This is a genomic window from Variovorax sp. 10N432, from assembly GCF_056394465.1.
Window position 1 is genome coordinate 1 of the sequence record NZ_JBFTHX010000010.1, and the last position, 57,671, is coordinate 57,671.

Annotated in this window: 32 protein-coding genes and 2 pseudogenes (1 of these 34 running past the window's edge); 20 read left to right on the forward strand and 14 right to left on the reverse strand. The window is 63.5% G+C overall.

Going from position 1 to position 57,671, the window contains the following annotated elements; all coding sequences use genetic code 11:
* The 6 genes and pseudogenes from AC1DF3_RS13850 to AC1DF3_RS13875 all read left to right on the forward strand — a co-directional run.
* Nucleotides 1-231: pseudogene (locus tag AC1DF3_RS13850) on the forward strand (hypothetical protein); the annotation flags it as partial.
* A gap of 151 nt (nt 232-382) precedes the next feature.
* Nucleotides 383-1,441, forward strand: a complete 1,059-nt coding sequence (locus AC1DF3_RS13855; RefSeq protein ID WP_478139914.1) for a YqaJ viral recombinase family nuclease — start codon at nt 383-385, stop codon at nt 1,439-1,441.
* 314 nt (nt 1,442-1,755) lie between these two features.
* Entirely contained in the window at nt 1,756-2,715 is a 960-nt protein-coding gene (locus tag AC1DF3_RS13860; protein ID WP_478139915.1) for a recombination directionality factor, read from the forward strand.
* Nucleotides 2,716-2,806: 91 nt separating this feature from the next.
* The gene (locus AC1DF3_RS13865) at nt 2,807-3,187 is read left to right on the forward strand and encodes a hypothetical protein (protein ID WP_478139916.1); all 381 of its coding nucleotides are present in this window, start codon (nt 2,807-2,809) and stop codon (nt 3,185-3,187) included.
* A gap of 232 nt (nt 3,188-3,419) precedes the next feature.
* The gene (locus AC1DF3_RS13870) at nt 3,420-4,802 is read left to right on the forward strand and encodes a helix-turn-helix domain-containing protein (RefSeq protein WP_478139917.1); all 1,383 of its coding nucleotides are present in this window, start codon (nt 3,420-3,422) and stop codon (nt 4,800-4,802) included.
* 461 nt (nt 4,803-5,263) lie between these two features.
* Complete coding sequence (locus tag AC1DF3_RS13875; protein ID WP_478139918.1) at nt 5,264-6,691, forward strand: YfjI family protein; 1,428 nt, start codon at nt 5,264-5,266, stop codon at nt 6,689-6,691.
* A gap of 37 nt (nt 6,692-6,728) precedes the next feature.
* Here the strand turns inward: AC1DF3_RS13875 and AC1DF3_RS13880 are convergent, their stop codons facing one another.
* Complete coding sequence (locus AC1DF3_RS13880) at nt 6,729-7,916, reverse strand: helix-turn-helix transcriptional regulator (protein WP_478139919.1); 1,188 nt, start codon at nt 7,914-7,916, stop codon at nt 6,729-6,731.
* A gap of 337 nt (nt 7,917-8,253) precedes the next feature.
* Here AC1DF3_RS13880 and AC1DF3_RS13885 point away from each other — a divergent pair, with 337 nt between their 5' ends.
* Nucleotides 8,254-9,324 (forward strand): hypothetical protein, encoded by a 1,071-nt coding sequence (locus tag AC1DF3_RS13885; protein WP_478139920.1) that lies wholly within the window; start codon nt 8,254-8,256, stop codon nt 9,322-9,324.
* Here the strand turns inward: AC1DF3_RS13885 and AC1DF3_RS13890 are convergent.
* Nucleotides 9,321-11,957 (reverse strand): UvrD-helicase domain-containing protein, encoded by a 2,637-nt coding sequence (locus AC1DF3_RS13890; RefSeq protein ID WP_478139921.1) that lies wholly within the window; start codon nt 11,955-11,957, stop codon nt 9,321-9,323. The two genes, AC1DF3_RS13885 and AC1DF3_RS13890, sit on opposite strands and share 4 nt — an antisense overlap.
* Before the next feature lie 284 nt (nt 11,958-12,241).
* On the opposite strand from AC1DF3_RS13890, the gene AC1DF3_RS13895 reads away from it, so the two are divergent.
* From AC1DF3_RS13895 to AC1DF3_RS13915, 5 genes and pseudogenes are all read left to right on the forward strand, one after another.
* The gene (locus AC1DF3_RS13895) at nt 12,242-13,687 is read left to right on the forward strand and encodes a DEAD/DEAH box helicase (protein ID WP_478139922.1); all 1,446 of its coding nucleotides are present in this window, start codon (nt 12,242-12,244) and stop codon (nt 13,685-13,687) included.
* A 64-nt stretch (nt 13,688-13,751) separates the two neighbouring features.
* Nucleotides 13,752-17,402: an ATP-dependent helicase gene (locus AC1DF3_RS13900; RefSeq protein WP_478139923.1), complete on the forward strand. Its 3,651-nt coding sequence runs from the start codon at nt 13,752-13,754 to the stop codon at nt 17,400-17,402.
* Between the two features lie 109 nt (nt 17,403-17,511).
* Entirely contained in the window at nt 17,512-17,946 is a 435-nt protein-coding gene (locus AC1DF3_RS13905; RefSeq protein ID WP_478139924.1) for a hypothetical protein, read from the forward strand.
* Nucleotides 17,947-18,145: 199 nt separating this feature from the next.
* Nucleotides 18,146-19,432, forward strand: a complete 1,287-nt coding sequence (locus AC1DF3_RS13910) for an IS256 family transposase (RefSeq protein WP_478139925.1) — start codon at nt 18,146-18,148, stop codon at nt 19,430-19,432.
* A gap of 181 nt (nt 19,433-19,613) precedes the next feature.
* Nucleotides 19,614-19,793: pseudogene (locus tag AC1DF3_RS13915) on the forward strand (recombinase family protein); the annotation flags it as partial.
* A gap of 8 nt (nt 19,794-19,801) precedes the next feature.
* On the opposite strand, the gene AC1DF3_RS13920 reads toward AC1DF3_RS13915, so the two are convergent.
* The gene (locus AC1DF3_RS13920; protein WP_478139926.1) at nt 19,802-20,572 is read right to left on the reverse strand and encodes a hypothetical protein; all 771 of its coding nucleotides are present in this window, start codon (nt 20,570-20,572) and stop codon (nt 19,802-19,804) included.
* A 302-nt stretch (nt 20,573-20,874) separates the two neighbouring features.
* Here AC1DF3_RS13920 and AC1DF3_RS13925 point away from each other — a divergent pair, with 302 nt between their 5' ends.
* Nucleotides 20,875-22,704 carry a sensor histidine kinase gene (locus AC1DF3_RS13925; RefSeq protein ID WP_478139927.1) on the forward strand — a complete coding sequence of 610 codons (1,830 nt, stop codon included), beginning with the start codon at nt 20,875-20,877 and terminating at the stop codon, nt 22,702-22,704.
* The gene (locus AC1DF3_RS13930) at nt 22,655-28,594 is read left to right on the forward strand and encodes an alkaline phosphatase D family protein (protein ID WP_478139928.1); all 5,940 of its coding nucleotides are present in this window, start codon (nt 22,655-22,657) and stop codon (nt 28,592-28,594) included. The genes AC1DF3_RS13925 and AC1DF3_RS13930 overlap by 50 nt, the downstream gene beginning before the upstream one ends.
* 19 nt (nt 28,595-28,613) lie before the next feature.
* On the opposite strand, the gene AC1DF3_RS13935 is transcribed toward AC1DF3_RS13930, so the two are convergent.
* A complete protein-coding gene (locus tag AC1DF3_RS13935) occupies nt 28,614-29,297 on the reverse strand; it encodes a response regulator transcription factor (protein ID WP_478139929.1) in 684 nt (227 codons plus the stop codon).
* A 172-nt stretch (nt 29,298-29,469) separates the two neighbouring features.
* Between AC1DF3_RS13935 and AC1DF3_RS13940 the strand changes: the two genes are divergently transcribed.
* The 6 genes from AC1DF3_RS13940 (at nt 29,470) to AC1DF3_RS13965 (ending at nt 36,993) form a co-directional block, all read left to right on the forward strand.
* The gene (locus AC1DF3_RS13940; protein ID WP_478139930.1) at nt 29,470-30,150 is read left to right on the forward strand and encodes a penicillin-binding protein activator LpoB; all 681 of its coding nucleotides are present in this window, start codon (nt 29,470-29,472) and stop codon (nt 30,148-30,150) included.
* 79 nt (nt 30,151-30,229) lie between these two features.
* The gene (locus AC1DF3_RS13945) at nt 30,230-31,564 is read left to right on the forward strand and encodes a COG3014 family protein (RefSeq protein ID WP_478139931.1); all 1,335 of its coding nucleotides are present in this window, start codon (nt 30,230-30,232) and stop codon (nt 31,562-31,564) included.
* 86 nt (nt 31,565-31,650) lie between these two features.
* A complete protein-coding gene (locus AC1DF3_RS13950) occupies nt 31,651-32,055 on the forward strand; it encodes a hypothetical protein (protein WP_478139932.1) in 405 nt (134 codons plus the stop codon).
* A gap of 34 nt (nt 32,056-32,089) precedes the next feature.
* On the forward strand, nt 32,090-33,025 hold the full coding sequence (locus AC1DF3_RS13955; RefSeq protein WP_478139933.1) for a hypothetical protein: 936 nt from the start codon (nt 32,090-32,092) through the stop codon (nt 33,023-33,025).
* A gap of 85 nt (nt 33,026-33,110) precedes the next feature.
* Nucleotides 33,111-34,118 carry a hypothetical protein gene (locus AC1DF3_RS13960; RefSeq protein ID WP_478139934.1) on the forward strand — a complete coding sequence of 336 codons (1,008 nt, stop codon included), beginning with the start codon at nt 33,111-33,113 and terminating at the stop codon, nt 34,116-34,118.
* 184 nt (nt 34,119-34,302) lie between these two features.
* Nucleotides 34,303-36,993 carry a hypothetical protein gene (locus AC1DF3_RS13965; RefSeq protein WP_478139935.1) on the forward strand — a complete coding sequence of 897 codons (2,691 nt, stop codon included), beginning with the start codon at nt 34,303-34,305 and terminating at the stop codon, nt 36,991-36,993.
* 272 nt (nt 36,994-37,265) lie between these two features.
* Here AC1DF3_RS13965 and AC1DF3_RS13970 read toward each other — a convergent pair whose 3' ends face one another.
* From AC1DF3_RS13970 to AC1DF3_RS14015, 10 genes are all read right to left on the reverse strand, one after another.
* Nucleotides 37,266-40,469 (reverse strand): hypothetical protein, encoded by a 3,204-nt coding sequence (locus AC1DF3_RS13970; RefSeq protein WP_478139936.1) that lies wholly within the window; start codon nt 40,467-40,469, stop codon nt 37,266-37,268.
* Nucleotides 40,466-42,334 (reverse strand): phospholipase D-like domain-containing protein, encoded by a 1,869-nt coding sequence (locus tag AC1DF3_RS13975; RefSeq protein WP_478139937.1) that lies wholly within the window; start codon nt 42,332-42,334, stop codon nt 40,466-40,468. Before AC1DF3_RS13975 ends, AC1DF3_RS13970 begins: the two co-directional genes overlap by 4 nt.
* Nucleotides 42,327-43,655 (reverse strand): DUF6361 family protein, encoded by a 1,329-nt coding sequence (locus AC1DF3_RS13980; protein ID WP_478139938.1) that lies wholly within the window; start codon nt 43,653-43,655, stop codon nt 42,327-42,329. Before AC1DF3_RS13980 ends, AC1DF3_RS13975 begins: the two co-directional genes overlap by 8 nt.
* A gap of 130 nt (nt 43,656-43,785) precedes the next feature.
* Nucleotides 43,786-44,568 carry an SIR2 family NAD-dependent protein deacylase gene (locus AC1DF3_RS13985; protein WP_478139939.1) on the reverse strand — a complete coding sequence of 261 codons (783 nt, stop codon included), beginning with the start codon at nt 44,566-44,568 and terminating at the stop codon, nt 43,786-43,788.
* Nucleotides 44,569-44,662: 94 nt separating this feature from the next.
* A complete protein-coding gene (gene recD, locus AC1DF3_RS13990; RefSeq protein WP_478139940.1) occupies nt 44,663-46,483 on the reverse strand; it encodes an exodeoxyribonuclease V subunit alpha in 1,821 nt (606 codons plus the stop codon).
* Entirely contained in the window at nt 46,480-50,115 is a 3,636-nt protein-coding gene (gene recB, locus AC1DF3_RS13995; protein ID WP_478139941.1) for an exodeoxyribonuclease V subunit beta, read from the reverse strand. The genes recD and recB overlap by 4 nt, the downstream gene beginning before the upstream one ends.
* Complete coding sequence (gene recC / locus AC1DF3_RS14000) at nt 50,112-53,492, reverse strand: exodeoxyribonuclease V subunit gamma (protein ID WP_478139942.1); 3,381 nt, start codon at nt 53,490-53,492, stop codon at nt 50,112-50,114. The genes recB and recC overlap by 4 nt, the downstream gene beginning before the upstream one ends.
* On the reverse strand, nt 53,476-54,501 hold the full coding sequence (locus AC1DF3_RS14005) for a hypothetical protein (protein ID WP_478139943.1): 1,026 nt from the start codon (nt 54,499-54,501) through the stop codon (nt 53,476-53,478). Before AC1DF3_RS14005 ends, recC begins: the two co-directional genes overlap by 17 nt.
* A 10-nt stretch (nt 54,502-54,511) precedes the next feature.
* On the reverse strand, nt 54,512-55,555 hold the full coding sequence (locus AC1DF3_RS14010; RefSeq protein WP_478139944.1) for a helix-turn-helix transcriptional regulator: 1,044 nt from the start codon (nt 55,553-55,555) through the stop codon (nt 54,512-54,514).
* Nucleotides 55,556-55,684: 129 nt separating this feature from the next.
* A protein-coding gene (locus tag AC1DF3_RS14015) for an AAA family ATPase (RefSeq protein WP_478139945.1) crosses the window boundary here: on the reverse strand, nt 55,685-57,671 show its 3' portion. The gene runs 293 nt beyond the window's last position; only the last 1,987 of its 2,280 coding nucleotides appear in the window; its start codon lies beyond the right edge, outside the window — the gene reads right to left on this strand; it ends in the stop codon at nt 55,685-55,687.

Below are 57,671 nucleotides of genomic sequence, written 5' to 3' on the forward strand. Positions count from 1 at the left end.
CCTCCGCGCCCTCAAAGACCGAACATCAAGCAAAGCAAGAAAGGAGGAAACAGCTACAGTTATCCACAGTCGGCAACCACGATGCCGGCTCCCATCCCCGGGTCAAAGTTCAACCGGCAGGGTGGGTCAAAGTTCAACCGGCGCCGACACCGCCTCGACAGCGCGTGGTTTGGACAGGGCGCGGCCGTCAAGCAGCGCGCGCTCGACGCGGCCCTTCAATTGGTTTCCTAGGTCTGGCGCCCGTCACCCCGTGGTTTCTCTTCCCCCGCGCAACGGCATAAGCCCCGGCCTTCCCCTCGAGGAGGCCGGGGCTTTGTGCTTCTGGGGTGACTGAAGGCCCTGACCGACTCTTTTCAACTCTCTCCACAGAAAGGACACCGCCATGGCGGAACCTCGTCCCGCGGGCTCTGCACCCGCTAGATTCCGGCCAGCCCTGAAGCTGGTCAAGACAACCGACCTCGATCGCGATCAATGGCTGCAGGTGCGCAAGGGTGGCATCGGCGGTTCGGATGCCGCAGCTGCAGTCGGCCTGAGCCCTTACAAAAGCCGGCTGGAACTCTGGCTCGAGAAAACCGGCCGCGACGCCGACCTGGTCCGGCCCGATCCCGAGGACATGCGCGCCCCCGTTTACTGGGGCACGCTGCTGGAACCCATCGTCGCGGCGGCGTACTCGCGCCACACCGGCCACCGCGTGCGCAAGGTCAACGCCGTACTGCGTCACCCAAGCGTGCCCTACATGCTCGCGAACCTCGACCGCGAAGTGCTCGGCGCTCCAGACGTCCAGATCCTGGAGTGCAAGACCGCCGGAGAGTTCGGCGCTCGTCTCTGGCGCGACGGCGTTCCCGAGTACGTCCAACTGCAGGTCCAGCACCAGTTGGCCGTGACCGGCAAGCAGGCAGCGCACGTCGCCGTGCTGCTTTGCGGCCAGGAGCTGCAGGTACATCGCATCGAGCGCGACGACACCCTGATCGCCCAACTGATTGAATTGGAACAGCGCTTTTGGCACCTGGTCGAAACGGACACGCCCCCACCGGCTGACGGCTCGGATTCCTCCGCCGCAGCCCTCAAGGCGCTCTGGCCGCAAGACAGTGGTGCGGTGCTGGACCTCCGGGGCGACCTGGAGATGTCAGCGACGTTTTCGGATCTCGTCGCGCTCAGGGGCTTGCTCGCCGGCACGGAGAAGCGCGAAGCCGAACTACGGCAACGGATCCAGCAGCGCCTGGGCGAAGCCTCGGTGGCTCGCTTCGACACAGGCGAAGTCCGCTGGAAGCGCAGCAAGGATGCCTCCATGCTGGACATCGATCGATTGTCGGCCGAGCACCCGGGCATCGTCGCGGGCTACCGCACCACGCGGCCGGGGTCGAGGCGCTTCACCGTCAAGGTGGACGAATCCCTGCATGGCGATCCGTCGCCGGCAGTGGATGGAGGGATGCGTTTATGAACATGCAACCCGGCCCCATGGAATTCCTGGCGGCGTTTGCCATCGTGCTCGGCACTGGCCTGCTGGCGGGGTTTGCGCTCGGCTGGTGGCGAAAGCCATGCCCCACCGCGCATTGATCGCCACATCTCACTGCGGCCGACGCTCGTCCCGTTGGCCACTCCCGCCGGAGGTCTCCCCCGACCTGGCTCGCCCGGCGCCCAGCCCCGTTCCGCTGGGGCTTTTTTCATGCTCGCCTGCCCCATGCGGATCGAAGGGGCAGGCACGGGCGTGGACCGATTTCACCTTCTTCAACCCATTCTTCACAAGGAGTCTTCATGCTCAAAGGACTGGCCCTCACGCCCCCTGTCGTGGGGCGAATCGCGATCGGCCGCATCGTCGAGCGCGACGGCAAACGCCTGCCCGCGAAAGACGACGAATTCGCACTCACCACGCAAGTCCAAGGACACGATGGTTGGGTGCCGCACCCGCTGGACGCCCAGCTTCGCAAGACCGCCAATGCCAAGCTGCGCGCCATTCCCGTGCGGCTGCTCTTCGACGACCCGGACCTCAATTTCAGAGCGCACTACAGCCTCTTCGACCGGGCGACCGGCCGGCCGCTGTGCGTGGGCAATGGCGAAACCGCCAGGCGCGCAACGCCAGGAGTCGGGCAGGGCATGCAATCGCTGCCGTGCCCGTCGCCGGAGGGCTGCGGATTTGGCGTGGCCGGCGGGTGCAAGCCCTATGCGCGCCTCAATGTGCGTGTCGGCGAGGAGGACGAACTTGGCTCCTTCATCTTTCGTACGACCGGGTTCAACAGCATCCGCACCCTGGCTGCACGCCTGCGCTACTTCTATGCGCTCTCGGGTGGCCACCTTTCGGCGCTACCGCTGGAGCTTCGGCTTCGCGGGAAATCCACCACCCAGTCGCACCGAGCGCCGATCTTCTACGTGGACCTGACGGTGCGCACCGGGTCGACGCTCGGCCAGGCACTGGAAGCAGCAAAGGCAGAAGTCGAGGCTCGGCAGGCGGCAGGCTTTGACCAGGCAGCATTGGATGAGGCGGCCCGCACGGGCTTTGCGGCCGGTGCCTTCGAGGAATCGGTCGAGGAGGGCGCCGCAGTCGTTGAGGAGTTCTTCCCCGACGAGCAGAACGGATCCGAAACCCAGCCTCGCCAATTCGGCGCCGCCTCAACCGGCAAGCCTTCCCTTGGAGCCAAGTTGCAGCAGCTCGTCAACGACAGGAGGCCCTCGACCGACAGCGGCGGCGAGGATACAGGCGAAGCGCCCACCGGCTGATGCGCTGAGCCTGATGCGCACATTCACGTTGGGCTGCCTACTCGTCAGGCGCGCGTTTGACCCAATCCGACTCATTCAACCCTATTGATCCATGAACTCCACCTCCAACATTCACTTCCACAAAAACGGCCAGACTCGCTTCGTCAAGCATGGCTTCAGCTGGCAGCTGTGCTTCTTCGGCCCTATCGCCTTCCTGATGCGTGCTCAATGGCCCCTGGCCTTGTTCTGCTCGGTTTTCCTGATCGCCGGCGTCTGCTCGGTCAGTGGCTTCCTGATCCTGGTGTTCGACGCGCCGGATCCGATCGTCGATCTGCTGAGCATCGCCATCCCCTGCGCGCTGGTCGGCCACTTCGGTAACCGCATCTCCGCGCGCAGCTATTTGAAGAACGGCTGGCTACCGGTGGGTGACTTCCCCCACGACTGGAATGTGCCGCCACTGCTGCCGACGACACGAACTGTCGAGACGAAGTAGTCGTCGGCATTGGCAGTTCGCACGCCATCTCCTGCCCCCTCAACGAAGAAGCACCTGCCGATCCGCCTTTGGGCGGATTGGATCGGGGGCTTTTCTTTTTTTGCGAACCCCTGGGTCGTTGACCAAAGGCTCGCCATCGGAGCCGCAGCAGCTGGGGACGCGGCATCACCTTATTTTTTGTCGTCTTTTTGACAACTAGACGGCAAAAATAGATCGGCGCACGATCACCCTCATGAAAAACGACAAAGCGAAATCTGTTGGGCGACCCGGGTTTGCCGTTGATCCTGCACGGTTGAAGGAGATGCGAAAAGCTGTGGGCTTGACGCAGCGCGCCTTGGCGGAGCGGGTCTATGAAAAGCTCGGTAAGCCGAAGGCCAGCTCGGGCGTGATGAAGCGAAGCTACCAGCGCTGGGAGCGTTCCGGCGCGATGCCGCTGGAAACCGCCAAGCACCTGGCCGACGAACTGGGCGCGACAGTGGCTGTGCTTCAGGGTGGCGTACCGAATGCGCCTGCGAATGCCGTCGATCAGATTGAAGCTCGGCTCAGGGAGTTCTCGGCGGGCGACGCGCCTTTGCTCGAAGCAGCGTTGCGAAGACTGGCGGACGCGGAAAACCCGATGCGAGAGCTGGCAATGGATGTCACCAGTCGGCTGGAGGTCGCCCAACTGAGTCAGGACAAGGCCGAACTCTCGAAGCTGGCCGCGCTGACCGGGTGGACATTGGAAGAGCTTCAGCGTCCCGCTGGCGCGCATGGCTACTGGCTGCTCATGCGAACAGGATGGCCTGGAGCTCACAAAACTGAACTCCTGCATGGCATTTCGCAGTTACTGTGGGAGGTCAGGCAAGACCTCGAGCAATCGCTTGGGATCGATGAAAGCGATGCACGCGTTTCCTTCCATGATGAGGCGCCCTGGTTTCGTATCGAAGTCCAGCATCCGCGGATCAAGGAGCGGGCGAGAACGCTTCGATTCGTCCGTGCCCAGCCGTCTGAATCCGGCCTACGGTGGACAAAGCCGGCCGGACTCGATCGCTTCTGGATTGACCAACTGCCTCAAGACGCTTTCGAGCTTGCCAACTTCGTGAAGGACTTTGCGGGCGATCACGCGACGCCCACCGACGTCACACATCTACGATTTGCGATCGTCAGGAACCCTAGCCCGAAGGATGTCGAAAAACATGGTCCTGAACTACGCCCCGAGATGGTTGCCCTTGCGAAGCTGAATCCGGAAGACCCACCGGCGTTGGTGCGGGCATCGTTCGATCGAGATGGCTGCGCTCACGACCTGATGACCAACTGGCTGGGCGGAGAGCTGTGGGAGCATTTGGTGCCGCTCCTGCAAGACTGGCCGCTTGAGTACTGGCGGCTGTCTCCCGCATCCGGTCGGATCAACTTCAGCCTCGAAGCCCCGCTGCGCGTGATGCTGGCGCGCGAACCTGCGCCTCGTCGGGACCCGATCTACAGCATTGTCCTCGTCGAGCAGCCTTCTGAAGATGCCCTGAGATCTGCGCCATGGCGTCGATCCAGCGTCGTGACTGTTCATCAACGCCTCCAGGTACTTTTGAACGAAGCCCGCGAAAAGGCCGGAGTCGAACCACCACGCGCCTTGACGCCGTAGCGCGTCCATCCACAAACCCATTGAGCGGCACGGGTGATTTGGTCCCGGGCTCGGCGTCGCTCGTCCCTACCAAACCGGAATCAGGAGAAAGCCATGACGAACTACCTCGAAAACGCACCCAGCAAGACCGGTAATCCTTCGGGCGGGGGCCGCGGCAACAACCCACCGCGTAGGTGACAAGCGGCGGTCAGTGCATTCGGGCACTGACCTGAGGCCGCATGAAACTAAGGAGGAGCGTGCCGAATTCTCCGGGTCGGCTCTCGCTGAATCCGATGCGAATCATGCGATCGGTGCCGACCAAAGGATCTCAACCTTGTTCAAGTAGGGAGGGCATTGCCAAGCAAGGATACGGATAGAAATAATTGATACATCTGCTAATATTGCTAAGTTTAGCAATATTAGCAGTATGCATCATGATTCAAACGTACCAATTTCGACCAGTCACTCGGATCGACTTTGGGATGTTGCCGCTGGTGTTCAGGCAGGCAGTATCGGCGTGCCATCAGCGTACGCAGGCGCCGCTGGAACTGGCCCTTGCATCCGCGCTCGGCGCCGCTTCGCTGGCATGCCAGGAGGGTTTCGACGTGTTGCGCCCGACAGGCAACGCCTCGCCGTTGAGCTTGTTTCTCCTGACCATCGCCGAGTCCGGCGAGCGCAAGACAACCGTCGACAACTACTTTCAGGCATCGATCCAGAAGATTGAGCGCAGCCGTTTGCAGAAGCAAAATCTGGAGGGAATTGACTCGAATGGAGTGCGCTACGAGGCTGCACTCAAAGCCTGGGAGATCGGGCAGACGGAATTGGAGCGCAGATATCGCAAGGCGCTCAGGGATGGCGTGTCCAGTGACAAGCTCACGGAGTTTGTGAAGGGGTTGGCGCGGGACCGTCCCTCTTCCCCTCAGGATGCCCGAATGGTCTTCATGAATTCCACACTGGAAGCGATCCTGGAGGCCTTGGCGACGCCAACACGCGCGATCGGCCTGATATCAGACGAAGGTGGCGTTGTCCTGGACAGTCGCATCTCCCAGCATCTGTCGTCCCTGAACGTCCTGTGGGAGGGGGGGGCGATCCATGTCGACCGGGTGTCGAAGCCAAGCTTTCACATCTCGAATGCCCGGTTGACCATCTCGATCATGAGTCAGCCTGGAGTGTTCAGAAGATTCATCTGGAAAAGAAATTCCGAAGCCAGGGACTTGGGTTTCCTCGCCAGAGCACTGACGTGCTATCCCCAATCGACACAAGGCTTCAGGAGAGTCTTGTCGTCGCCCGCTGAAGCTGTTCCATCTGAGGCTATCGGATTCCATGAAAGGATCGAGCAGGCGTTGAAAATCAGGCCCGCTGGCGCGCAGCGAAAAGAATTGATCTTTGAAGCGGATGCCGCCGACCAGTGGGTTCGCTTTGCTCAGTACGTAGAAGCCAACCTGGCGCCAAATGGCTACTTCAGTGGCGTCAGGGACTTTGGGTCCAAGCTGGCCGACAACGTGGCTCGCTTGGCGGGGATTTTTGCGATCTTTTCGGCCCGCGATGCGGATCCGAAGGAGATCAGCATCTACTCCGTGAGCAGCGCCATTCACGTCGGCATGTGGTACGCGCAAGAGTTTGTGCGCCTATTTGGCAGTGCGCAGCAGATCTCCGAGGACTACGAGCTAGGCAAGATGCTGGTGGAGTTTCTGTCGGCGAAGGAGCTGGAGCAGCAGCTGGTGGACGGCTGGTGTAAGGCATCCGAGGTGCTTCAGTATGGGCCGCCGAAGTTGAGGAAGGCTCGCGCGCTCGAGCAGGCGATTGCCTACAGCGGAGTGCATCAGATGATCGAGCTTCAGCATGACGGCCGGACGCGACTTGTACGGTGCAAGCGTGCCCGTGTCCCCATGGTGGTTGGGCGGGTCTAGCAAGCGCGATGTTGCTTTGAATCCACTGACGAACGCATCAGCGCTGCGCCCGGGATTCAATCCAAGCGTCTACCTCATCCTGGATGAATCGAACGGCACCGCCATTACTCTTGCTGCCCTCGGCTCCTTTGGGCTTGCCCCACAACGACACCGGTTGCGGAAAAGTGGGATCGTAGTATTTGCTGTGCGGATCCAGGCGTGCATAGATACTGGAGCGCTTGAGTCCCACGCGGCGCTCCAGCTCGGGCATGCGCAACATCACTTTGCCGAGTGCAGGCTGCAAAGTCGGCGTCGGCATTGACCGAACGCCTGATGCCGGGGCAGGCTCCTGCTTGGCTTGTTCGACTTTTGTGGGGGTCTTCGGGGATGGCTCGGTTGAAATCGCGGCCTCGGTTGTGCGCGTGGTGTCCCGTTTAGCAGCGTCCTCCTTCTCGAAGCGCGAGGCCAACTGCTTGGCGTATTGCGCCGAGATGCCGAAGCGCTGCGCCACCAACGCCAGGTGACCTGAGCGCACGGATTCCAGGATCTGATGTCGATCCTGCGCTGACCATTGCCGGCGTGGCTGCTGCTGCGGCTGTCCCTGTGGTACCAATCCCGGACTCGTTGCGCCCGGCGAGACGGAGGCGGTGTTGGGATGCGCTGTGCCGATGCCCGGGGAAGCCACGGACACCGGACCCGGGCCCTGGAGCATGGCCTGCAGATCCAGTGCCATCGGTCTCAGGTAGCTTCGCACATCCTCGTGGGGCACATAGGTGATCAGCTGGAAGTGCGGCATCACTGCCATCCGGTCGACGTCGAAGTGCCGCATGCGCCCCTGCGCGATGGCGACCTTCAGCGCGGTGTCATGGACCCGCCGGGCGCTTTGGCGCAGGCTTCTGAGTGCGGCTACATCGTGCTCGGTGTACAAGGCCGGTTCCCAGGGCGGGCGATCAGGAAGGTCCCGATAGGCTCGCAGAAAAGCCGCTAGCTCCTCCCCGTTCATCACCGGCCTCAAGGGCGGCAGGTGGCTCTTCTGCGCTTGCAGCAGTGCCCGCAACACATCCTGCTCTTCAGCGCTGATCGATTCGCGGGCCGTGTAGACCCCCGCCTCGGGATGAAAGCGGCGCTTGCCGAGTACCCCTGGCAGACCGGCGAGGGCCGGCGGGTCCGGGTGTAGCGCCTCGGCGATCAGATGCAGGAGGTCCTGGTAGGGGATGAGGCCGGCTGTTTGACCCAGTGCGTGCATGGAGGCAGATGCGAGTCGCTGTCTGAAGAGAGATGGGCATTCTGCCAAGTTCCGGCATCTGTATCAGACGCCGCGCAAAAAATAATTGCTAGCGCAAAGATGTATATGAGAAAAGCTCGCCGCTACCACGGGCGGAACGGTATTTCCTCGTCAACAGAACCCGGATTTCCTGGGTTTTTAGTGTTTCCTATTTACGCTTCTTATGAAATGCCAATCTTCCCTTCTACTTCTTTTATCTGCACATCCCTTTGAACATTCTCCTCCTAGTTTGACTGACCCTTTCGAAAAGGGTCGATTCGATGAGATCAACTAATTCAGACCATTCGGAAGGAGTGTCATGGACTGCACAGCAGACTACCCAACCGTCTACAGGCAGATCGATGTCAACAGTAACATCGATTGGTTCCTTGGGAGCGAGCACCGCCTGATCAAGAAATGCGAAAACTATGGCAGGATGACTGCCCGCAGTCAGATCGAAGCGCTAGTCAGAACGATTGAGAAAACCGCGGAAGACGCTTTTCTCATCGAAAAAGGGGGGATCACGTACAAGGTTAAATCTCCCAAGCTGGTGTTTTTCTATCCCTGTGTCAATCGATTTCTGAGCGAATACACGGATCAATATCATTACAGCTCCAGAATCAAGCTATTCCTCAAGGGATTGCAAGCACTCGGAATCACACCCGGGTTCTTTGAGTTTCAAAAGCCACTGCAGGTAGACCCAGGTTCAGGTGAGCGTTATGGGGAGCTCTTCAACCAGTTGATCCAGTCTGTGCGTCAGTTGGGGCGCCAGAGGAAATTCAAGAATGCTTTGAAGGCATATGAGCAGACGGTTCGCCGACGGGAAGCCAAAGGGATGATGTGGGAGCACAACCTCTTCGAGTGGCGCTCCCGGCAGGTCTTCGTGCTCCTTCACCTCGGCTACAAGGAAGCCTACCGGCCCCAGATCACGCCAGAAATGATCCAGGGCCACCGCGATGCCCTGTTGGAAAACCGGCGGATGAACAAGCTGCTGCGAGGCATCAACGGATACATCTGGAAGTTGGAGGACGGCGACCAGACAGGCCTGCACTTGCATGTCCTCATCGCGTACAGGGAGGACGCGAATTCAGCGATTCATATTGCCGATCTGATTGGACGGTACTGGGAGAGCGGGATCACTGGGGGCATGGGATCGTTCTGGAACGGCAACAAGACTTGGCCCAAGGACGGCAAGGAAACCGGCTTGGGCAAGGTCGATCGCCATCAGGTGGGCAAGCGCGAGGCGCTGCGCGAGCGCATCCGGTACCTGACCAAGAGCGATCAGTATTTGAGGTGCAAGCATCTGGTGGGCTTGCGCGCAATTGGAATGAGTAGGCCCAAGCAGAAGGTCAAGCGGGGCAGGCCGCGTACGGAAGGGGCGCCAGCCTAGCCAAAGTGCTGATAGAGCGACTTCCAAGACTCTTCACTTATGATCAAGTGACGTCTTCTGGGATCCTGCATGGTCGAATAGAAGCTCCCGAAATCCTTCCATTCGGTCTGCTTGCTCTTTGAGCCTTGCAGTTTGTCTACACCGCTGACCTTTGCCACGATGATGTCCTGGACTACTCTTGGGAGACCGGTCGCGTCGAGAGTTTTGAGGAATTGCTGACCATTCAGATTCCACATCTCGGGATCGTGACGCTTGGGAATGGCAGGCGTAGGCATCTGGAGCTGATCGATCTCCAGAGGCTCCGCGTGCTCTTGAAAGGTCGTATCCGTAAAGGTATCTCGCGCCGCCTCAAGAAATCTCGATAAACTTCCGCTGTACGAGACAATCAACTGTGTCTTTGCACGGGTCATCGCAACATAGAGGCGGCTTAGATCGCGGAAAGACTCTTCTTCGGGGAGCTGTGGGTGCGGCATTACAGCGGATGTGCAATTCACCACGACGACAGCGTCGAACTCGAAGCCCTTTGTTTGCTCAAGATCTGAGATAAATACTTGAGCCGCCCGGAGATCCGTTCGAGCGCACAACGCCTGTATTCCCAGCTGCGATCCCAGCTTCTCAACGGCACTCTGCGTATAGCCGCAAACTGCCAGACAGTAGCGTTGGGTGGTTCCTGTGGATTCAGCCAGCGACTTAAGATAGCCGAGGCCATACGCAATCTCTTGTTCGATGGAGCTTGCCTGGATCAAGAGCGGATTCGGAGAAGCAAAGCTCGCATATTCCGGGGGGAGGACCTCGACATTGGCTGCGCCGTGGGGGATCCCTTCCAATGAGCGCGTGAGGACAGCGTGAGCAGCCGTCAAGATTTGACGACTGTTGCGATAGTTCTGCTTGAGCGAGGCAGATCGACCGCTCGTATCGATGCCTGCGTGTGTCAGATCGGTATGCTTGGTATAGATTCGCTGCGCAGCGTCTCCGCACAGAAAAAGATCATTTGGACCTTCCTTAGTCAGTTTCCTCAGGATCTGGAGTTCGAGGGTGCCCAAGTCCTGGACTTCGTCCACAAGAACACATCGATACGTGGGCTCAAGCCGGTTCACGAATTTTGAGAGAGCGGCGACGATGCCAATGCCGTCGACAACCCCGACGGCACCCATCTTTTTCTCCCAGCCATCCAGCCCATCCAAGACGGCGAGACGATATCGCTCCTCCAAGCCGACAACGCGACCTTGGCGTTCCATGTCTAGATACTCGTGCCGGTACCCTGGTCGAAATCTGCTCCGCACATAGTCGAGCTCCTGGCGAAGGTAGTCGCTCGCATAGATGCCGCGAACGCTGAGCGTCTGAACGACCTCGAGCATGCTGTCCGCATCATGGTTGTTGTTCTCGCACAGGAAATACTCGCGCCATATCTCGTCAACCTCTTCAGAGATTGCATGCGGATTCTTCGCGATGGTGCGGGTGGTGTAGTAATCGCGCTTCGTCGGCTCGAACTCCATGAGCTGTTGAAAGCAGAGTTCGAAAATCGAAGAAACTTGGATGTTCTTGGGGCGACTTTCGCCTCGAGCGGCGTTGATCAAACCGTTAATCAAGGAGGCGAGGGCATCACTGAGGGTGACGATAAGGACCGGCTCGTTCTCGTAAAGGTCCGCGAGCCGAAGCGCCCGATGCACGATGACGCAGGTTTTCCCAGATCCACTCACGCCGGCCAGCCGCGCCGGTCCATCGAAATCCTTCTGAACATGTTGACGCTGTGCAGGATGCAAGTACAGCATCCATTGTTCGAAGGAGGCTGTCTGCACGAAGTGCTGGAACAATACAGGATCAACGTCCTCGATAAGAACTGTTGATTCGCCCGATTGAATCTGCGAAACCTGCTGCTCCTGTAGCGCCATCACTGGCGTGGCTTTCCCTGCCCAAGTGTCAATGCGCACTTTCGCGTTGATAACGTCGCCAGATCTCAACGAGAGCAGCACATCGAGCACGGTATTTCGGCGCGCCTCGTCGTCGAAGATGAGCGCGACATTCTGAATCTCGTCGTCACTCGAAATTGATTCGATTTGGCGTACGTGTGTCAGGACGTCACTCGGCAAATCGTCGAAAATGCGTTCGATATAGCGAGTCGGTAGCAGGTCTATGAGTGCGCCCGTGCTGAGGTCTGGGTTCGCGGCGATCCAGCCGTCGACCCCTTGCGTTGGATTCGACGCCCGCGTCTTTTGCAGGACGAGGACTTCACCGGACTGCCGAGCCACGAAGTCCAGTCCCTTATTGCGGTCGAGCCATTTGTCGACGGCGTCGTGGTCGCCGCAGAAAAGGAATAGGCAAATGCGGTTGTTGACGACGGTCACCAAGCGAGAAAACCTTGTAAGGTCGTACTTAATGCAATGCGGGATGCGGCTTTCCCCATGATTCGTGGTGGGCATCCCCTTGAAAACCGCTTCGAATGATTCCCTTGCATGAGCGCGTCCCCAGGCGGCCTGGACCGTTTGGGCTGCCTTCTGATACAGACCTCCCTTTTGATACAGATTTCGAAGAGAAGTCGTGAACTCATTTCCCTCCAAAAAACGCATATCCGTCGCCATCACCATCGCCATGGGTTCCTTCTCCGTATCGGCGCTTCTATGAGCCTTGTTCATTCTTCGCCCCGTTCTGGCGCCCTTGTCCGGCGTCGAGGGAGCTTGTTCCGCCTGTCGCTTGCGCTCTGATTCCAAGCTGAGGCTGTCTGCACCCGACTGTAGCTTCTTTTGCTTACCTTTCGATGCATGTTTGCCCGCTCGGCCGTGTCGCTACGTGCTGCAAGCCGAAAGCGTGACCTTCTGCAGAGGAACGTAAGACCTGTAGCGCGAAAGGTTGCGGGGCAGCGGCACTTTCTGTTACAAGCAATAGATCCCTTCCTGTCAAGGCTTCCTGTTAGCTCCCGTTGGAAACGCCGGTCATCGAGTCTTTGCGTGCACGTGCTCGGCGCATTGCCGCCGAGGGCCGATTTGTCTCTGTTGATATCGAAGCGCATCCGGAAAAAGACAACCTGATCTTCGCCGTCGGTGCCGTCCGTTCGGACGGTGATGGCGCTTTCAGCAGCGCTTGCTCACCCGCGAAAGCGTCCTCGGTCGCTGCTGCCTTGAACAGCTTTGCTCATGGGGGCGGTGTACTGCTGGGGCACAACCTCCGGCGCCACGATGTTCCACTGCTGCGTGACCAGCTCCCGCAACTTGAATGCCTCCAATGGCCCGTGCTGGACACGCTGGAGCTGTCGGCGCTCGCCTTTCCGAGCAATCCGTACCACCGCCTGATCAAGGGCTACAAGCTCCTCAGCGACGAGCGCAACAACCCCGCCAAAGACGCGAGGGTGGCCCTCAACGTGTTCGAAGAGGCCGTAGAAGCGTTGCTGGAAACCAATGAGCAGGAGCCTTGGTGGCTGGCGCTGCTGCACTTCTTCCTGCGTGATGACGAAGGCATGGGCACGCTGCTGTCCCAAGTCCGGGACGAAACCGCTCCGACCGGTGATGCGGCTGCGCGCATCGTCGCGAACCGTTTTGCCGACCGCTGCTGCGCCACACGGCTGCGCGACCTGGCGGGTAACGTCGCAAGATCATTCGACGGCCAGGATCCATGGTCTGCTGCATTTGCTCTCGGCTGGATCCGGGTCTCAGGTGGCAACTCGATTCTTCCGCACTGGGTTTTTCATGAACTGCCGGCGGCCCGGCAGCTGATCGCCGAACTGCGGGAGATCGACTGCGCACAACCCGACTGTCCGTACTGCCGCCAGAACCACCACCCCGAGTCGCTCTTGTCGGCGCTGTTCGGCAAGCCGAGCTTCCGGGCCATTCCGGCTGCGCGCGACGGCACCTCCCTACAACGCGCAATCGTGAGCGCGGGCCTAGCGCGTGAAAGCTTGCTCGCCGTCCTGCCCACCGGCGGCGGCAAGTCCATCTGCTATCAGCTTCCTGCGCTCGTTCACTATCGACGATCGGGGCGATTGACTGTGGTCATCTCGCCGCTGCAGTCGCTGATGCGCGACCAGGTGGAGAACCTGATGAAGGCCGACATCCAATGCGCGGCCACGGTCAACGGGATGCTCACCCCGATCGAGCGACGGGATGTGTTGGATCGCATTCGGCTGGGTGACATCGGTATCTTGCTGGTCTCCCCTGAGCAGTTTCGAAGCCGGACCTTCGTCGAGGCGATCCGCATGCGCGAGATCGCGGCCTGGGTGTTCGACGAAGCGCATTGCCTATCCAAATGGGGGCACGATTTTCGCACGGATTACCTGTATGTCTCCCGCTTCATTCGGGAGCAATTTCCGGGGCAGGCACCGATCGCCTGCTTCACGGCCACCGCCAAGCCCGACGTCATAGAGGACCTATGACCACTTCCAGGAAAGCCTTCAGATCGAGCTGAGGACTTTCCTGGGGGGCCACGAGCGTACGAACTTGTCCTATGCGGTGGTGCCGACTGCGGGCGGGGAAAAGCCCCAGCGCATCGTCGAGCTGCTGCGCGACGGCTTGCGCAAGGACGACGCGGCTGTCGTGTTCTGCGCCACCCGCAAGAGCGCGGAGACCATGGCACAGATCATTGCGCAACAAGGCATCTCTTGCGGCTGCTATCACGGCGGCCTCACTGCGGAACTACGCAAGGAAAGCCAGCGCCAGTTTCTTGACGGTGAATTGCAGGTCATCGCAGCTACCAACGCCTTTGGCATGGGGGTGGATAAGCCCAACGTCCGATTGGTCATCCACGCGGAGATTCCCGGATCGCTCGAGAACTACCTGCAGGAGGCGGGCAGAGCGGGGCGTGATGGTGACGATGCTCGGTGTGTCCTGCTTTTTGATCCGCAAGATGTCGAGACGCAATTCCGGCTCTCTTCCACCTCCCAGCTGTCGCAGCGGGATTTCATCGGGCTGCTGCGCGCTCTGCGGGACCAGGCGAAAAAGTTGGGCAAGGATGAGATCGTCGTTTCGGCGAAAGAGCTCCTCGCGCAAAGCTTTGGAACCGGCATCGAGATAGATGCCCCGGACGCCTCCACCAAGGTCACCACCGCGATCGCTTGGCTTGAGCGCAACGGCTTCCTGAAGCGCAACGAGAACGCGACCCGGGTGTTCCCGGCGAGTTTGAGGGTGGCGTCACTCCAGGAGGCCAAGGAGCGCATCGACAAGGCTAACCTTTCGGCCAGCAACCAGCAGCGGTTTCTTGCTGTCGCCACGGCGCTTTTTCGCTCCGACACGCCGGAGGGCCTGAGCACCGACGAACTCATGCTGGACGCCGGCATTCGACCCGAGGAGTGTTTCCGCATCGTCCACCAGCTGGCCAAGCTGGGAATCCTCGTCAATGACCTCGGATTGACGGTGCGCCTGGTACGCGGCGCGAGAGGCGCCTCCGCGCCCCGCCTTGAATTCCTCTGCGCCATGGAGAAAGAGCTCCTGGATCTCATGTCGGAGCATGGGCCCGATGCCGATCAAGAAGAAGCTCAGCAGCACTTGAATCTGCGGGCGGTTTGCACGGAGCTACGCAGCCGCCTCAAGCTGGACGACGAAAAGGTCCAGTTAGATCCCTCGCAAGTACGGGCTTGTCTGCGATCGATGGCCGACGGATTCGGCTCTGGCAATGACAAGCGCAGCATGATCCGGTTGCAGGCGCTGGGGGATGACACCTTGCACGTGACCTTGAATCGCCCGTGGGCTCAGATCCGTAGGATCTGCGAACTACGGCGAGCCGTCGCCGAAGTTACTCTCACGCGGCTATTGGCCGAGGTCCCAGATGGCGTCAAAGGCACGTGCGTGGTGGAGTGCAAGGCCCAGGCCCTGATCGACGCGCTGAACGGCGACCTGGTCTTGAAAGCGCAGCTGAAGGAGCCCGAGGTGGCTCTCGAGCATGCACTGCTGTACCTGCACCAGACCCGGGTGCTCGAGCTCGACAAGGGACGGTCCGTTTTTCGCTCTGCGATGACCATTCAGATGGAGGAAAACACCTCCAGGCGTTTCAATCAGGCATCCTTTGCGCCGCTGGAGGAGTTCTACAAGGAGCGGACCCTGCAGACGCATGTCATGCACGAGTACGCCAAGCTCGGCGCGGAAGATCCGGCGAAAGCGCTGGACCTGGTCAAGGCCTACTTCACCCTGCCGCACAAGCAGTTCATCAAGGAGTTCTTCCGCGGACGCACGGACTTGCTGGAACGCAAGACCACCGACGAGTCCTATCGGCGCATCGTCGATGATCTTCAGCATCCCGTGCAGGAAGCGCTTGTCACTCAGCCAAGAACGGGAAACCATCTGATCCTCGCCGGCCCCGGTTCAGGCAAGACCCGAGTGATCGTGCACCGGATCGCCTACCTGTTGCGAGTATTGCGCGTGAGCCCGGGGCGCATCATTGCGCTGGCCTACAACCGCGGCGCAGCGATTCAGCTGCGTCGGCGGCTGCTGGCCCTGGCTGGGGAGGACGCGCGGGGCGTGCTAGTCATGACGTACCACGCCATGGCGTTGCGCTTGACCGGTACCAGTTTGGCCGGGGCGGAGCGTACGGCCAGCGTCATCGATTTCAAGAAGATGCTGGAGGATGCCGTCGACCTTCTCGAAGGCAGAAGCTCAGCGCTGACTGACGCAGATGAAATCCGAGATCGGCTACTCCAAGGCTACGAATACATCTTCGTCGACGAGTACCAGGACATCGACGAGCAGCAGTACGCCTTGGTCAGCGCGCTGGCTGGCCGCCGGCGCGGCGACGGGGACACCAAGCTGAGCATCATGGGGGTGGGCGATGACGACCAGAATATCTACTCGTTCAAGGGGGCGAACGTCGAATTCATCCGCCGCTTCCGAGCCGACTATGAAGGAGATCTCACCTACTTGGTCGAGAACTTCCGCTCCACCCAGAACATCATCTCTGCAGCCAACCACGTGATCCAGCGCGGGGCAGACCGGATGAAGGTCGATCACCCGATCCGGATTGATGCCAGGCGCAAGGATGACTCGCCAGGCGGACGGTGGGCCGAACTCGACAATGAGAGTCGTGGTGCAGTACGGCTGATTGCCAGCCCACCCGCGCCCAACCTCCAAGCCCAGCTGGTTTATGCCGAGATCCAGCGGATCCGCAGAGTTGATCCGTCGGTGAAGCTTTCGGAGATTGCGGTGCTTTGCCGCACCCATTCAGCGCTGGAGAAGATGCGCGCCATCTGCGATGTCGAGGGTCTACCTTGCGAGGTCACCGGCCCTGAGGCCGCCAAGGGGCAGATCTCGCTCATGCGAACCCGTGAAGGGTGGGCTCTGGCCCAAGCGCTTCGGCGGCGCCAAATACGCATGATCCGTGTCGGTGCGTTGAAAAGGCATCTGAACCGGCAACGATGCGTTCTGCCTCGGAACACGGCCCTGCAAGATTTGCTGGACATTGTCGAGGACATCGCCTCGACGCTTCAGGCGGACATTGTTTCTGCTGCCGAAGTGCTCGATCTCTTCTACGAGGCGGCGGGAGAGATGCGGCGAGACGGCCGAAACAGCGCCGTCAAGCTGATGACGGCACACGCGGCGAAGGGGCTGGAATTTGATCACGTGATCGTGGCGGATTGCGACGATTGGCGCTGGGACGAAGAGGACGAGAGGCGGCTTCTCTACGTAGGAATGACGCGGGCGAGGCTGACGCTCACGTTGATGCGTGCCGAAGGAGGGCGCAACCCCTACTTGATGGACCTCGGTACGGTCGGCGGGGTACAGGATCAACTGCCGGCCGTCCGGCCTCAACACCGTGCGGATCTCGAGCGCCGATACGTCACGCTGGGGCCGGCGAGCCTGGACATCGGTTTTGCCGGACGGAAGCCGGTGGCGGATTCGATCCACCGGGCAATCGCGACCCTGAGCGCTGGAGATCGGGTCGAGGTGAGGGGCCGGTTGGTCCATTCGACGGAAGGCCAGGTTGTTGGCAAGCTGGCAGCCAGCGTGGACGAAGGCCCTCTCCAAGGAGGGGCCGCAACCGTGATGGCGGTGATGGTGCGAACGGTAGCGCAGACGTCTGAGCAGTACCGATCCTCCTTGAAAGTGGAGGAATGGGAGACGCCCCTGCTGGAGATGACGGTCTTGCCTCCCAAAACGACTTGACCGAATTGAGCGTGGGAGAAGTCCACCTGCTATTAAGGCCGCCGCCGCGATGCCATGACCTTGGCGCTCAGGCTGACGCATCCGATGTCACGTAGGACGAGGAGCGACCATGGAGAAGCGGTGGTGCAGCGCCTGCGGAAACGCCTTCGAGCCGCGGCCGCAGTCCCCTCGGCAGGCGCACTGCTCGACGCCTCAATGCCAGAAGGTCCGAAAACTCCTTTGGCAACTCGCCAAGCGGCGAGCGGATGCTGATTATCACCAGGATCAGGCGGAGTTCCAGAAGGCGTGGCGTTCGAAGAACCAGGGGTACTGGAAGCGCTATCGCGAAGCCCATCCGGACTACACGAACGCAAATCGCCTCCAGCAGCGGCGGCGAAATGGCGGTCGTGCCCCGGATCCAGCATTGATTGCAAAGAGTGACGCGTCATCATCGTGGCCGCCACCATCTGGCTTGTTCAAGTTGATTGAAGTTACCTCTGACGCGCGGACGGTTCCGCGGGCTTGGATCGTTCTTCTGTCGCCCGTTGCAATGACGCCTGCTTGATTGCAAAGAGAAGACTTGATCGCGTTTCTCGAGGAGACCTGATAACTTGCAAAAGCGGCCTCGGTTCGGTAGTCGGAAGCTCCTTACGCAGCTTGATGCCTCAATGTGACGACGGCCGCAGGAGGTGCCAGGAAATGGGTGCAGGTGAGCCTGTCCGGAATTTTGCGTGCGAGGCATAGCATGACGACCAGGAGCACGTATGCCAAGCAGGAAGACGACGAAGGCGGCAGCAGCCGCTGCGACGGATTTGCCGTCGATCCCCAAGGAGCTGATTGACCAGTTCGTGAAGGGGCCCATGAGTGCCGAGGCGGTGCAGGCCGCGTCGATGGCCTTCAAGAAGGCGCTCATCGAGCGCGCCCTCGGCGCGGAGCTGTCACACCATCTGGGTTACCCGCCGGGTGCGGCCAAGGTCGATGACGCGAGCAATCATCGCAACGGCGCCAGCGGCAAGACCGTGCTGACCGAGGACGGGCCGCTGCGTATCGAGGTGCCGCGCGACCGGGAGGGCTCGTTCGAGCCGGTCTTGATCCCCAAGCACGAGCGCCGCTTCACCGGCTTCGACGACAAGATCGTGGCCATGTACGCGCGCGGCATGACGGTGCGCGAGATCCAGGGTTTCCTCGCCGAGCAATACGGCACCGAGGTCAGTCCTGAGTTCATCAGCTCGGTCACCGACGCGGTGATGGCCGAGGTCGGGGCCTGGCAGTCTCGCCCTCTGGAGCCGATGTACCCGGTGATCTTCTTCGACGCGCTGCGCGTGAAGATCCGGGAAGAAGCGGTGGTGCGCAACAAGGCGATCTACCTGGCCCTTGGCGTGCTGCCCGACGGCACGCGCGACATCCTGGGGCTCTGGATCGAGAACACCGAGGGCGCCAAGTTCTGGATGAAGGTCTTCAACGACCTGAGGACGCGCGGCGTGAGCGACATCCTGATCGCCGTCACCGATGGCCTCAAGGGCATTGGCGAGGCGCTCGCCACGGTGTTTCCAGCGACCACGCTTCAGACGTGTATCGTGCACCTGATCCGCAATAGCCTGGACTACGCGAGCTGGAAGGACCGCAAGCTGCTCGCCGCAGCGCTGCGCCCGGTGTACACGGCGCCAAGCGCCGAGGCCGCGCTGGAGGCCTTGAACGAGTTCGAGCGCAGCCCGTGGGGCCAGAAATTCCCCACCATCACCGCGGCGTGGCGCCGTGCCTGGGATCGCGTGATTCCATTCTTCGCGTTCCCGCCGGCCGTGCGTCGCGTGGTCTACACCACCAATGCCATCGAGAGCGTTCACAGCCGGCTGCGCAAAATCATCAAGACGCGCGGGCACTTCCCGAGCGACGATGCCGCGACCAAGCTCATCTGGCTGGCACTGCGCAACATCACGGCTGACTGGGGTCGCGCGGCCAAGGAATGGCGCGAGGCCATGAACCAGTTCGCGATACTCTACGAAGAGCGATTCACGCACCCCGTTCACGGTGGCGGAAGAACAGGAGGTTGAGCATGAGTACATCGCTCAACCGGGGGCGCCTCCGGCGGCCTGGCAGGGGCCCGAAGACAGAAGAGAAAGCAGTCAAGACCGATTCAACCAACCGCCTCACACACAGAAATCCAGACACCCCCGTGCAGGTCAAACCGACTCCGTAGGGAACGAGCGCTCCTTCGTTCGCGCCGCCGAATACGTGCGGATGTCCACCGAGCACCAGCAGTATTCAACTCAAAACCAGACCGTCCGTATCCGCGAATACGCCACCCAGCGTGGCATCGAGGTCGTCCGAACCTACGCCGACGAAGGCAAGAGCGGACTACGCATCGCGGGCCGGTTCGCCCTGCAGCAGCTCATCAAGGACGTCGAATCGGGCAGGTCCACCTAAGGCCACTCGTGACGCCGATACACGTCGGCCAGCTTCTTCACCACGAATGCGCGCTCGTCCTTGACCAGATATCGGCCGTTGGCCTTTCGGCGGTCACGTTCCTTGACGCCGGAAACGTTCTTGGGTAGGTCCCAAAAGCTTGCCTGTCGCCAGACGAAGACCACGCACTCGCTGTTTCGCACACGGCCCATGACATACCCGTCGACAAAGCTCTTGGCCGCCTTGGTAGAGGGTAGAGCCGCGAAGCCTCCAAGGGGGAACCTCTTCGAGTGGTATGCGCCGGCCTCGATGGTGGCAACCTGACTGAGGACCCAGGAGCGAGCTGTGTCGATAGGAATACCAAGCTCACTGCTGACGTCCCGAATGAGGCTGTTGAGGGTCGATTCCCAGTACCTGTAGGCACCTGTGCCTTTCGCAGCCTGAAGCAAAGGGCCAAAGTGCTTCAGCGCGCCACTCAGGTTCGCGTGGCACTGCTCCGCGTAGGCCGGCGTCTCCAGCTCGTCGACGTAGTCCTGGACGGACAGTCCGGGGTTGCCGAACAAGATGTAGACCGAGGCCTCTCGGACGTTGCCCACAAAAGGCTGCGGGTATAGGCTGATGTGCAGCTTCCTTTGAAGTTCGCCCTTCTTGTCTTCAAGAGCCTGCTTGTGCTTGTTGGCTTCGGTGCTTGAGGACCACGCAACGCAATCGAGTTCTTGGACGTGCGGTTCATCATCAGGGTGAATGCCGGGATGAGGGTGTTGGGACCAAAAGTCGACGAGAGGCATGCTGGCATTGTCAATGCCAGCCGGGGTCGAGTCTTGCAAGCCCCGGGGTGATACAAGCCGCCTCCAGGAGATACCCAGCGCCCAAAGGCTTTGCCAACGACGGTGGGTGATTGTTGCGAGCCTAGCCTCGCATCGCGCGGTAGGCGCCCGTTTTGCCGCCGAACTCGATTGCGTCGCCGCGACGCGTCGTCCACAATAAGAAAAAAGTTCCCGGCCCAATCCTCGCGTTCCGGAGCGTCGATCGACGCTCCAGCGTCGTGCGTGTCCGTGTGAGCCGAGATTTGCGCCCACAAAACATGCACTTGGAGCCTGGCCAAACGCCGTCGCACTATGCTGCACCTGACGAGGAGGTGGTGCAGGCCATTGTGCGTCAGCGCTTCATCGACTTGTTCCTGAGCCAGAACGAGCGAGCACAACTGGGGCTGCTGGTGGCAGCTTCGCTGGTGGCGTCCATCTGGTATTCGCGCGCTTCGTCGCTGGCATCCGCGGCGTGGTTTCTGAGCATCGCCGCACTATCGGTCGCTCGTTATTTCAAGACCGAGGCCTTCGTCCGACACGGTTCAATCGGCACGCCGACTGGCCGCATCGCCACCGTGCTGCTGGCGAACGGCATCGCTATGGCCATCCCCCTGTTGGCCTTCGAATCGTTTTCGGACCTGGAGCGGGCGGCGATCTCCATCATCCTGATCGCCGCCGCGACCGCGTCGGTGGCCACAACCTCGGGCTACCAGAGCATCTTCCTGGCGTTCGCGAGTCCGATGCTGGTGTCGCTGTCGCTGGCCTGGGTCGTCGGCACGCCGAACCAGGGTGGACGAGGCACCGCGTACGGTATCGGGGCGCTGATCTTCCTGTTCCTGCTCTTTCTCGTCAGCATCGCGCGGCAGGCGCACCAGGTGTTCGAGGAGTCGGGGCGCTTCCGGCACGGCGAGCAGCGGCTGACCCTCGAACTGAAGGAGGCGCTGGACGCGGCAGAGGAAGCCAACAGGGCCAAGACGCACTTCCTTGCTGCGGCGAGCCACGACCTCCGCCAACCGATCCACAGCATGAACGTCCTCATCGCGGCGCTCACGCTGCGCGAGGTGGATCCGCGCTCGCGCAAGATCATCAACCTGCTGGAGACGGTGAACCAATCACTGTCCAAGCAACTCGATGGATTGCTCGACATCTCCAAGCTCGACGCCGGCATCATCAAGCCCGACTTCGCTTCCTTCCGGCTGGAAGACCTACTGGCACCTCACCATGTCGCACTGGTGTCGCTGGCCCAGGCGCGGGGCCTGAGGGTCGAGCTCAACATCGAGCAGGATCTTCATGTGCTGAGCGACGCGGCGCTGCTGGCGCGGGCGATCAGCAATCTCACCGACAACGCGCTGAAGTTCACACGGCCTGGCGGAACCATTCGACTGGCTGCCCAGCGCGCCGGCGCCCGAGTTGCGCTGAGTGTCGAGGATGATGGCATCGGCATCGCGCAGGAAGAGCAGGAATTGGTGTTCCGCGCCTTCTACCAAGTCAGTAACGTAGAGCGCGATCGATCCAAGGGCCTGGGTCTAGGACTTTCCATCGTGCAGCGGCTGTGCGGGCTACTTGGCGTCGAGCTACAACTGGTCTCGCGTCCGCAGGCGGGCACCCGGGTCACGCTCCATGTACCGGCGGCGCAGGCGGCACCTGCGGTGCCGAGCGCACCGGTGCCGGCTCGCCTCAGCGGCATGTCGGTGCTCGTGGTCGATGACGAGGCCTTCGTGCGCACCTCCATGTACCTCCTGCTCGCGGAATTGGGCTGCACGGTGCACCTGGCTGATGGCCTAGCTCAGGCCGAAGCCGCTGCGCAAGGCCACCGCATCGACGCCGTCATCTCAGACTTGCGCCTGCGCGAAGGTGCGAGCGGCATCGAGGTGATCCGCAGGGTCTGCGCCCTGCACCCCCATGCGCGGGCCACCCTGCTGACCGGCGATACCGCACCTGATCGCATCCGCGAGGCGCATGGCGAGGGCGTGGCCCTGCGCCACAAGCCCGTGGGCATGGGCGAGTTGCTTGCATTCCTGGGAACAACAACCGGTCCGATGGACCCTGGAGAGGAGTGGCACGATGACAGGCTCGGAGGAGAAGGCGCAAGGAAGGATTCGATGGCTGAGTGATCTGTGGGAAGAGATTGGTCATGACGACACCCCCTTCGACGTGGTGATCGTTGGCAGCGGCTACGGGGCCAGCGTGGCCGCCGCGACACTGGCCGGCACGTTGCTGCCCAAAGAGAAGGCGCGTCCGTTGCGCATTTGCGTGCTGGAGCGTGGCCGCCAGTACTTGCCGGGGGAGTTCCCTTCGCGATTTTCCGACCTGCCAGGTCATCTGCGGGTGGGTCGGCAAAACGCAGGGCTGTCTGGCGGGAAGGAGGAGGGCCTGTTCGACGTGCGCCTGGGCGACGACGTCAACGTGCTGCTTGCCAACGGGCTGGGCGGTGGTTCGCTGATCAATGCGGGCGTGTTGCTGGAACCCGATCCGAATGACTTTAAGCCGGGGACGTGGAAGAACCTGCTGGTGGCACTCAAGGCGCAGGGCTTCTACGATCAAGCGCTCCATGCTCTCGGGGGCGCGGTTCGGCGCAGCGATGCCATGCTCCGCAACGACATCAAGCGCCATCAGATCGAGGCCGCGAATGCGCCAGGCCTCCCGAAGCTGAAGGCGCTGGGCGTTCTTGCGCAGAAGAGCAATCGGACCGTCGTCACGCCGCCACTGTCGGTCTCGATGGACGGGCTGGCCAACAGCTCAGGCGTGGAGTTGCCCGCGTGCAACCTGTGCGGCGACTGCATGACCGGCTGCAACGTGGGCGCCAAGGACAGCCTGGACGTCAACCTGCTCGAGAAGGCGCGCCGCGCGGGCGCCGAGATCTATCTGGGCACCACGGTGCTGCACCTGGAACGTTCCAAGCCCAAGCGCGATGGCGAGGAGCGCTGCTGGGAAGTATTCGTCGCCCACACCGACGATCGCCTGGAGGCTCGCGAGGAGCAGCATGGCAAGAAGTGGGGTCGGAGAAACAATGCGCGCTCGCTAAAGGCACGCCACGTGATCCTGGGCGCTGGCAGCCTTGGCAGCACCGAGATCCTGCTGCGGTCGCGGACCGACCTGCTGACCTTCTCGCCACTGCTGGGCGCTTCGTTCTCCTGCAATGGTGACAACCTTGCAGCGGTCCATCGCATGGCGGGTCCAGCGCACTGCCGCGCCGACGAGAACCAGCCCCTGGACCAGCGCAACGTGGGGCCCACCATCACGGGCACGATCGGCACGCCACTGGGGACGCGTAGCGTCCAATACCAGGAGTTCTCGGTGCCAGGGCCAATGGCCCGGCTCTTCGACGAGATCGTTACCACCGCGAACGCGCTCGACGCGCTTTCGCTTGGTGACCGGGAGCGCCACGGCAATGAGCCTGACGACCAGATCGACCCGCTGGCGGTGGACCCGGCCAAGATGGAGAACACTTTGCTGGTCGGCATCATCGGCCACGACGATGCGCGCGGCGTGCTGGAACTGGCGCAGCCTTTTCCGAAGTTCCTGCCTCATCCTGGCACGGTGCGCATCCGGTGGCACCACGCTCGGCATGCGCACATGCTCGAAGCGGCGCACAACCAACTTGCCGACATGACGAAGAACCTGGACCAGGGCGCTTCGCTCGTCGCGAATCCGATGTGGCGGCTCTTGCCGCCGGCGCTGGAAGACATGGTCTCGCAGCCGCGAGGACCGGTGCTGACGGTGCATCCGCTCGGTGGCTGCGCGCTCGGTGCCTCGAAGACGGACGGCGTGGTGGATGCTCGGGGCCGCGTGTTCGACGTCAACAATATGAACGAGGACCCCTGGTTCGGCACCCTGCATGTGCTGGACGGCGCGATCATCCCGGGCTCTCTGGGCGTCAACCCGGCGCTGAGCATCTCCGCCGTTGCGCTGCACGCGGCGCAGGCCCTGAGGCGCAGCCTGTTGCAGAGCCAGGGCGACGCGGGAGCGCAGGACCTGGTGCCAGAGCATCCGGCCGAACCCTTGTGCCCGCCGGTGTCGGTGACCTATCCGCGCCCCGTGAGGCTGCCGCTTCGGAATCCCCCGCCGCCGCCTAGCAAACGAGAGACCCAAATCTCCGTCATCGAGCGGTTGACCGGGCCGATGGTCCTCGACCTAGAGGGGAGAGCCGGGAATTACGTCGTGGAACTCACGCTCGCTTACCTGCCGTCCGAGTTGAAGAACCTGACGTCCCGGCTGAAGCGCGTGGTGAACGTCAATGATAAGGACCCGCGCTCGCAGCTGCGGATCTTCGCGGCAGACGAATGGGAAGAACAGAACCTGCGTGTGAAGTCCACCGAGGAGCGCGACGACTACGTGCTGTTCGAGGCGCAGACGAGTGGAACGTTGGCCTTCCTGCATCGCGAGGCCTCGACGACGTGGGGCCGCATCGGAAGGGGATTGTGGGCGTGGGTGCGCAACCGGGGTTTGCGGGACATCTACCAGACCCTGTCAAAGAGATGGGGCGACCAGGGTGACGCCCCGCTGAACCCTCTAGCGGGAACGGGGCGGGGCCTTCACGCCTACCTCTGCGGCCTGCTGGACCTGGCAAGTCGTGCCGGGGAAGTGCGCCGCTTCGACTACCACCTGACCATTGCGAGCCCCCGCACGAACAAGCTCTTCAAAACGCCGACAACGATCACCGGGGGGGCGCTCCATGGGTCGAAGCGACTGACGTACAACCGCCGCGCCAACCCCTGGTGCCAGTTGACAGAGATGCGCGTCGAATCGCTGGAGCTCGGCGGCGGCCCGAAGCCACGGGGCTTCCCTGTCCTCAAGCTGGACACGCGCTTCTTCGCGAACCAAGGGGTCCCGCTTATCGCGCTCGAGCGCCAGCAGGATCAGGCGGCGGCGCTGCTGGACCTGCTGTCCTTCGGCCTCCAATTCCTTCGCGTGATCCTGCATATCCACCTCTGGACCTTCAGGAAGCCAGACACGCCTGACCTACCCAACCCCGACCCCGGGGCGCGGCTACCCGGGCCGCTCGCCGGCCTACCGATCCCCGTCGTGGAGGAGCTCAACGTGGGCTCAGGGACTCGGGGTGGCGCCAGCCGCATCGTCAAGGTGCGTCTCACCCGCTATCCCAACGAGGGGAGCGCGAACCCCGCGCTGGTCATGATCCACGGCTACAGCGTCAGCGGCACCACCTTCGCCCATCCCAGCCTAGCGCCCAGCGCGGCCGAGTATTTCTGGAAGAAGGGGCGAGACGTCTGGATCGTCGACCTTCGCACCAGCTCCGGCCTGTCCACGGCCTCCGAGAACTGGGCCTTCGAGGAGCCGGCCCTGATCGACATCCCTGCCGCCCTGCTGCATGTGCGGCGCGCCACCGGGCAGCCCGTTGACGTGCTGGCGCACTGCATTGGCTGCGCCATGCTCAGCATGGCCATCCTGACCGACGGGCGCAGCGTGCGCGGCTCGGAAATCCAGCTCGGCGACTACACCTTCCTGACGCGCGAGCAGCTGGGCATCCTCGATGCGTTCAACGGCGGCGAGCGTGCGGGCGGTCCCCACCCCTGCATCCGCTCGGTCGTCCTGAGCCAGAAGGGACCCGTGTTGCGCTATACCGACGACAACATCCTGCGCGCCTACCTGATGCAGACGCTGCGCCGCTGGCTCATGTCACCGAACTACCAGTTCCGTCCGCTCGACCAGGCGACCGTGGCAGACCAGCTGGTGGACCGCCTGCTGGCGAGCCTGCCCTATCCGGCCGAGGACTACGACGTCGAGAACCCGCTGTGGCCCTGGAAGCGAACTCCCTGGGTGACGACTCGGCACCGGATGGACGCGCTGTACGGGCGCGACTTCAACGCAGCGAACATGAGCGACCCAGTCTTGCGCGCCATCGACGACCTGTTCGGCCCGCTGAACCTGGACACCGTGGCGCAGACCGTGCACTTCACTCGCTTCAATGCGATCACAAACCAACAAGGGCGTGGCGAGTTCGTGACGCGGCGGCGCCTGCGCGAGCGCTGGCGCGGCATTCCCACACTGGCCATTCATGGTGCAGAGAACGGCTTGGTGGACGTGGACACGCAGCGGCTCCTGCGCGAACACTTCCGGGACGCCGGGGTGGACTTCCAAGACCAGGAGCCCTACGAGGGGATGGGCCACCAGGACGTGCTGATCGGCAAACGCTCGAACGAGGTGTTCGCGACGATCGAGGGCTTTCTTGCCATGACGCACGCAGGCAGTCCTCCGGTACCGCCCGCTTCGAATGCCTGCGAACTCTGGATACTCGAGGTACCGTGGATAGGGCCGCGCCTCGATTTCAAGCCTGCCGAGGTGGGGAACGCGCTGGAACTCAGTCTGGCTGCGATGTCGCGGCCCGACCAGGGGCGCGCAACCCTGTGCCTGGTGCCAGTGCGCCGACACGGCGCGAAGGGCAGCCTCAGCTATCAGGTGATTGATCAGCTCAAATGCGTGGCGGCGGGGAAGCGGGGCGCGAGCGGCGATTGGTGCTTCGTCACCCCGCCATTGGATGCCTACGCCGACGCCCTTGGCGGGGAAATGGACAAGGCCGACGGCGTATGGGGATGGCTGGCGCTGTTCGTCGCGCATGTGGACGAGACCACCAGTCTGCGATCGACGGGGCCTATCCCCCAAGGCACACCACCGCCGAAAAAGGGCGCAGTCGGGGCAGGTGCTCGGCAACCTCTGGTGCGGCCGAGGGAGCTGGACGACAGCCAGTGGTACAGCGGCCACCTTGATCTCAAGGTCCCCGCGTTGTTCGATCTGGAGTCATCCGAGAGCAAGCCGCTCGAATTGATGCATGTCGACTTGGAACTGGACGACGCCCATGAGGATTTCTTGCCGTGCCTGCTTGACTTGGCGCGGGCAGAGATTCGTCGGATGACCCAAGAGGAACTCGCATTCGCCTTCGTCTCCGCCAGCGACCTCGCCCGTGCGGTCGCCGCGCGCTGTGAAACACCTGAACCGGCCAAGACGCTCGATGTCTTTGTGGGAAGTTGCCAGTACCCGGCAGGTCTGCTGGATCGCCCGATCGCAGAGGCCAGCTTGCGCCGGCTGTGCAAGGAGCTGAACGCGATCGACCTCGGCCTGTTCGTCGGCGACCAGATCTATGCCGACGCCACCGCCGGTCTCATGGACCCGACGCGGCGCGACGAGTTGTACGAACTGCCGAACGAGAAGACGTTTCGTGTCCGTCCGATGCGCGAGATCCTGCGGCGCGTTCCGGTCGAGATGCTGCTCGATGATCACGAGCTCGTGGACAACTGGGAACCTTCGCTCCCGCGCAGCGGGGAAACGAGGCGAAACGGCTTCTGGGCCTACTGGAAGTATCAGCGGACACACGGACCGCAGCAGTGCGTTCCGAAAGGGCCGGTGGATTTCCAGTCGATCTGGAATGGGCGTCCCGTCTACTTTCTCGACACGCGCCTGGGCCGTTCGCGCGATGCCGCGAGCGCTCCGGGGCATGCTGCCGACATCATCCAGCGGCGCCAGTGGATCCGCCTGAAGAAATGGCTGTGGAATCACAAGGACCAGCCGAAACTGGTCGTCTCGCCCTCTGTACTCCTCCCGCGCCGACGCACGACATCGGCGTACCGATTCGGCTACGAACGCAGCGACGCCTGGGATGGCTTTCCGCGATCGCTGGAGCGCCTGCTGCGCTATATCGCCAAGGTGAAAGTGCGCAATACCGTCTTCATATCCGGCGATGAGCACCACTCCTTCCACGCGGAGATTTGTTTGCAGCCCGCTGACGTCAAGATCGTGTCGGTTCACTGCTCGGCGCTGTATGCGCCGTTTCCCTTTGCGAACGGGGAGCCGACCGACCTGGTCGAGAAGGAAAGCTTCCAGGCGGGCGGCCAGAAGGTGAGCGTGGACGTGCGATTCGCTCCCCCGGGCGACGGCTATGTACGCTTGACGCTCAAAGGCCTGAACCCGACAGCGACGCTTGAGATTCGCTTCGCCAAGGCCGACGAAAGCGGCTGCGGCGAGACTGTGGGGCCCATCACTTTGCGTTGAAGGTGCACGCCGCGGGCCACTACGTCAGCTTCACGCCAAGTGTGGCCAGCAGGCAGATCGCTTCCGTCCGATTGCTCACACCGATTTCGCGGAAGATCGCGTTCAGGTGTTGCTTGACGGTGCCGTCCGAGATGGCGAGGGCGCGAGCGATCTCCTTGTTTTGCTGACCGCCGCGTGCGAGCTGGCGCAGCACGTCTGCATGCCGCGGCGTGAGCTGCGGAAAGGCGTCCCCGATGCTGCGCAGCGGCGCTTCGTCGCGCCGCTCGGGGCTCGCGGGGATGGCGCGGTTCTGCTGCCTCTTGGGCGCGTTTGCCAGCAAGAACGCGGGCGGCAGATAGATGCCGCCGTTGGCAGTCACCGTCAGCGCCGCGATCATCAGCGCCGGTGTGGATTCCTTGGGGATGAAGCCGACGGCGCCGTTGTCGATCGCCTCCCGCACCAGCTCCGGCGCAAATTCGCCGGAGATGATGACCACGCGGGCGTGCGGCAGACGCTCCTTCAGCGCTTTCACCAGCGGTCCCTGCGAGGGCTCGCACTTGAGGTTCCAGTCCAGCAGCACCAAGTCGAAATCCTGCACGTCGATCTGCTGGAAGGCTTCCTGCGCCGTCGCGCAGCAGATGGCATCGATCTCGCTCGAACCGGCCAGCAACAGGCGCAGGCCCTCGCTGAACAGGGCATGGTCGTCGACGATCAAGGTGCCCATGAAGCCACTCCGGTGATGGGTCGTCGCAGGATTCTCACCGCAATGACGAGGCTTGCGCACCTGATCCCCTGTTGGTTATAGAACCTCTGCCATCGGCGGGTGCAACCTTTCTCAGTGTCGCGCGCCCACCTGCGTTCCTAGCATCGGCTCTAACAACATCGAGGAGCCGCAGATGCAATCGCTCTCCCGCAACCGCACCGCGCCACCGCGCGGCCGCACACCCCGTCTGGGCAGCTCGGGCTTCCTGCTCGCCGCGCTCCTGCTCGGCGGATGTGCCATCGCGCCACCCAACGCCTCGGGCGTGAGGACCGCCGAGCTGAACCCCGCCGTCGCGGGCCCTGTGCAGGGCATCGGCATCGAGGGGCAGGATGTGGTGAGCATGGCCGACCAGATGATGCGGGACATGCTCGGGAGCCCGCGTCTGACGCAGCCCGCGCAGGGCAAGGTGCCCCGCGTGATCGTCGACGCGCAGTACTTCGCCAACGACTCCTCCCAGCCGATCAACCGGAACATCATCACCGACCGCTTGCGCGTCTCGCTCAACCGCGCGGCGGGTGGGCGGATGCAGTTCATCGGGCGCCAGTACGTGGGCGCGGTGGAGGCCGAGCGCGCCCTCAAGCGCTCGGGCACGACGGACGTCGGCACCACCGGGCTGATGAAGGCGACGCTCGGCGCGGACTACCGGCTGGGCGGCCGGATCGCCTCGCTGGACCAGAAGTCCACCCGCACCGGGCTCGTGCAACGCCTCACGCAGATCACCTTCGAGATGTTCGACCTCGAGTCGGGCGAGATCGTCTGGAGCGGGATGTACGACATGTCCCGCGCGGCCGCAGACGACGTCGTGTATCGCTGAGGCCGCAACTCGCGCACCGGGGCCCTCCCGGCTGCATCCGCCCGTTCGACATCCACCCCCTTCGACTGAGGAGATCGCCATGTGCAAGACGCGTTTCAACCTGGGCCTGCTGGCTGCCCTGATGTGCTCCACACCGAGCTGGTCGCAAGGCTTGTTCGGCTTCGGCGCGTCGGCCTCCGGACCCGAGGCGGACGTACAGGCCGTGCAGGCGGATGCCCGCACGCTGTTCGCGACGCAGGACGATTGGATGCGCCCCTTCATGCAGGCGCTGTACCGCGACGGAGAATGGGGCAGCGTTCTCAATCTCGAGCGGCTGGGTCTGGCCGCGATGGAGAAGGGCCGGCTGCCACTGGCCAGGAAATCCTTCGACGAGGCGATCCAGCGCGTCGAGGCCATCTACGCAAACGATGCCAATGCAGCCAAGGCGCGCTCGGTATTCAACGAGGAGAAGGTCAAAGACTTCAAGGGCGAGCCCTACGAGCGCGCCATGCTCTACTACTACCGCGGTCTGCTCTATGCCCAGGAGGGCGACTACGAGAACGCACGCGCCGCTTTTCTTGCGGCTGATCGCCACGACACGCTGAGTTCGGCCGAGGATCAGGCCTATGTCGGCAAGTTCGGGCTGATGAAGTACCTCGCGGGCTGGGCCGCGCAATGCGCCGGCGACACGGTGCGGACCGCGCAATTGGTCGAGGAAGCCCGAGCGGCGGATCCCAAGATGCAAGGGCTACCGTCGCGGCCGGGCGCTGCCCTGGTGCTGATTGATGCCGGCCCAGCACCAGTGAAATGGGGCGATGGCCAATACAAGCACATCCTGAAGTTCAAGGCAGGCGAGGGCGAAGACCCCCCCGTTGCGCTGCGCAACAACGCGGGCCTGATCGTGGGAGGCGACCTGGTCTACCAGGCCACGACGCGCGGCGGCCGGGAGATCGACGGCGTGCTGGCAGGCAAGGCCCAGTTCAAAGACACGGCCGGTACCGTCGGCACGGCGGCGCTCGTCGGAGGCAGCCAAGCCGCCATGGTCGGCGGTATGTCGGGCAATCGCGATGTCGCGGGCGCCGGGCTCGCGTTCATGGTGGTGGGCCTCATCGCCAAAGGCGTGGAGCAAGCCTCGAACCCTGAGGCCGACCTGCGCTCGTGGGACTCGCTGCCGGCGCAGATTCTCGTGGCCATGCCGTCCAGCCAGCCCGCCGAGGCGAGCGGCTTCACCGTCGGCAGCAGCCCGCGTAGCTTCGCCATGGTCGCTCGCCAGGGCAAGTGTTCGGTGGCGTGGGGGCGCACACGCTCCGCGCTCACCACCGACATGGGCGGCACGGTACAGATCCGCGAGGGCAGCGGTGTCGAGGCCAATCGCGGCGACCGCAACCGGGCATTCCGCGCCATGGTCATCACAGAGATCGTGGCCACCAAGTGAGGCGCGTGATGGATGCCGCTTCAAAGTCTGCTTGCGTGCGCACGCTCGGTGTGGCCGTCCTGGGCGCGCTAGGTGGATGTGCGCAGGTGCCAGGCAATCCGGCGCTGGTGGTGCAGTGCACCGCACCGGCCAGTGGCACGCGAACGGGACCGGCGCTGGTGGGGCAGTCCTACGGCTTGGCCATGACGCCGATGCCGCTGAACAGCGTGCAGTTCGGATCCCCCGACCTCACGAACCTGCTTGCAGTTCAAGCCATGTTCGCGGAGCGATCCCCCGCGGACACCGTGCAGTTGACCGTTCGCCTGGTGTCCTGCGCGGACCGGGCTGCGAGCGTACGCGTGCGCACCTCGTTCCTGCGCGCCAATACAGCCCCTTCAGAGCCCGCCAGTGCTTGGCGCGTGGTCTACCTGGAGCCGCGTGCCACCGCGCTCTATACGGAAAGCTCCACGGCCCGCGACGTCGCGTCCTATCTGGTCGAGATTGCGCCCTGAAGGCGAGCGAGGCATGCATTTCACGGAGAGCGCGATGAAGCCCATGCACTTCCCTTCCGATCGGCGCGCGCCCTTCTGGCGCAGCCGATCCGCTGCCTGGCTGTGCTGCACCTGCTGCGCGTTCTGCCTGTGCGACAGGGCGGTGGCACAGATGCGACCGGGTCAGCCACCGGTCCTGGTACCCGCGCCCGTGGCGGCACCCTTGCCGCTGGCAGATCCCGCGGCGCGCTTCTCCGCCGCCTACGTGCAGGCCGGCCGGCCGCGCATCGTGCTTCTTTGGAACCGCGAGCTGAGCGACAGGACACAGACCGCCATGCAGGAGAGGACGGTGGTGCGCGAAAGCGGCACTTCCTCCAGCAGCAGCATGGAGAACACCAGCGCTGGATCGAGCGGGAGCGCGACGCTGCGGGAGGGCGATCAGTCCTTCGACCGGACGACGACGACAACGAAAGGCCAGGTTGCAGTGGGGGAGCCCCAGCGCAACAACGGCCTGGCTGAGAAACACGCCGTGGAACTGCAGCGCGCCTTCAGCGCGGAGATGCGGCGCGCCGGTGTGAGCTTCGTCGACCGCGCGTGGGTCATGCGAGCCACCGCCGCAGGCCAGCACCGCGCGGGTGCCGACGCGGCGTTGATCGAGGCGGACGCCCTGCTCAAGTACGCGGACCTGGCCTTGGAGGTGATCTGGGTCGCAGATCGCGCGGCGCCGGCGGGCTACGGCTTCGATGTCCGCACCAAGGCATTGCGCGATGGCAGGGAAGTGACTGCGTTCTATACGGCGGGTGTTCCCAGTCAGCCGCCGCAAGGCCCGGGTGGCTGGGTGGCTGGCGCCGAGGGCTATGAGTTTCGGCGCCCGCCGCCACCCGGGGCACCGTCGCCTGCCGACGTGGGCCGCACCTTGGCCCAGGAGGTCATGGCGTCGCTTGCTGGATCACTCGGCGCCAACGAAGGCGGTGGCGCCCGAAGGCGCTGAGAAGCAGAACCAACCGTTCATCCGAGCCGCGGGGCAAGGCTTCGACCACTTCTGCCCGAGCGGAACTACCAGATCGGAGGCCATCTTGATTCGCATCACCTCAAAACTTGTGTTGAGCGCCGTGCTGGCTGTCGTGCCGGCGCTGGCCCTTGCGCAGGCACCGCGCGTCGACCCGGGCGCAGTGCCGCCGCGCCTGTCGGAGGCGGCGCGCCGGGAGAATCGCCAGCAGGTCCTGGAAGGCGTGGCGATGGACATGTCGCAGTCCTCGTTCGGGATGACCGCCAAATCATCCATGCTCCTGGGCAACGTGTTGGGCGGAACCACCGACCTGGCGTCGGGGATGCGCGCCGCGGATATCGGCGGCAACATCGTGAAGGGAGCGGCCATCGGCGGCTCTCTGGCCATCGTCGGCGCGAAGGAGGGCATGGCGGGGATCTACAGGGAAGGTGCGCAACTCACGCTGGACACGGCCGTTACCACGGCGGCGGAGCAGGCGTTGGTGCGCGGCTGGGCGATCCCGCGCGCGCTCGCCTCGGGCGTTGGTGGCGCGGCGGCAAGCGGTGGCGCCTCAGTGGCATTCGAAGGTGGCGTGATGATCGGTAACGTCATCAAGCGATACAGGTGGGAGGACGGCACCACGATCGAGGGCCGTCTGAACGATTGGTACTTCGAGCACACCCCGGACGGCGTGAAAGAGGCCCTGTCAGGCACGCCGCAGGTGGACGTCGATTCCGCAGATTTCCAGCGGCGTCAGGCGCTGGAGATTCAGCGCCGCGCCCGACAGCACGCCTTCGAGCGCGTACGACGCGAGAACGAGCAGCAGCAGGCGCAGATACAGGCGGCGTCCGCGCAGGACGCCGGCTCCGCCGCGCAAGAGGCAAACCCCGACGCCAGCACCGTGGCCCTCCTTGGCGCGCTGAGCGCCGGCATCGCGCAGTACAAGGGCAAACAGATGTCCGTTGCAGCGGGCGCCGCAGCGCCCTATTCCAGCAGCGTAACGAAGGCCAGTCAATGCACCCTCGATCCGCGCACCGGATGCCATCCGGGGCACGACGAGAAGTCGCATCCGGGTGGCTGCAAGTGCGGTCGCTAAGCGTCATGCATACCGTTCCGACGTAGGCATGAAGCCCATGAGGTCCTTTCAGCGCTTGAAAAGCCTGCCTTGCGCGCCCGTAAGGATTCCTCTCCGGGGCGCCGCATATCCAGGCACGAGCGCGTTAGGTCGACCGATCAACTGAGGACAGTCGATCCCTATTTTTCACTCTGAGGAGAAGACCATGAAAGCTCGTTTGCTTCGCACAAGGGCCAGCGCTGCATTGGCGATTGGACTGCTTTTCTTGCTCACAGGATGCGGCGGTGGGGGAGAACGTTCGGCCCCCCCGAGTCCTGCGCCCGTCACGGTCAGTCCGCCTTCGGATCCGACAACGCAAAAGACGGCAGTCTCGGAGGCTGAATATGCGAGCATTGCCTCCATTCCCCTGAGGGTCATCGGGGCGTCTCCTGGCGTCACAACCAGTCAGGTGCAGCTCGTCTCTGGGCCCGCGACCAACCTCGTGGTCGTCAACGGTGACATCCGATTCGCAACGCCAAGCGACCCTGGCTTCGACGGCTATGTCAACCTCGCGGTTCAGGACGGCAACGCTACCATTTCAGTCGAGGTAACGATCCTCAGTTCCCGCCCGGTTGCGATAACCCAAGTGATCGAGCCCGACGAAGCAGGTCAAACTGCGCAGCCTTCAGCGAGTCAGCTGTTGGTCACAGGACTTGGCGAAAACAATCTATTGCTACCAGGGGAGCTGCGATTTACCGCAAATGATGCACCCGCTTTTGATCCTGACGCTTCCTCTGCGACCATCTTTGCACCGTCATCAGGCCTCGTTGTCGATCTGGCGAAGTCCTGGACGCTGGATGCAGCAACCAATACATTCATCCTCTCTGGCGCTGCGTTCACGCCTCTTTTCAACTCCTTGCCTTCGGGCGAGCTTGACATAGCGATTGGCTTGGCCAGCGCGGATGGCAAGTATGCCCAAGCCTGGAATTTTGTCGGCTATAAACCTTCGGCCAGCCTGACTGTTCAAGTCATCGATCTCAACGGCGTGTCAAGCGGCGCAGCGGCTGGAAAGCTGATGGCAGTACGCGGCAGCGACAACCATGTGCGACTCGTGGTGCCGATCGATGCAAACGGCACTGCGAAGGCCTCCAACCTTCCGGCAGGAACGTTTGAACTCTCAATTTTGGATGTCCAACAGCCCGGCTTTTGGACGGCGACGGTTCCAATTTTCGTGGGCAGCACCACCGTCAACGCCTCACTGATGTATGCCCCGGAAGGCATTGCGTCGCCAACCAGTCAGAAGTCCGGCGGCGCCAAAGCTATCTCCGTGGGCGTTCAGCAAGACGGAATACCGCCTCAACCTCGCGCGTTCGAGACATCTCACCCTTCGTCAAATGGCAATCAAAAGGCGACACCTTCCAGTTGCGAGACCGTGGGCACTACAGCTGGTGAATCGGTATATGAAGCTGTGGCGGGAGCGCAGGCCACGACGATAAGTTGCCTTGCGTCGCACACGTTCCCGCAGGGAACCGCCAAAGCGTCGGTCGCCCTCACCGTGAGTACTGCCGAATTCCCCGTGTACACGCAGTCAAAGAGCAAATACAACGACGCTTGGTCGTACGCCGTTAGCGGCCTCAAGGGCCTCGGTTCCGCCAGTGGCCTTGTGAACGACTCGCACTACACGCAAGGAAGTACAACGAAGTCGGTATGCATCGACGTGAGCGAACTCACGAAGGCTGGCCCCTACACATTCAATGCAAGCCTGTCGGCGACCAATGTTGGCGACTCGTCGCTGGCGACGAGAGTCGTGATGGACGTCAAGGTGTCATGCGAGGGCGATTTGAAGGTGACTTCAGCAACGTTCTGGTCTCCGAACAAGAAGACCTACAAAGTAGTATCTCCTGCGCCCTCTGGAAACCTGGCGGGGCACTATGTCAGCATTCCCCACAAGACAGAGTATCTCGACTGGGGCATTCCACTCGACGTGAGCTTTGAGCCGCCGGATGTCACCATCACATCTGTCAGAATTGGCGTGATGGTTGGCAACGCCGCGGCGCTTTCTGACGCTGACGTTCTGTCGATGGTCACACTGAAGGCGCCCGGTGTTCTAACCTTCGGAGACCTGCGCATCCCCAAGATGCCCATCGCGCCGTTTGCCGGAAAGACAAACGTTGTGGTTGAGTTGACTGGAACGACTCCAGCTGGGGAAACCGTGAAGTCGAAGGCGGAAGACGGCCCCATTACTTTCGCCGGCGACTCGACCTACTACCCGCTGTTTCTGGCGAGCGATCTCTTTCCCGCCAGTAGGCGTTACGGGCAGGACTTTCCAGATGCGGGCGGTGATTCATGGACCACATTCAACACTATTGGATGGTTGAGTGCTCGAAGTGCCTACCGGTTCAATGACACCTCTGCGCTGCAACTCGCAGCGATTCCAGCGGGCAAGAGTGCCATCTCAGGATTGCCTAAGGCAAGGTCGGTCCTTGGGCACTCTGGCCACAGCGACGGAAGTCAAATCGATCTGCGCTATGCCGATGGTTCTGGAGGCTTTACGGAACCTCTGGGAGGCGCGGCGGAAGGGGCATCGATCAAGGCGATGCTCGACGCCGCGGCGCTTGAAGTCGCCGCTGGCGGATCCAAAGGAACGGCGCAACTTCAAGCGACCATCTCCTGGGTGAATGCGAACCGAGGCCTGATTCAGGCCGAGGCGGTCAACGCCTCTGTCATCTACTTTGGCAATTCCTTCATCCAACTGGCCTTGGTTAGCGGCAAACTTCCAAATGGCACGCCCATCCCCTTGATCGGCCCCGATGGGACGCTTGGAGGGGCACTTGGTAGGTGGGCAAACAAGCCCGCGGTCGCAAGGCCAATAGACGCACATCTGAATCACTGGCACATATCTCTCAAGAGCCAGTAGGTTGACTATCCGTTTGGGTCCATCGTTCGGTCAGCAATAGATGCGGCGACATGAGAGTAAGAGGGCGCCGCTGTATGGTACGAAACGGCCACAGGCCTCGGCCCCAGCAGTCTGCTATCAGCCCATAGGGGTTCAGATGCGGCGATGGGGCCGATGATGTTCGATGTCCAGCGGTCTCAAATCAGATCCGACATGGCAGTGCTACGCAGCGGCGCCGACGCCCTGCACGTGCGCGAGCTCGCTACCGACCGTATACGGCTGACCGGCAGAGCTTAAGCCCTCCGACGAGCATCCTCGCGCGCCAACTCTTTCTGCTCCAACCGCCAGGCACCTAAGTCCAGCGAGTTCTCCAGCACAGTCGCCGGCGATGGGCGCGTTGTCGCCTCAAGTTCGTCGATAAGCCACTCCGGCTCCGCTGCGCCAAGCACCATACGGTAGATCGCGCGACGGCGTTCGAGCCGCGTGCGAATAGCGGCTTCGCGGCTACCGGCGCAGTGCAGATAGAGCTGCACTGTCTCCGCATTCTGCGTGCACCACCAAGGGGACATGCCGCCGGTCGTGTCTTCCGCCGCCGCTTCGCTTTCCGCAAGCCGCGCCACTTCTGACCAAGGGCTGCGTCCACGGGACTCGGCGATTGAACCTTCAAAACGTGTGCCAAGCGCCCTGCGCACGAATAGGCCCGCATAGCGCGCAACACGTCCCTGGCGCTGCTCCAATTCAACAGGGCCGGGCGCCGGGTCCCAGTGCGCCACGGTCTTGCACCAAGGGTGGAAATCCAGCCCCTCCTGTCCGACGGACGTAGTCGTCAGCACCATTGGCCAGAACGGCGTATTGAACGCATGCCGTACAACGTCGGGCCGGGGCACATCGCTGTCTTCGTCCTTCCTGTCCTTGGGGGCTTTGCCCGTCTCGTCCTTGGCTTGGTGCAGAGGAAGCGCGACATTGCACCGCACACGAGGTTTCGTTCCGTCCTTGGTACCCTCATGCAGCATTGTGCGGCCGCCCGTGAGCGCGAGCGCCGCGTGCAACTCCGCCAGCCGCTTCGGCCACGATTGGGAGTTCGTCGACGAGACGAACCAGAAATGCTCATCCAGAACGCTCTCCAGGTTGCCCTCGATCACGGCCGCATGCAGCGCCGCGGGAAAGTTCTTGTGCGCGCGACGCTGCAGGGCCGCGGCGAACCAGGGCTTGTCTAGGTAACGCTTGAGCCCGCCGTACGCCACGCGCTGCAGGATCGTCCGGGCGCTCTCCCCCTTGGCTCTGTGCGCCGTGCCGCCTTCGGCCGGCATGATGTGGTCCCAGTCGATCGGCGGGCCTCCCGCTTCCCAATGCCGCAGGGCGGCCCGTGCGAGCACGACGGATGGCGAGTCGAGCGCAAGCTGGGCGAGGGCGGCGAGCTCCTTCTCGGTGATCTCGGACATCGTGCTTGGCGACGAGTGCGAGCGAAACTTGTCAAAGGCCTGGGCGGCTGACGTGCGCATCGACGCGCCTTCTTCGTGGGCAATGGCGTCAATCCATGCGGCACGCGCCTGCGTTTGCGTTGCGCCGGCCAGGTGAATCAACCACGTCTGGATGGGTATGACGCGGCGGCGCTTGAGTCCGCGCCGGACGGTCGTGCCGCGCTGCGCGAGAGCCTCCCTCAACTGTGCCGTGACCGCCTTGCGAGCGTCGTCCACTGTCTTCGGAATACCTTTGGCGAGCGGGTCGAGTCGCACGAGGATTTCCGGGACAAAGAACAGCGTGAACATCGCGGGACTGCCCCCCCCGCGCGGAAAGCTCGGTTTCGAAGCCGCGTCGTACTTCGGCGGCTTGTGCGTGGACGAGGGCTTGAACACCTGCACTTCCGTGTTGAAGCTCACCACGGCCGAGAGCGCCCCCGGGACCGCAGCGAAGCGACTGAAAACCAGCGCCTTGCCGTCGATGCGCGGTGTGCCCTTTCCGCCGGACCAGCAGCCTCCCAGTTTCCACCAAGGCAGGGTCGGTACGACCCAGGGCGCCGACAGGGCTTGCTGCGGCAGTTCTCCCAGCAATGCGCGCACCTTTGGGTGCGCCCACTCGCGCACGCGCCAACGGACCAGGTCAGACTTGCGCAGTTCCGCGGGAGGTAGCCGGGCTGGCGCAGCTTTCCAAGCCGCGTAACGGTTGCCGAGCACCTGTCCCGGCATTGGAACGGAGCTCCAGAGCGGCACTGCCCAGTGCGCATACTTTCCTCCCCTCAGCCAGTTCCCGAAGGTCCGAAACGAGCGTACGTCTGCCGAGACCAAGTGTGTCGGTGAGTCCGTTGAGGACTCATGATCGGGCCCTGCGGTCATGGGGCGTTCGGTACGACACATCACCCGCGAGAGGGTCTCGACCAAATGGTCCAATGCAGCCCTTGCTGCCTCAGAATCCGGCACGCCGCGCCGAACCTCCGTTTCGCGCTTCGCGAATGCGGCGCGCACGCTGGCGAGAGCCTCGGTTCGCTCGCGCGGTCTCAGGTTTCCCCAGAGGAAGTCGAGCAGTCGGTAAAAGTCGTTCTCTTCCTCGGCCGGGTTCGATTTTCCTTTCGGCTTCGGCGCAAATTTCTTCTTGTTGGCGGGCGTGGCTGGCCGCAGAGCTTCGTACGGGGTTGCCGAGAGCAGTAGCAAACGACCTTGGTCTTGTGCCGTGAGGATGGAGCGAATGCGCTCTTCGGCCCTGTCAAGAGTCTTCTCATCGCGCGACGTCAGGTCGCGAAATTTCTGGAACTCGTCAAAGATCACGAGGCCGGGATCGAGCTGGCCGAGCGCGCTCGCGGCAAGACAATTGCGGCAAAGAGTCGTGACGAAGAGCCGCGCATGCGAGCCGTGCACGGCGGCTGCCGCTTGAAGCTTCATGGCGTTCCCACGGCCGCCGTATTCGTGCAGACATTCGGCGAGCAGAAGGCGAAACGCACGCACGAAGCCCGCGAAGCGTCTGTCGCGGCTCGCTAGCCGATCTTGAATGAGTCTCAGGTGGTGTCGCCGCAGCTCGTCGAAGTTGCCAGCACCCCACGACAGGTGCTCATCGAGCCACTCCAACCGACCCTTCGCTTCATGTTCCAGCAAGGCGCTTGCGAAAGCACGCTCCTCCACGCGCCCACGGTTGCGGCGCTTCGCACTCGAGAATGCCGTGCCCGGCGTCAACGAATAGATGCGAAGCTTTTCGTGCGTCGGCGCTCTCCCATCGAGCGGCAGGCGGCTCGGCCGGTCGACCCATGCTCTAGCCGACTCGCGTTCGGCCTGCGGCAGGTCGCCGAGCAATTGGTCCACGTTTTGCGATGCTATCGCTTGGCTGCTGCACACGTAGAGCACGGTGAGCAACCGATCTTTCGACATCTCCGAAGTCACGCGGCGCGCCACGAACGTTTTGCCCAATCCCGGTTCGTCGGCTACGAGGAAGCGGCGAGTCGCGTTGTGGCTATCGAAGGCCCTCAATACAGCTCGCACCGTGGCGAATTGGAATTCTTTGGGGGTCATCGCGGCGCGAGCTCCTTCTCGACGGCGTCCCAACTCGCCAGGAACTCCTGGAGCTGGCGGTACTGCCCTTGATCGGTTTCGTCGGGCATGAACGCCCGCGCCAGCGTGACCACGTGCCTCACGTCGCGAAGCGACTCGCGATCGCGCATCCAGCTCGCAAGGACGGACTCGATGCCGAGCAGGTCGCCGGGCAAGGGTGATCGCTGGGGTTCAGGCTTCAAGTCCCAGCGACGCCGCTCCCCGCCGGTGTTGCCGCTGATCGTCAGGCAGTCGTTCAATAAGGCCAGCACGCCGTCGATGCCCAGACAAGAGCGCAGGAGCGGTTGGTCGCGCACCTCGCGGGAAAGCGGGGGGTCGAAGGGCGCGTGGTGCAGCCACGCGGAACGCAAATCGCCCCATGTCAACTCGAGCTGGATGAAGTCGCCGCTCTCGTGCATCGGCGCTGGAGGCAGTACAAGCTCCGTCGCGCTGGCCGGCCAGGCCTGTAGCGCCCCGCTGCCCACACGGCCCGCGCGCAGCGTTGCCTCGCCGGTCATTGGCACGGCCAGTGCGACGAGAACGCAGCGGCCGTCGCGGAAGGACTGATTCAGCTTGAATGTGGCGACGAGACCCTGGCGCAAGCTTTCGAACTTGCGCTCGAGTTGCTCAGCTGCGTCGAGAGGATCCGGCTCGCTGGGCGGGGTATACGGCATCGAAAGCGCCTCGAAAGCTTCCAGCCCGGCCCTCAACGCCTTCGCCACCGCCCCACCGGGAAGCGCGACCGAGACCACCGCCAGTGCCTCCGCGTTCGACTGCCAGCCGCGCCGCGTGAGGTTGGCGCTCCCTAGGCGCAGTTCCGCCCGGCCGGGTGTCTCGATCCAGATGAACTTCGCATGCAGGCCCCGCGCTTCCGGGCCATCGTCCGCATCGTCGGCATCTGTCGGCTTGACTTCGTCCTCCTTTCCGTCCTGCTCGGAAACCGAAAACGACAGCGTCTTGTACTTCTCGAGTACCGCGAGGCTTGCGCGAGCGACATCGACCATGAACGGTTCGGTCGAAATGAGCCGAGGCTTCTCGAAATTCGCCCCGCGCTTCGCCGGGAGAGCCTCGAGCAACCTTTTCGCGGCCCACGCGTCGATGAATGGGGATACCGCGAGGATGCCGCGCGCTCGCGGCGGCGCGGGCTCGAGATCACGCGCTTGGTCGCCGGGAAGCAGCAGCGCAAGCCTTTCGATCTGCAGGCCCCTGGGCACATCCCAACGCACGCATCGGAGTTCCTTGATTGCGTCTTTCCACTCACGACCCGCGTTCGCGGCCTCAGCAAGCCGCCTTGCCAGTTCAACCGTGCCCGGCACATCCACGCCTGATCCGTCCGTGGTGCCTGTGAGGCTGAGCGCCATGTCCCACGAGTCGTCGCGCGTGAAATTTCGGCTGCCGATCCACAGCCGCCAGAGAACCGATGCATTCGACTCCGAGTCGTGGGGCGTGTAGCGCATGATGCAGATCTTCGGGTGCCACGACTCTCTGCGCTCGTCATAGGCCATCGGCACGACCATCCTGTCGAGCAGGTTCACGATCGGGCTCGCGTTGCGGGGCGCGGTGAGCCGTCCATGCTGGACCAGGAAGTGCACCTTTCCCTCGAGCCGCTGCAGCGCCCTCGCGAACGCAAGCGCCGACGCACTGCTTCCGTCGGCGGGGCCTTGGCGGATCATCGCCGCCACCATCGCCACCAGCACCGCGCATTGGGCGGAGTACGCGGAACAAAGCCCGCGGTCCGTCGCGTATCCCGCGGGAGGTGTGAGGAAGTTGAGGAGCGACGACATCGGGAGATGCCGGGCCTCTTCCTTCCCGTCGTCCTCGGCCTTGGTTCCGGCGCGGCTACTCATGAATGTCTCGCAGCAGGTTGCCGACTTGCCGCCAGCGGAAGTGCAGCCTCTCGGCCTTGCTCGAGCGATCGGCGAAGCGTGCCCAGCGCTCCAGCTGGGCGGCGGCCCCTTTGGTTCCCACGAGACGCGCACGCGAAGTCTTGCGCTTGCGTTCGACGTCCGCGTACATCTTCGCCAGCTCAGCCCCAGGCATTGCTCCGGACCCGCGCAACCAAGCCTGCGTCGATGAGAGCAGGTCGAACAGCTTGTCCCGCTTCAACCCTAGGCCCAGAGCCACAACCTGGTTGAGGTCGGCCCGCACGGCCTCGGCGCCCCAACGAGTGCGGCAGTCCGCCAAGTGGTCGCGGTGCATGCGGCCCACGTCCAATCCCTGCTTTTCGGATGCTTGCTCGACGAGGGCGAGGTAAACCGCGCGCGCGACTCCGCCAAGTGCAGATACGTTCCGTGCCAACGGGATGACTCCTTTGTCTTCGGGAGGCACGCGAGCACAGACGTCGGCGTCGTCCCAAAACTGAACTTCGCGAAGTGGTTGAACGGGGCTGCGCGCGAGCGCGGCAAGAAACGACTCGCGAGGTGGCACATCGACGTCGGCCGGTGCCTTCAGCGCCGTCAAGCGGCGGACAAGGTATCTCTTTTCGCCCGGCCGTAACGCGAACGTCAGCCCCCTCGGGTCTTCCATGAACCCTTTCGGCGGCGCTGGCAACCCGTCAAACACCGCCTGCTCCACGGCCACGGCCTGGCCGTCAATGTCGGTGCCGCTGCTCCTTACCTGCGAGGCGAGCTCCGCCAGGATCGCTTCGCGCGATGGCACGGACCGCAGGTAGCTCCGCCCGAGAATGCCCCAAGCGGACAAAGCCGACCAGTACGAATATGACGGTGGCTGCGCTGCCTCTTTCTTTCGGCGATACACCATCGACCCGATGATTCCCAGCGCGGCGTCCCCGCCGATTCTGCGCGTGCCCTCGATCAAAAGCCCGGTCAGCTCGTACTCGAGCCGCTTCAGTTTGTCGAGTGGGTTGCGGTCCGTCGCGGCAAGCTGCATCAGCCACGGCACGAATAGCGCGTAGCGCAGCCGCGTGTGCAGTACCGACGTTCCCGGAAAGAAGCGATCGGCGATCGCTTGATGAATTGAAAGTAGGCCGAGTTCGTCGACGACGCCCTGGCCGTCGCCTTGCAGCAGACCTTCCGCCTTGGCAACTTCTGCGCGCGAAATGAGGACCCACCCGATCGTGGGTTGCGCACGGTTCAAGCCGATGGCCCGAGTTTCTCCCATATCTCTCCTCATCATGGCAAGCTTGTAATGACGGTCTTGCGTCGGCAAGCGTTGCTCGACGCCTCCTTCGGACGCGCACTCCGCGTCTCGCCGATGGCCCCTCTCACCTCGAATAGTCGCGCCGGCCGCTGGACTGTGGCAGCGGGTAGCCAACTGCTTCCTAATTTGGGCAACGGTCTTACTCCTCAAGCATCGATAGCAGCGCAGGCAGGCCGATAGCCGCCGGAATTTGCCAGTCCAATCCGCTGCGACTCGACAAAGTCGAAGGATCAGGATTGATGACAGAGACGTCGCCACCGTGTCGCCGCGCGGCGTCGGGAAGGCTGGCGGCTGGGTACACCTTGCTGGATGTCCCGATCACGAGTAGCAGGTCTGCGGTCTCGACTTTGCGGAGCGCTCGCATCCAAATTTCTTCCGGCAAGCCTTCACCGAACCAGACCACGCCTGGTCGGATTCGACCATTGCAATGCGAGCAGCTGGGCGGGGGCAGGCGAGTCATCTGATTTTCAGGTTCGTCCTTGGCCGGATCGGTGAGGCCTTCGAATGCTTGGCCACAGGCGAAACAGCGCGGCGCAAACAGGCTGCCGTGCAGGTGGAGGACCTCTTTGGAGCCAGCGCGTTCGTGAAGGTCGTCCACGTTTTGTGTCACGACGGTCAAAGATTCGACTTGAGCGCGGGCTGCAAGCTTGGTCAGTGCCAAGTGACCTGCGTTAGGGGCTGCCTGAGCCACGAGATGGCGTCGCCATTCGTACCAGGCCCAGACCGTCTCTGGGTCACGCACGAATGCTTCAGGCGTCGCCAGATCGTAAGGGTCGAAACGAGCCCACAACCCCGTGACTTGATCGCGGAAGGTGGGAATGCCGCTTTCCGCGGACATGCCGGCGCCGGTAAGGACGACTATGCGACGCGCGTCGCGTAGGCGTGCAACCAATGGTGCTGAGGGGGTGAGGGAGGAACTCATATTCCGATGGTCACCGCCCATGCGACAAGATGTGACGTATGGACCAGAGTGTTGGGTCCAAAACCGTCTAAGGGGGCTTTGTCCGACACTAAACTCACCGCTCTTCCCCAAGCCTCGCCACCAATCCCGTGCGCCGCTGAGTTGGCTTGCCGATCGAAGCCCGAAAAGCCTCCTCGCTCGCCCACAGAGCTACCCGGCTGCGAGCGCGGGTCACGCCGGTGTAGACGAGTTCGCGCGAGAGCACCCTCGATGTCTCGGCAGGAAGCACCATCAGCACCTCGTCGAATTCCGATCCCTGCGACTTGTGCACGGTCATCGCGAACGCGGTTTCGTGCGCGGGCAGGCGCAGCGGAGCGATCGCACGCCAGCCGCCCCCAGCAAGCGGGAAGAACACTTTCAGCGTCCCGTCGGCAGTCGGCAGCGTGAGGCCGATGTCGCCGTTGAAAAGCTGCATTGCCGGGTCATTGACGAGAACCATCACTGGACGGCCGGGAAACCATGGCGAGTTCGCGCCCGCGCCGGACGCGGTCACGACCTCTGCCAGCACTTTCCGCGCGTGTTGTACGAGTCCCTCGTTGATCTGCGCGACGCCTGAGGGTCCGGAGCGTACGGCGCACAGCACGCGGAAGGTGTTGAAGGCATCGCTGGCGGAATCGACGTCGGTCGAGTTTGCGCGCACGGTTTCCAGGAAGCGCGCGAAGCCCACGGCGGCAAGTTGCAGCGGCGTTTGCGGCGTGCGCTGCTCATGCCAGGTCACGCCGGCAGGGGTGTCGGTCCGCAGCCAATCGATGGCGGCGTCTTCCGCTCCCGCATTGATCCACGCGGCGAGGCGACCGATGCCGGAGTCCGCGCCAAAGCGATAGTTGCGCTGCAGCCAGACGACGCAGTCCTGCAGACCGGTCGCGCGGCGCGGCGCGGGTGGGTGCAATGCGCCCGCTGCCAAGGCACAGGCCGTCTCCAGGTCGGCACGGCAGGGCTCGCTCAGTGTCGGGTCGGCGCAGAGTTCGGAGAACACCGCACCGGACTCCACCGCTGCGAGTTGGTCCTTGTCGCCGAGCAGGATCACGCGCGCGCTCGCCGGCACCGCCTCCAGTAACCGCGTCGCCAGTGCCAGGTCCAGCATCGAAGCTTCGTCCACCACCAGCACGTCCAGCACCAGCGGGTTGCCGGCGTGATGGCGGAAGCTGCCGCCGGGCACCGGCTGCAGCAAGCGGTGGATGGTCGACGCTTCGGTGGGCAAGCGTGTGCGCACCTCCGCCGACAGATGCTCCGCACGGTCGCGCAAGGCTTCGCTCATGCGAGCCGCTGCCTTGCCGGTGGGCGCGGCGAGCACGATACGGCAGTCCGGGTCCTGCGCCAGCAGGCAGGAGAGCAGATTCACCACCGTGGTCGTCTTGCCGGTGCCCGGCCCGCCGCTGATGATGGTGAGGCCCTGGCGCAAGGCGAGGGCGGCCGCCACCTGCTGCCAGTCGACGTCACCAGCGGCCGGCCGGAATAAGGTCGCTAGACGGTCGCGTGTCGAAGAGTCGATTTGCCGCGCTGGCAGTGCAAGGAAGCCGCGCAATCGCCGCGCCAGCCGTTGCTCGTAATCGAAGTAGCGGTGCAGATAGAGCCGGTCTTCGGCGTCTACGATCAGCGGACAGCCGTCGCTCGCTTCGAGTCCCCCCACCACACCGGAAGCCGCCAGCAGCACGCGCAAAGCCGTCACATCGCGGCCATCGATTGCCAGGTCGCTGAGCGATGCGCACACGTGGCCCTCGCTGATGGCCAGGCTTGCTTGCTCGGCGGCACTTTTCGCTGCCGCCAAGGCATCCGGCGAGGCCCCCGCCAGCCCGGCCCAGCGCCCCACGTATCCGGCAAAGGCCTGCGCGAGCTGCTGCGCATCGCTTTGAATTTCCGTGTCCTTCCCGCTCATTGATGCTCTTCCTCCGTGCGCCCGAACAGCGCTTCGAGTTCCCGCACGAGAGCCAGCTCCGGCCGGCGCGCATAGACGCCGGCCGCACCCCACTGCGGTCGCACGCCGCGCACGAACAAGTAGTGAACTCCGCCAAAGTGCTGCTCGTAGTCGTAGCCGGGCAAGCGCCGTTGCAGCCAGCGGTGCACGGCGATCGTGTACAGCAGGTACTGCAGGTGATAGCCGGCGTTGTCCATCGCGGTCTGCAACTGCGCCGGACCGTAGTCGCGCGCTTCGTAGCCCAGATGGTTCGACTTCCAGTCGACGATGTGGAACTGCCCCTCATGCTCGAACACCAGATCGATGAAGCCGTGCAGATAGCCCTCCAGCACTTGCCGAGGCAATTCGTGGCAAGGGTAGCCATGGCGGGTCATCGACGCGGTCAATTCGGCCGTGCTCACGTGGGGTGCCGCCAGGTGAAATTCCAGTTCCGTGATCCGGCGCGCGCCCTGAACCTGTGACAAGGCAAGGCCCGCGGGCAGGGGCGTGGTCAGCACGTCGCGCAGCATGCCCGTGACCATGGCGGCGAGCCCCGGCTCGGCAGTGCCCATGCCCGCCGGAGGATGTCGGCGCAATGCTGCCTTTGCTGCGTCGGACCAGGTCTGCGGATCAGCGAAATCGGCTCGCTCGAAGGCGGCATGTAGGCACACGCCTTCGCGCGCACCGCTTGGGAACTTCAGGATGTCATCCGATGCCAACGCCGCGCGAGCGGCTTGCGACGCTTCGCGCCTGGCGGCACGCAGGTCGTGGTCGATCGCCGCCGTCTCGTGCTTCGCTCCCCGCACCAGGCCGGAGTAGCTGCCGCGGCGCCAGCCGGAGGGAATCGCCGCGGGCGCGGGACGTGCTGCGATCGCTTCGGGCTGCAAGGCCTCCGGCGCCAGCGGAACGCCGGCGGCCGTCGGCAGCACTGCAAGGCCGATGGCTTCCCTGTTCTCAGCGGCGAGTTTCTTCCACGCCTCGACGATGTCGGCGCCGCTGATCTCGATGCCGCGCCAATGCGAGGGAGAAGCGACATGTTGCCCGGCGACCAGCCAGTTGAGTGGATTGCCGGTGCATTCCTTGGATGAAACGCTGCGGCCCGCCTTAGCCATATACGACCCGACCACCAGGTAGCAGCGATGCACCGCGCGCGTGAGCGCGACGTAGATCAAGCGCAGCCGTTCGGCGTCGCGCTCCGCCTCGATGCGCTTTTTGATGCCGTCGTCGGCGTCGCGGTAGTCGATGACCGGCAGGTCTTGGTCGTCGTGGTATTCGCGACCAGGCAGGTCCTTGGGGCCGCCGCCGGGATGGCCGTTCCAGAGGAAAGGGCAGAACACCACCGGGTACTCCAAGCCCTTGGACTTGTGGATGGTGACGATCTGCACCAGCTTGCGGTCGGACTCCAGCCGCACCTGCGTCGCCTCGCCCCCACTGGCGTCGCGCCGTTGCCGCTGCAGCCAACGCAGCAGGGGCTCGGGTGCCGTGTGCTCGCGCGAGGCTTCGTGCAGGCACTCGGCGAGATGGCGCAGATTGGTCAGGCGCCGGTCGCCATCGCTGCGAGGCAGCATGCGTTCGGGGATGTGCTCGCGTGCCATCAACTCGCGCAGCATGGGGCCGATACCGCGGGCCAGCCACAGCGCCCGGTATTCGCTGAACCGCGTGATGCGTTCCAGCATGGCTGCCTCGTCGCCGCCAAGCGCATCCAATGCCGCCGCTTCTAGCCCCAGGAGCTGCGTGGCCAGGGCCGCCCTCACGAGTCCTTGACGGGCTGGCTCCAGCACGGCGCGCAGCAGCTGTTCCAGTTCCTCGGCATCCTGGCTCTCGAACACGCTGGTTTGCGCGAGCTCCACGCTCCCCACGCCCAGCGCGGCGAGCGCCGTGCGCATCCGGCTGCCCTCGGCGTGGCTGCGCACGAGCACGGCAATGTCGTGCGCTGCAAGCGGCACGCCGTCGTGCAGCACCGTCTTGTCCGGCGCAGGTGCCAGCAGTCGAGCAATCTCCGCCGCGCAGGCGCGCGCTGCTGCGTCCATGGCGCCGGCCTTCATGATCGTGTCGCCGCCGGGGGCGGGCGGCAGCGTCCATAGCTGCAACGCGCTGCGCGGGTGGCCGCCGCCGTCTATAAAGGGCTTGCGCGGCTTGGCACCCGGCACGACCTCGCGGTAGTCCAGACCAGGCAGCATGAAGGCCCGTGGATTGCGGCCGAACAGCGCATTCAGTGCCGCGATCAGCGGTGCGCTAGAGCGCTGGTTCTCGGACAGCGTGTACTCCGACTTGGCACTTGCCTTGGCGCGCAGGTAGGTGTGCAGGTCGGCGTTGCGGAAACTGTAGATGGCCTGCTTCGGGTCGCCCACGAGGAAGAGCGACAGGTCGTCGCGGCCGCCGTAGATGGTGTCGAAGGTCGCGAACTGCAACGGATCGGTGTCCTGGAACTCATCGATCAGTGCAGCCGGAAAGCGCTCGCGCAGTGCGTGCGCAAGGGCAACGCCGCGCTCGCCTTTCAGGCGTTCGTTCAAGTTGAACAGCATGTCGTCGAAGGCGACGACGCGGCGCTCGCGCTTCAGAGCGCGCAATTGCGAAGTCCCTTCCTCCACGAGCTTGCGCAGCAGTTCCATGCGCGCGTGTTCCGTGGCCGCGCGGAACGCTTCCCAGGCGACCAGGAGTTCTTCGGCCTGTTCGAAGAACGTGTGCGGCTTGCACGGTGCGGCGTTCTTCTTGGGCTTGTATTTCGAGATGCGAAGCAGGTGCCCATGCGCGGCCAGGTTGAAGAGGGCGCTGAGCCGCCCCCCTGCAAAGGCCGCGTCCCACGCTGCACCGGCGGATCGAACCTTGTCCTCTGAATAGCTGTTGCCGTTCAGGCTGGGCAGACTTGCCTTTACACAGGCCAAGACCACCGAGCGCTCGCGTAACCACAGCGTGCGCAAGACTGCGTACTGCTGCTCCAGCGCCGCGAACTCTGGGGGAACGACGTCCGGCGCGTCCGGCCAGCGCACTTTGGACAAAGGCTTCGCAGAATGCCGCTGCAACAGGCGAGCGAACTTCTCGGGTGTGTCGCGTTCCTGAAGAATGCAATTGGCCAACCCCGGCGCAAGGGCGGGACCGGCGATGTGTCGTCGCCAGAAGTCGGCCGCTGCCTGTTCCCGCAGTTCGCTGTCGTCCTCCATCAGCTCCTGACGCAAGGGCAGTCCCGCGGTGAAGGGCGCATCGTCCAGGGCGCGCTGGCAGAAGCCGTGGATCGTGAAGATCGCGGCCTCATCGAATTCACGCAGGGCGAGCGCCAAGCGGCGGCGCAGCGTTTCGTCCTCCTGACCCTGATCGCGTAGGCTGGCGAGCAATCGCTCGACGAAGGGATCCCCACCTACAGCGGCGCGGCCCTCAAGGACGGCAAGAACCTCGACCAGACGCTGGCGGATGCGGTCGCGCAGCTCCGCAGTGGCCGCCTTGGTGAAGCTCACTACCAGCACCTGCTGCACCGGCAATGGCCGGCGTGCGTCCAGCAGCAGGCGCAGGTAGATGCCGCAAATGCTCCAGGTCTTGCCCGTGCCGGCTGACGCCTCGATAAGGCGCGTGCCGTCCAGGGGACAGCTGAAAACGTCCAGTGCTTGTGCAGCGTTCATGCCTGAAACTCCGCCGCAAGCATCTCGACCCGGCTGGCATCCGGTACCGGGCCGAATACTGTCTGTGCGAGCGCTTCGAAGTCGCCGGCCAGTGCTGCAGGCTCGCCGCGGAATGTCAGTGGATGGCCATTGCGGTCCTTCTCGCCGGGCGAGAACGGGCTGCCTTTCCAGGCATTAAGCGCTTTCGACGGGCTGTCGTCCCGGATGAGCGCCCAGCTCGCCTTCGGGAAGAAACGCAGCGGCTCGCGCAAGCCACGACGGTAGAGTTGAATCAGCTTCTCGAGTTCTACGCGGGCTCTGTTGGGGTCGAGCGGCCTGAACACTCGCGCCTCGGCGCGTCCAATATGGGAGGTGACGGGAGGGGTCGTGGGTGGCGGACAGGCGCAAAGGAACAGATGTTCGAGCCAGCCTTCCACGACGTCTGTTGCACGTTCGTCGTCGTAGCGCCAGCGCACCCTGCCGCTGGGACGCAGATCGGCGAAGCCGCCACGTAGCGTCCAGCTCTCATCCTCGATCCGCATCGTCAGCTCATGCTGATGCGGAGCAAGGACTGGCTCGCGCGTATGTCGGCCGATGGCCTTTGCAAAGAGCGTGAGCGCATCAAGTTCCGTCTGCAGTTCCTCTGTTCCGAGCGTGCCGTCAGGAAATTCCGTGCCGGCCCGTGCTAGCAGCAGCGCGCGTGCCGGCTCGGTGCCGGCCAGCAGCAACGGCAGCATGCGTTTAGCCAACGCGCTGCGGGCGGGCACGCCCGGCACGAAAGGTTCTTCGTCCAGCAAGTCTTCCTCCTCGTATGCCAACGCGAGGCCCATCCGGCGGCGCAGCAGGTAGCGGCTTGGACCGCGATAGAACTCGATCAATTGCGCCAGTGACACTTGGTGCCATTCCGGCGAGGGCTCCGGCAGGGGCTCGGTGAAGAAGGGGTAGGCTGGAACATCGACCGCTTCATCATCGGTCGCCTCGCCGTCGTCGTTTGCCGCATCATTGCCTTGTGCCTGCCCTGGTGCGGGGTGTTTCGCGCTGGCACGCAGTGCGCGCGCCAGTTCCTCGTCGAAGCTGTGCAGGCGGGGATCCTGGCCCTCGACCTCGGTGAAGCAGACTGACGAGAACGGCTGCAAGGGATGCTCCACTACCAGTTGGCGGCGCGCCGCCTCCAGAGCCGCGCGGCCGCCGTCGGCCGGTGCCACGGCTGGCACGATCACGTCGAGCAGTTCGGACACCAGCACCGAAGGCGGCAGCACGGCGTTGTCGCGGATGCTGCGGCCGGTGTAGCTTAGGTAGAAGTTCGAGCGCGCAGACAACAGCAGGTCAAGGAAGCCATTGCGCTGATCGGGCCCGCGTTGGCGATCACCCAGGCGGGCCCCGCCGCCCATGAGGTCGAATTCGGCGGGCCGGTTTGCCCGCGGAAAAGCACCGTCGTCCATTCCGATGGCGCAGATCACCTTGTATGGCAGTCCCCGCAAAACCCCCATGCCAGTGAAGGTCACGCGGCCCGTTGGCACGCCGCCGCGTGCCGGATCTTCCAGCAGGTCCGCCAGCGCTTTGCGTACGGCCGGCGAGGGTACGGGTGGTTCCAGACCAGCGTGCTCCATGCCGTCCACCAGTTCGTCGAAGGTGGCGTGCAAGGCCAGCAGGTCCTCCAACTCGCCATCGCCTGCCGCCAGGAAGCGGTCGGCGGTTTCGTGCAGGAAACTGCGCCAACCGGCCGGCGTGCGCGGCAGGAACAGCTCGCGCCGCAGTTCCTGCAGGGCATGCACGAATGCATCAAGCGCACCGAGCGCGAGGGCGTCGGACCCTTCGACATCGCCTGCCGGCAGCAGGTCGTCCACAGCCTCCTGCGTATCGTCGGGCAGTGCATAGGCGAGGAACAGGCGCTCGATGCCGGCCGCGAGCGTGTGCCGCGCTGCCGGCAACTGCTCGCCGTGCAGTTGTTCCGCGTCCAGACCCCAGTGAACGCCGCTCGCCAGCAGCCATTCGCGCACGCTCTCCAGGTCGGTCGCGTCAAGCCCGAAGCGGCGGGCCACCGGCTCCTGTTGCAGCACGCCCTGCACCTGTGTGACCGCGCAGCGCGAGGCGGCCAGTGCCAGCAGCGCGGCGAAGGCCTGCGCGGGGCGGTTCACGGCCCCACGACCGAGGCCGGTGATCTCGTACGGAATGCGCCGTGGCGCCGGCAGACTGCCAAACACAGCGTCGACCAACGACGCGGCGGATTGCAGGTCCGGCATGACGACAAGGATCTCGGAGGGTTTGAGTTGCGGGTCGTCGGCGAACAAGCCGAGCAGGTAGTCCTGCAGCACCTCGAGCTGTCGCGTGAGCGAGTGGCACGCGTGCACTTCCACGCTGCGGTCGCCTTCGCGCAGAGGCAGGCTGCCTGGCTCGATCTCATTCAGATTCAGTATCGAAGTCTGAAGCGCGTGTAGCAGGCAATCTGCGCCTGGTTCCTCGAAACAGTCCTCGGTGGGGACGTCTGAGCCTTCCCCTTGGTCCAGAAGCAAGGCGAGCAGAGACTGAGTCTGTTGCCCCCAGGAAGCGAGCAGTCGGTGGCCCACCTCGAAGCCTTCGCGGCCCTGCGCCTGCAGGCGCGTCAACTCCGTAGGGTTGACCAGGTCATGCCAGTACTCGCGGCAGGGATTAAGGATGTATACCCGCACCTCGATCCAGCGCCCCAGCGCTTTCAGCGCGGCCAGGTACAGAGGTGGCACTGCCACAACCGCGAAGACATGCACGCGCTCAGGCAGTTCGGCGGAACGTACAAGAGAATCTCCACCCTCCGCTAGCTGGTGCACCAGCAGTTCAAGGGGATGCGTGGGTGTCAGCGCGAGCTGGCCGGCAATGCGCTGCCACAGTGCCGCCTGCCAGGCTTCATCGGGTCCGAGCTCGGTGTCCGCATCGCCGCCGTGCGCTTGCCAGCGCGACAGCCACTCGGGCCGGAAGGTCCCGTACTGGTCCAGCAACGCCGCTACGCTTGCGGCCAGTTCATGTCGGATTACCTCGTCGTCGCCCACTGCCGCCAGGTAGTCGCGCAGCCGCGGGAATTCCTCCACAAAGGCCGTGTCGCGCAGCGCTTCGTATACGCGCCAGGTGAGGCTTGCGGGCTCAAAGGGCGACTGCTCGCCCACCGGCAGCAGGCGCCCCGTCAACTGCCACAGCCACTGCGCCAAGAACGGGAACTCGATATTCGCGCAGACACCCTCCCGGTCGGCGATCGCTAGCGTCAGTGCACGCCGATGCGCCGCACTCGACACGATGATCTGTTCCCTCACGAAGGGGTCATTTCCTGTGCGTGCGAGTTGCGCGAGCAGCGTCTCCAGCAGGGACTCATAGCGGTTGGAAAATTGGATGTGCAGCATTCGGGCAAGGAGGTCAAGGACGGGGTCCATTCGCGAGTGCCTTCATGACGGCGCGTGCGAACTTCAGTGCGAGCTGGTTCGCTGACACTCGGAACAGCAGCATCTCGGTGTGCACCAGCGGTGGCTTCGGCTCCTTGTCGGCCCAGAGCAACTCGTGCGCTTGGCTCATCACCTCCAGGTAGATCGGGTAAGCGTGGGGGGCTCGGAACTGCTGCTGCTGGAACCACTTGGCCGCTTTCTTGGCGTCGTTCGGAGGTGTCTCCTGGCGGACGGCATTGCGGCGCAAGACGGCTAGTGCCTGGGCGTCCAGGTTCCCCAGCAGCGAATTGCGGCCAGGCGGCTGCGGAAACACGGGCGTTTCCAAGCCTCGAAGGAAGTGGATGGCATTGAGGCCGAAGGCAATGCGGGCGTCGTAGATCAATGCCCACTCGGGCCAGACAAAGTTAAGCCACTTCGACCAACTCGCAATGTTCGTGAACTGCCAGAGAATGCCCTGCTGCTTCGCGCGCTCAAATAGTTCAGCATGGCCATCGATGCCCTCTGGGCAGGATGTGATCTTACTGAACCAGAATCGGTCTACGTACTCCGCGATGGTCTCATCTTTGTTTCCATCCAGACCGCCCCAGCGCCGGATGACGAACTCCGCCAGTTGAATCAGCCTGCCCCGATCCTCCCGATCCCAGTTCGCACGTGCATCCTTCGAGATGAGATCGCGCAGGCTCTCCGTCTTCTCAAGCACCGAAACTCCAACTGCACGGATATTCAGTTCTTGGTCAGCGTAGTCCAACACGCCGTCGCCGATCTCCCAGTCATAGTTCGAGAGTTCGGCTTTGTATTGCATCAACTCGTCGGCAATCGCTTCCGCAAATTCTTCGATGTGCGCGATTGGCATCTGCAGCGCCCTACGTTTCCTGTTCTTGAGCGGAGACGAAAGGGCTTCGGCATAGGCTTCGGACGCGGTCGCGTCTTGCTTCAACTGCACCAGTTGGGCGGCCGGTCGATCTATGTCGACCCTTTCGATTCGTTCCTGTTCGTTCATCCTTGCTTCCTCATGTCCGTGCTTCCAACCGATGTGGATGCACCGCACGCGCCAGGCTTTTCGGCGCCAAGACCGTCACCTCGTCCCCGAATCCGCGCAGCCACCACTTCAGCCGCTCCGTGGCGGTCACCGTGGCTCGGATGCGGTAGTCGTCACCAGCGTCCTCGACTTCTTGCTGGTCCGAAAGGCGCGACTCCAGCAGATGCAAGCCCGCGCCCTTTTTGATCAGGAAATCAATGTTCACGCGCTTGCCATCACCGAAGGCGAAGCGGCCGTTGTCGTCGTAGGCCTGAAGGTCGAAGCCCGCAGGCCGATGGAAAGTCGTGCCCGTTTCTCGCACGGCGTGGATGCGGTGGAGTGCGAGGCTGCGCTCGTTCTCGTGCCCGTGAAAGCGGCACACCAGGTACAGCCGTTGGCCTTGCTGCGCCAGACCGAGTGGCATGACCGTTCCCTGAACTCGGCGGTGCGCCGAGTTCTCGTAGTCGATTTCCAGACAGTGGTTGTGGTACAGCGCGCGGCTCACGGCCTCGAACACTCCTGGCTGCAGAGTCGGGGGCAGAAGAGGCTGCGAGGTGCTCACCACCCGTACCTTGCGAATCCACTCGCGGGCCGCGCGTGTACGAGGTCCGTCTTCCGGATGTTCGGCCAGATTGGAGCGTGCCTGAGCAAAGAAGGGCTGCATGGACTCCATCACCTCCGCCGGCAGCAGCGTGGCCAAGTGCTGTTCCGCGAGTGCGAGTACCAGCGATTCCTTCTCGGTCAGACCCGGCAGCGACAGGCCTCGGGCTTGTGGCTTCCACTGGTAGCCAAAGGGCTTGCTGCGCTCGTCGCGATCAATATCAAATTGGCGCGAGAGCTCATCCAATTGGCGCTGGACGGTACGCAGGTCGCGCTTCCAGCCGGCGTCCTTGAGCTGCGCCCAGAGCTCGGGGGCGGAAACTTTGCGGTTACGCGGAATGCGCTTCAGCAGGTCCAGCGTGAAGGCCAAAGTCTCCAGGGAAGCCGGACGCGGGCGAGGGGCGCGGGTCGCGGCCGGCGCTACGGACTTCGGCATGACTCGGGGAGGAACGGTGGTTGTTTTTGTTGGCGGCGCCATGCGCGCCACGGAATGGCCATCGTACCGACTGTAACTGGATGTCATCAAGCGTTCGGGTGGAGGAACGTTGCCTGCGCGCCAACTGCTTCACAGGAAGCCTATTCCACCGCGGGCGGCGCCCGGCTTGGTCGCGTGTTCCGCCTCCAGTTCATCCAGCCAGCCGGCGGCATCCGGCTGCAGCTGGAGGGCGCGCACACGGCGCACTACGTTGGCGAAGTCGCCGGGCGTCAGTTCGTCCAACCTGTCTAGCCTGGCGCCGGCCTGTGTGTCCAGCGGGGGCAGCTCGGTGGTGTCCGCACCATCCCAGCCCAGCGCGCTTTCGCAAAAGAGTGCATGTCGTTGGGCGATCGACAGCGCTTGTAGCTCCAACCGGTACTCGAAGCGGCGAAGCAGCGCTGCATCCAGGTGGCCGCGGAAGTTGGTCGCGCAGACGAACACTCCGCGGAACGCCTCCACCTGGCGCAGAAACTCGGAGGTGACCGCCAGCTCCGCGCGGTGACCGCTGCCCTCGCGCGCGCCCAGCAGCGTGTCGGCCTCGTCCAGGAACAGCACCTCGCCGTCAGCATCGCACTCCTCGAACAGGCGTGCCACGTTGCGCTCGCTTTCGCCGAACCACATCGAGTTGATGTCCGACGCGGTGCGATACACCAGTTCGCGTCCGAGCCGACGCGCCACTTCGGCCGCAAGCTGGGTCTTGCCGGTGCCGGGCGGCCCGCTCAGGAGCAGCCGGCCACGGCCTGTGCGCTCCAGCCCCCCGATCACAGCCTCCGGAGTGACCAAGCCCGAAGTGTTCAGGTAGCGCAGGTCGAAGCGGGTCGAGCGCTCCGGCACGCTCGCCTGGATTCGCGAGCCCAGCGCCTTGAGCATGTCACCCAGCATGATGCGCACGCCATCGTCGGCCTGACCACGCGGCAACTGCGCAAGCCGCGTGAAGCGCGCCGCCGAGGCGACCATGGCCGGCGAAACCTTGGTTTGGGCTGCCACTACGTCCACGAGCGCCGACGAGCAACCTACCGGCTCCAGGTGCGCGCGCGCCACCGCTTCGCGCACACGCCGCGGCGTAGATGGGAATTCCAGGCAGTAGGTGAAGCGCCGTACGTAGGCGGGGTCCAAGTGGTCGATGCGGTTGCTGATCCAGATGACCGGCCGGGCGTTGCTCTCGAGGAGGTTGTTGACCCAGGACTTGCTTTCGTCCTTGTGACCGAACATCCGGCCGAAGGGGTTGTTGTACTCGCCCTGGAAGATGTCCTCTGCCTCGTCCAGCACCACGATGCTGCGCCCGACTGGCGCGAATACCTGCGTCAGCAGCAAGCTGGCTAAGCGCTCCTCTCGCGAGGCCGGGTCGCCGTCGGCGTCCATGTCGCGCACGCTGAAGCCAAGCGCACCGGTGCGCTCGATCAGGCGGGCGGCGAACTGCGTCTTGCCGGTGCCCGGGCCACCGTAAAGGAGGATGTTGATTCCGGACTCGCGTGCGGCCAGTGCCTGTGCCAGCAGTGGCTGCAGCATTCGCGCGCGGTCTTCTAGGTGAGGCCACTGCAGCTGCCCGCCCTGTGATGAGTGCATTTGCTGAAGCACCAGCGCCGCCATCGCTTCCAATGAATTCGCGCGCGAGGCAAGCAGCCGCATGCCCATGCGCGACAGCCGCAGCAGGTCCTCCAAGTCACATGGTTGCAGGAATGCTTTGGGATCTAGCAGGCCACTGCGCAGCAGGGGCGAGCCGCGCCGGACCATGGTGCGCACCTCCTGCTCGCCCAGGCCGCCCAGCGCGGCCTGCAGGCCACGCAGCAAGCGTGCGTGGCCGCTGACCGACGTGAATGGCGCCGAGCCGATGGTGCTGGCGTGCACCGCGGCAGCCAGCGCGAGGAAGTCGCGCTCGGCGGGTGCCAGCTGCAGCAGGTTGCAGAGCAGTTCCAGGTTGGTGTCGTGCGGCATGCGAGAGGCGGCCACAAGGGCGTCTAGATCGGCCTGCAGGTCCTGGAGAATTTGGCGGTACGTGCTGCTGCCCTCCACGATGGCCTGGCCGATGGCTTCGAGCACGTTGTTGGCCGGCGGCACGACCGGCAGGGCGCATCGG

What these genes read in the sequence shown, in the direction of transcription:
- AC1DF3_RS13945 (WP_478139931.1), top strand. Translation starts at nt 30,230, where the DNA reads ATGTGCAAGACGCGTTTCAACCTGGGCCTGCTGGCTGCCCTGATGTGC.
- AC1DF3_RS13905 (WP_478139924.1), top strand. Translation starts at nt 17,512, where the DNA reads ATGGAGAAGCGGTGGTGCAGCGCCTGCGGAAACGCCTTCGAGCCGCGG.
- AC1DF3_RS14005 (WP_478139943.1), bottom strand. Translation starts at nt 54,501, where the DNA reads ATGAACGAACAGGAACGAATCGAAAGGGTCGACATAGATCGACCGGCC.
- AC1DF3_RS13975 (WP_478139937.1), bottom strand. Translation starts at nt 42,334, where the DNA reads ATGAGTAGCCGCGCCGGAACCAAGGCCGAGGACGACGGGAAGGAAGAG.
- AC1DF3_RS13940 (WP_478139930.1), top strand. Translation starts at nt 29,470, where the DNA reads ATGCAATCGCTCTCCCGCAACCGCACCGCGCCACCGCGCGGCCGCACA.
- AC1DF3_RS13965 (WP_478139935.1), top strand. Translation starts at nt 34,303, where the DNA reads ATGAAAGCTCGTTTGCTTCGCACAAGGGCCAGCGCTGCATTGGCGATT.
- AC1DF3_RS13920 (WP_478139926.1), bottom strand. Translation starts at nt 20,572, where the DNA reads ATGCCTCTCGTCGACTTTTGGTCCCAACACCCTCATCCCGGCATTCAC.
- AC1DF3_RS13860 (WP_478139915.1), top strand. Translation starts at nt 1,756, where the DNA reads ATGCTCAAAGGACTGGCCCTCACGCCCCCTGTCGTGGGGCGAATCGCG.
- AC1DF3_RS13865 (WP_478139916.1), top strand. Translation starts at nt 2,807, where the DNA reads ATGAACTCCACCTCCAACATTCACTTCCACAAAAACGGCCAGACTCGC.
- AC1DF3_RS13955 (WP_478139933.1), top strand. Translation starts at nt 32,090, where the DNA reads ATGAAGCCCATGCACTTCCCTTCCGATCGGCGCGCGCCCTTCTGGCGC.
- AC1DF3_RS13880 (WP_478139919.1), bottom strand. Translation starts at nt 7,916, where the DNA reads ATGCACGCACTGGGTCAAACAGCCGGCCTCATCCCCTACCAGGACCTC.
- AC1DF3_RS13885 (WP_478139920.1), top strand. Translation starts at nt 8,254, where the DNA reads ATGGACTGCACAGCAGACTACCCAACCGTCTACAGGCAGATCGATGTC.
- AC1DF3_RS13970 (WP_478139936.1), bottom strand. Translation starts at nt 40,469, where the DNA reads ATGACCCCCAAAGAATTCCAATTCGCCACGGTGCGAGCTGTATTGAGG.
- AC1DF3_RS13870 (WP_478139917.1), top strand. Translation starts at nt 3,420, where the DNA reads ATGAAAAACGACAAAGCGAAATCTGTTGGGCGACCCGGGTTTGCCGTT.
- AC1DF3_RS13985 (WP_478139939.1), bottom strand. Translation starts at nt 44,568, where the DNA reads ATGAGTTCCTCCCTCACCCCCTCAGCACCATTGGTTGCACGCCTACGC.
- AC1DF3_RS13910 (WP_478139925.1), top strand. Translation starts at nt 18,146, where the DNA reads ATGCCAAGCAGGAAGACGACGAAGGCGGCAGCAGCCGCTGCGACGGAT.
- AC1DF3_RS13855 (WP_478139914.1), top strand. Translation starts at nt 383, where the DNA reads ATGGCGGAACCTCGTCCCGCGGGCTCTGCACCCGCTAGATTCCGGCCA.
- AC1DF3_RS13875 (WP_478139918.1), top strand. Translation starts at nt 5,264, where the DNA reads ATGTTGCCGCTGGTGTTCAGGCAGGCAGTATCGGCGTGCCATCAGCGT.
- recD (WP_478139940.1), bottom strand. Translation starts at nt 46,483, where the DNA reads ATGAGCGGGAAGGACACGGAAATTCAAAGCGATGCGCAGCAGCTCGCG.
- recC (WP_478139942.1), bottom strand. Translation starts at nt 53,492, where the DNA reads ATGGACCCCGTCCTTGACCTCCTTGCCCGAATGCTGCACATCCAATTT.
- AC1DF3_RS13930 (WP_478139928.1), top strand. Translation starts at nt 22,655, where the DNA reads ATGACAGGCTCGGAGGAGAAGGCGCAAGGAAGGATTCGATGGCTGAGT.
- AC1DF3_RS14010 (WP_478139944.1), bottom strand. Translation starts at nt 55,555, where the DNA reads ATGCCGAAGTCCGTAGCGCCGGCCGCGACCCGCGCCCCTCGCCCGCGT.
- recB (WP_478139941.1), bottom strand. Translation starts at nt 50,115, where the DNA reads ATGAACGCTGCACAAGCACTGGACGTTTTCAGCTGTCCCCTGGACGGC.
- AC1DF3_RS13935 (WP_478139929.1), bottom strand. Translation starts at nt 29,297, where the DNA reads ATGGGCACCTTGATCGTCGACGACCATGCCCTGTTCAGCGAGGGCCTG.
- AC1DF3_RS13890 (WP_478139921.1), bottom strand. Translation starts at nt 11,957, where the DNA reads ATGAACAAGGCTCATAGAAGCGCCGATACGGAGAAGGAACCCATGGCG.